This window comes from Paractinoplanes polyasparticus (assembly GCF_019710575.1).
Taxonomy (GTDB): Bacteria; Actinomycetota; Actinomycetes; order Mycobacteriales; family Micromonosporaceae; genus Actinoplanes; species Actinoplanes polyasparticus.
On the sequence record NZ_JAHWFK010000040.1, the window covers coordinates 1 to 57,671 of the forward strand.

Genomic DNA, 57,671 nt, shown 5'->3' on the forward strand with positions numbered 1-57,671 from the left:
GAAGCGGGCGCTGGTGAGGAAGCGGGCGCTGGTGAGGAAGCGGGCGCTGGTGAGGAAGCGGGCGCTGGTGAGGAAGCGGGCGCTGGTGAGGAAGCCGGCGCTGGCGAGGAGGCGGGTGCCGAGGGTGGCGCCGCCGACGAGGGGGCAGCTCCGGCCGCGAAGAAGTAACAGCGGCGCGTACGGCGGCGGTGTGGGGTCCATCCCGGCCCACACCGCCGCTTCTCTTTGTCCGTCGGCCGTTCGGCCTCCGGGTCGCGGGGCAGAAAGTAGCGCTTCGTCGACCGTTTCGCCGTCGGCCACCGTTCCGGCAACCACCGAGCCGGCCGGCGGTGCCGGTGGCGGCAGCGGCGGCGACCTTCCACTGACCGGCGCCGACATCGCGGTGATGGCGGGGGCCGGCGGTCTGGCGGCCTTCGTGCCGTCGCGTCGTCGCCGTACGAGCTTCAGCGCCTGATTTCCACCATGGGTGAACGGTTGGTCGCTTTCGGGCGGCCGGCCGTTCTCGCGCATTGCCGTATGACCATTTCCTGAGCATTTCTGAGACGGCCATCTCAACGCTGTGACCAGCTAATATGCCATTCGGTCAATGGGGCCGAAATTCTCCGGCACACCCGCCCGATCCCGCCTGGCAGCCCTCGCCGTACTCGCCTGTAGCAACCGATCGATGGCGCGGTTGCGGGGATGAAGGAGGGCTAGGAATGGCGAAAAGGCGTGTGGGGGCCGGGAAAAGCAGGCGGTTGTTGACGATCGGCATCTGCGCCGCCGTGGTGGCGGCCGGCGCAGTGGTGACGCCGCAGGCTTTCGCGGGCACGGCCGGAAGCTCGGCCGCGAGCGCCGGGAGCAGCTCGTTCTTCGAGCGGCTCCGGGCTCGTTTCAACCAGGGCGGCAACGCAGGCGGTGGCAACGCCGGTGGCGGCAATGCGGGCGGTGGCCAGAACGGCGCAGGCTGCTCCGATGTGGAGCTGGTCTTTGCCCGCGGAACCGGCGAGCCGCAGGGGCTGGGCATTCTGGGGCGGCCACTCGAGCAGGCGCTGGCCGACGAGCTGCCGAACCAGACCGTCGACTCGTTCGCCGTCGTGTACGCTGCCGCGAGCAACCAGCGAAGCGCCGGCCCGGGCGCCACCAACATGACCCAGCACATCCAGCAGGTGGCCCAGAGCTGCCCGGAGACGCAGTTCGTGATCGGCGGCTACTCGCAGGGCGCAACCGTCACCGACATCGCGATCGGCATCCGCGGCGCCGGCACCCAGGGCGAGGCCATCCCGGCCGGCCTGCGGGACCGGGTCGCGGCCGTCGTCGTCTTCGGCAACCCGCTGGGCATCCGGCGGCAGACGATCGCCCGGGCCGCCCCCGAGTTCGCCGACCGCGCGGTCGAGTTCTGCGCCACCGGCGACCCGGTCTGCGGCGGCGGCAACAACTTCTCCGCTCACCTCGCGTACGCCCGCAACGGCGACGTGCAGGACGGCGCCGCGTTCGCCGCCGGCAAGATCGGCGGCTGAGATCCGGCGGGCGTGCCGGTCACCCTCGGAAGTGGCCGTCCCGCCCGCCTCCCGCCCCGCGGGGCCGGGTTTTGTGCGAGACGAACCGTCTCGTCTCGGCTGGAGGCGGCTGCCGGCCGTGAGTCGCAACGTCTCGTCTCGAGAGAGCGCGGCCGCGCGAACAGGTGTGCCGCGGCGCGTAGCGACCGTCAAGACGGCGGACGACGCAAAAGCGCGACCGGCCCCAAGTCGGTGACCACGGTGCGGATGGGCTCGAAGCCGGCCGACGACGCCTCGGCGACAAGGTCGGCGAGCGGCCGCGCGAACGCCAGCTGCTGGGCCCGGGCCACCATGCGCCGCAGCGTGAAGGCGGGTCGCACGTCCTCGGGCTCGGCGTCGAGCTGCTGCATCAGCAGGAAGCCGCCGGGGCGCAGGCTACGAAGGATCATCGCGAGCGTCGCCGCCCGCACCGGTGACGGGAAGAACGGCTGGGCCCAGAACGCCGCGTCGTAAGCCGCCGGCTCGTCGAACTCGCGGGCGTCCATCACCCGCACGTCGATCCGGTCGGCCACGCCGATTTCCTCGGCCCGCGCCGCTGCGACGGCGGCAACCTCGGGCACGAGCTCGATCGTCGTGGCCCGCAGGCCCGGCAGTACCGTCGCCGCGGTCAGCACGAACCCGCTGACTCCGCTGCCGATGTCGAGCAGGCGGCCGCCGGCCATTGCCTGCCACATCTCCGGTGCTGACTCGAAGAGCTTCTCGACCAGCGCGCCGGCCCCGGGCGCCGACGGCCGTAGAGCGTTGGCCCGCGCCACGACCAGCGCGTCGGCCGCGGTCAGTGGGGCTTCTCCCGTACGCAGCACCGAGTCGACCATCCGCGCGCCGAGCACCGCCTCCTCGATCTGGGCGGCGAAGTCGACGAGCCCGCCCAGCGCGGCCGTCATGTCGTCGGTGAGGCGGAAGCGTCCGTCGGTCTGTTCGGCCACGCCGTGGGCGACCAGCGCCGCGAGCACGTCGTCGGCTGTGGCCGCGGGCAGACCGGAGAACTGGGCGAACTCCTGCGGGGTGCGCGCTTCGGCGAGGTAGGTCGTGTAACCCTGCTGCTGCGCGGCGTTGAGGAGGGCCAGAGCCTGCGCACCGTGTGCCCAGGCCGCCAACAGTTCGGTCACCATGACGGCATGATCGCAGGATGTCACTGTAGACCGGGTGACCTACCGTGACCGGTGTGATGGTCGTCGCGACTGTGGCTTACTGCATCGGGGGCTGCCTGATCGGCGGCGCCGGCATCTTCGTCCTGCTCAACCTGGGTGACCATCGGGCGCTGCGCACACTGCGCCGGGTAGTCCCGTCCCCGGTGCCGGCGCGCACGAGCGGCCGCGTCGCGGTCGAGGGGCGCACCGAGTACGGGCCGTCGGGCCGCCAGGTCGGGCCGGTCACCGGCGAGGGCTGCGTGTGGTTCCACGTCCGGCTGATCCGCGAGCCGGCCCGTTGGCAGTCCACCGGCGAGTCCGACCCGGTCTACGACGTGCTCCTCGAGTTCTCGTCGCCCGGCGGGTTCGCGCTCGCCGACCACAGTGGCCGGCTCCCGGTCGACCCCGCGATCCTCGGCCATCCGTACCCGATGGAACCGGGCGTGGCGGTGAAGACCACGATCGAGCACGGGCCGAAGGCGCCGAGGACGCTACCGCCGGTGGTGCCGCGCGAGGTCGTCGACGACCTGCGCAAGAACGAGCGGCTCACCCTGACCGAGAGCCGGGTGCCGCGCGGAGTGCAGGTGTTCGCGCTGGGCCGCCTCGCCCGTGGGGAGTTGAGGCAGAGCCGGGCCGGTCTGACCGTCTTCACCACGAAGACGCGCGACGAGGTGATCGCCGCCCGCAAGGACGGCATCTCGCTCGGCAACCGGATGATCGTCAGCTTCGCTCTGCTGGGCCTGGCGCTGGCCGGCGGCGGTGTGGGCTACCTGGCGACCCTGGCCTGAACGCGGGTGACGGCCGGCGCCGTCACCCGCGTACGAGAAATCAGGCCTTGGTGATTTTGACGTTGTCGACGGCCGCTTCCACCAGTGAGGCGGTGGAGGCGTCGGCTGCCTCGACGCTCAGGCGGATGCTCTGGCCGGCGAACGACGACAGGTTGGCCGAGCCGGTGGCCCAGGACGCGGCCCGGTCGGATGCCGCTGCGGACTGGGTGAAGACCGTCGTCGTGGTGCTGCCCGAGACGACGCGGATGCGGACGTAGTCGGCGCTGCTCGCGTTGCTCAGGTGCGACAGGTACCAGCTGAAGCTCAGCGTCAGCGTGCCGGTGGGCAGGGTGATCGACGGGGACAGGATGGTGGTGGTGCCGCCGTCCACGTCGTTGGCTCCGGCGCTGCTGCCCGCGGACGCGCCGGTCACCAGGTCGAAGGAGCCGCCGGCCGCGGTGCCCAGCTGCGAGGTGGTGGCGGCCGGGTCGGCCCGCTCGAAGCGGCCCGAGGTGGCAGTGTCGCCCGTGCCGGCGGTCCAGCCCGTGGCCGTCTCGAAGGTGTCCTCCCACACCGTCGTCCCGGTCGGCGGGGCGCCGCCGTCGGCGAGGTTCCAGACGGCGTACGCGATGGCGTCGGAGTTGCGGTCGAGCGCAGTGTCGTTGATGTTGGCGGTCGTGTCGCACGACGCGTGGTAGCAGGGGTCGAAGGCGCCGGTCGTGCCGCCCCAGAGCTGCACCTGCGCGGCCGTCTTGCGGCCCTCGGCGCCGGTGAAGATGCCGCCGGCCGGGATGCCGTTGGCGATGAACGGGCCGTAGTCGCTGCGCCCGTCGAAGTCGGTGCCCCGGGTGGGCACGCCGATCGTGCCGAAGTACGCGGCCAGGGTCGCCTCGATCTGGGCCGAGCCGGCCGGGCCGGGGCCGGCGCCCGTGCCGTCGGAGTTGTCGCCGTCGTAGAGGAAGTAGCCGGGGTTGGGCGAGCCCACCATGTCGAAGTTCAGGTACCCGGTGATCTCGCGCCGCTGGGCGGTGGTCAGCGAGTTCACGTACGCGGTGGAGCCACGCAGGCCGAGTTCCTCGGCGCCCCACCAGGCGAAGCGCAGGTGGCGGTCGGGCTGGAAGCTGGTGCGGGCCACGGCCAGAGCGACCTCGAGGTTGGCGGCCGAGCCGGAGCCGTTGTCGTTGATGCCGGGGCCGGCCGTGACGCTGTCCAGGTGCCCGCCGATCATCAGGGTGTCGGCGGTGTCGCCGCCCGGCCAGTCGGCGATCAGGTTGTAGCCGGTGGCGCCGTTGTACGTGAACGACTGCTGGCGGGTGGTGTAGCCGGCCGCGTCGAGCAGGTTCTTGACGTACGTCACCGAGGCCAGATAGCCGGGACGGCCGTGTGCCCGGTTGCCGCCGTTGGCGGTGGCGATGCTCTGCAGCTGGGTCAGGTGCGCCTTGACGTTGCCGACCGGGATGTCGGGCGCGGCGACAGCCCGGGCTTGGGCCGGGGCGGTGGCCAGGCCCAGGATCAGCGCCGCGGCGCCGAGGACGAGGGGTGCTCGCACGAAGGTCCTCCGTGAGGCTCGGGGGTGTGCCCGCGAGCATGTCAGCGGAGCCGACTCATGCACTCATCCCAATCAATACATATCAACGTTCTGCCGAAACGGGCCGTGCAGGGCGGCCCACTGCAGCAGCATCACGGTCTTGGCGTCGGCGATGCGGCCGTTAGTCGTCTGTCGCAACGCCTCGTCGAAGTCGAGTTCGACGGTCTCGATGTCCTCGCCCTCCTCGGCCACGCCGCCGCCGGGGCCGGTGCGGTCAGCCGCCGTGTAGGGGGCGGCGTAGAAGTGCAGACGCTCGGTGACCGAGCCCGGGCTCATCCAGATGCCGAACACGTGCTGCAGGTCGCCGACCGTCACGCCGAGTTCCTCCGCCGCCTCGCGCCGGATCGCGCGGGCCGGATCGTCGTCGTCGAGCAGCCCGGCCGCGGCCTCGACGAGCATGCCGTCGGGATGCCCGTTGACGTAGGCCGGGTAGCGGAACTGGCGGGTCAGCAGCACCGTGCGCCGCTGCTGGTCGTAGAGCAGGATCGTCGCGCCGTCGCCGCGGTCGTACGTCTCGCGCTGTTCGGTGGTCCAGCTGCCGTCGCGGTGGCGGTAGTCGAACGTGGTGCGGCGCAGCACGTGCCACGCGGTGGCCAGCAACTCCACGTCCCGGATCTTCACGTCCGGGTTGCCGGTGAGGTCGCGGCCGGCCCGGTCGAGTCCGGTGCGGCCGCGGCTGTCGGGCAGGTCGAGCCCCTCGGTTCCGTTCATGGTCCGGTACGCTAGCCCGAAAACACGCAACAGTCGACAACAATGAGGAGAAACACGTAATGCTGCCGGCTGAGCGCCGCGACCTGCTGCTGGCCCGCTTGAGCGCGGACGGCAAGGTCGTGGCCAAGGACATCGCCGCCGAACTGAGCCTGCCCGAGGACACGATCCGCCGCGATCTGCGCGAGCTGGCCGCGGCTGGTCTCTGCCAGCGGGTGTACGGCGGCGCCCTGCCCCCCGCCCCGGCCGAGGCGAGCTATCAGGCCCGTACGGCGGTGGCGCCCGGCAGCAAGAAGCGGGTCGCCGCCGCAGCCGCCGCCCTGATCCGCCCGGGCGCGACCGTGCTGCTCGACGGCGGCACCACGGCCCTCGCCGTCGTGGCCGCGCTGCCCGCCGACCTGTCGGCCACGATCGTCACGCACAGCGTCACCGTGGCCGCCGCGCTGGTCGAGCACCCCGCCGTCGAGGTGCTCGTGCTGGGCGGCCGGCTGTTCAAGCACTCCGCGGTGACCTGCGGCGCCACCACCGCCGAGGCGGCCCACGGCATCGCGGCCGACCTGTTCCTGCTGGGCGTCACCGGCGTGCACCACCGGGCCGGGCTCACCACGGGCGACGCCGACGAGGCCGCGATGAAGCGGACCCTCGCGTCCCGCGCCGCCGAGACGTACGTGCTGGCCAGCGCCGAGAAGATCGGCGCCGCCTCGCCGTACACCGTGCTGCCCTTCGCGGAGATCGCCGGAGTCGTCACCGACGTGCCCGGCGACGATTCCGAGCTGGTCCGGCTGAGCGCCGCCGGTGTCCCGCTGATCCGGGCCGCGTGACTCCTTCGAAACAGTGGCCGCCGTAGTGCCGACCGGCACGGAAAGTTGTCTACCGTTGACGCTATGAAACAGTTTCGTCGCGACTCGGGCCCCGGCAACTCGGAGTGGGGCGTCGAAGTGCTGCGGGCCGAGGTGGCCCGCCTGGGCGCGTTGATCGACGCGCCGGCGGCCGACCTGGTCGCCTTCGAGCCGCGCGAGGCCGCCCGGCCCTACGTGCTCGTCGACGCCGACGGTGTCTACCACTGGCTGGTGGTCGAGCGCGGCCAGGTGTTGCAGGACCGCACCACCACGTCGCGCGACGAGCTTCTCTACTGGTCCTTCGACGCCACCACGTACGCGATGGCCGGCGCCTGGGCGACCCGCCACCCGGTCTCCGAGCAGGAGCTCCGGGTCACCCTGTGGCAGCGGCAGTTCGCCCTGCTGCGCACCCTCGACCCCGACTGGGAGCAGCGCCGCCGCCGCGAACTGGCCGAACGCGTCGCCGACCTGCCGCCCCTGCCCTGACTACTTCCGGAGCCCGCGCCGGTGCGCGATCTGCTCCACGGCGTCCTTGGCCTCGGCCAGGCCGGCGCCGGTGCGCTCGCGATAGACCTTGATGGCCTGGATGAACTCGCCCTTGACGAGATGGGCCACCACGTCCGGGTCCTCGGAGGGCGCCGGCTCCTCGATGCCGAGGTGCTTCATCACCGCGTCCACCTTGCGTTCGACGGCCGCCAGCCGGGCCGCCTCCCGCGTGCTGCGCTGATCCCGCCGGGAGGCGATGATGAGGCCGAAGCCCACAACGGCGATGATGACGGCGACGACAATCCCGGGATCCATGCCCTCTATCGAAGCAGCTGGAGGAAACATCGTCGCGCGAGAGATCACCGATCTGTCCTACGCCCGCGGCGCCACCTTCGACCGGGCCCGCCTCGACGACGTGTGGATCTCGCGCAGCCGCTGGATCGGCGGCACCTGGGCCGAGGCGCAGCTGCTGGGCGTCACCCTGCTCGACAGCGTGCTGGCCGGCGTGCAGGCCTACGGATCCCACTGGCGTCGCGTCGTCGTCCAGGACTGCAAGATCGACAGCCTGAACCTGCGCGGCGCCAACCTGCGCGACGTCGAGTTCCGCGACTGCGACCTGACCGAGGTCGACTTCGGCGACGCCACCCTGACCGACGTCACGTTCCCCGGCTCGGCGCTGCGGCGGGCCCGCTTCACCAAGACCGTCGTCAAGAAGCTCGACCTGCGCGGCACTCGCGAACTCGACGTGGCCCAGGGCTGGGACGCCCTGCGCGGCGCGATCATCAGCGTCGACCAGCTGGCCGAGGCTGCCCCCGCGCTGGCTCAGACCCTGGGCATCGTCGTCCGGGACCGCTGACCTTCCCGGCTCGGCTCAGGGCACAGCCTTGCCGAAGCGGGCCGCGACGGTGGCGACGGCCTCGCGTAGCTCGGGGCCTTCCTCGACGGTGAAGTCGATGGGGACGGTGGCCAGCCACTCCTGGGCGTACATGCGGGGGTTGGCGGTGGTGCCGGTCAGCACGCAACGCTCGCCGTCCGCCTCCAGGGTGCCCATGGGGGAGCGGATCCACGGCGCGACCTGCTCGATCGGGGCGTGGAAGACGACCCGGGTGGCGTACTTCCAGCCGACGCCCAGGTTGCGGTCGAGCGCGGCCACCGGGTCGAGGTCGTCCGGCGGGATGAACGACTGCGGCAGGCGCTGCACCGCGCGGATGCGATCTATCCGGTACGTACGGATGGCGTCCGCCCGGTGCGAGTGGCACAGCAGATACCAGCGGCCGAAGCGCACCACCACCGCCCACGGGTCGACCTCGGCGTCCCACTCGTCGCCGCCCTCGTTGCGGTAGGTGACCTGCACACGGTGCCGGTCGGCCACGGCCGCGACCAGGGCGCTGGTCAGGGCGGGGTCGGCGCGCGCGGCGCGGCGGTCGGGGGCGGCCGACGCGTACGCCCGTAGTGCTGCCGCCTGCCGGCCGATGCTCTCGGGCAGGGCGCGGATGACCTTGCTGAGCGCGGCCCCGACCAGGTCGTCGGCGTCGATCGCGGCCGGCTGCCCGTCGAGCACGGCCATGACGAGCCCGAGCGCCTGCTCCTCGGTGAACACGACCGGTGGCAGCCGGGTGCCGCGGCCCAGCCGGTAGCCGCCGTACGGGCCGCGGACCGCCTGGACCGGGATGCCGGCCTCCCGCAGGATTTCGACGTAACGGCGTGCGGCCCGCTCGGTGACCCCGAGGTGGTCGGCGAGCTGGGCTGCGGTCGTACCCGGGCGGGCCTGCAGGATTTCGAGCGTGCGCAGCGCCCGCGCGGTGGGACTCAAACCGGTCGGCACACTCGTGACCGTACCGGAAGCGGAACGTCCGGAATGGGTCCTAGGTTGGCCTCATGACTGCAGAACAGATTGTGCTCGTGGGTGGCCTGTGGCTCGACGCCTCGGCGTGGGACGGCGTCGTGTCCGAACTGGAGGGGGCGGTGCCGGTGTCGTTGCCCGTCCAGCCCGGCGCGACGCTGGACGACCAGGTGAACGCGGTGCTCGCCGTCGTTGACGCGGCCCCCGGGAAGTCGGTCGTGGTCGGGCACTCCGCCGCCTGCTCACTGGCCTGGATCGTGGCCGACCGCCGCCCCGACCGGGTGGCCAAGGTGGTGCTGATCGGCGGCTTCCCGAACGCCGACGGCGAGGCGTACGCCGCCTTCTTCCCGATCGTCGACGGCGTCATGGCGTTCCCCGGCTGGGAGCCGTTCGAGGGCGCCGACTCGGCCGACCTCGACGATGCGGCCCGGCGCGCCTTCGAGGCGGCGGCAGTGCCGGTGCCCGCGGGGGTAGCCCAGGGGGTGGTCCGGCTGACCGATGAGCGGCGTTACGACGTACCCGTGACGTTGATCTGCCCGGAATTCACCCCGGCTCAGGCGCGTGAGTGGATCGCCGCGGGGGACCTGCCCGAGCTCGCCCGGGCCAAGCACCTCGAGCTGGTCGACATCGACTCCGGTCACTGGCCGATGCTGACCCGCCCGGCCGAACTGGCCGCCCTGCTCTGAGAAAGCGTCGAAGCGGGCGAACGGCGCATAACGTCCAAAACGCGGAGTAGTCTTCGGCGGGGCGGCCGGGAACGGCGGCCGCCGGGGACGTCACTCAGCGTTGAGAAAGGACGGTGTCTCCCTCGATGAAGGTCGGCATTCCCAGCGAGATCAAGAACAACGAGTTCCGGGTGGCCATCACGCCCGCGGGGGTCTACGAGTTCCGGCGGGCCGGGCACCAGGTGCTCGTCCAGGCCGGGGCGGGCTCCGGGTCGTCCATCACCGACGGCGACTACGTCGCGGCCGGCGCGACGATCCTGAGCACCGCCGACGAGGTCTGGGGCGAAGCCGAGCTCGTACTCAAGGTCAAGGAGCCGATCGCCGAGGAGTACCCGCGCATGCGGCCCGGTCAGGTGCTCTTCACCTATCTGCACCTGGCCGCGTCCAAGGAGTGCACCGACGCGCTCCTCGACCGCAAGGTCACCGGCATCGCGTACGAGACGGTCGAGCTGCCCGACCGGTCGCTGCCCCTGCTGGCGCCGATGAGCGAGGTCGCCGGCCGGCTGGCGCCACAGGTCGGGGCATACCACCTGATGCGCTCCGGGGGCGGCCGCGGCGTCCTGATGGGTGGCGTGCCCGGTGTGTACGCGGCCAAGGTCGTGGTCATCGGGGCCGGCGTCTCCGGCATGAACGCCGCCGCCATAGCCCTGGGCATGCAGGCCGAGATCCTCGTGCTCGACCGCAACATCGCCCGGCTGCGCGCGGCCGACGCCGACTATCGGGGCCACCTGCAGACGATCGCCTCCAACGCGTACGAGATCGAGAAGGCCGTCCTCGACGCCGACCTGGTCATCGGGGCCGTGCTGGTTCCCGGAGCCAAGGCGCCCAACCTGGTCTCCAACGAGCTCGTCGCGCGCATGAAGCCCGGCAGTGTGCTCGTCGACATCTCGATCGACCAGGGCGGCTGCTTCGAGGACTCGCGGCCGACGACCCACGCCGACCCGGTCTACAAAGTGCACGAATCGCTGTTCTACTGCGTCGCCAACATGCCGGGCGCGGTGCCCCACACGAGCACCTACGCACTGACCAACGTCACCCTGCCGTACGCTCTCGAACTGGCCAACCTCGGCTGGCGGGACGCCCTGCGGGCCGACCGCGCGCTCGCCCTGGGTCTCAACACCCACGACGGGCACGTCACCTACGGACCGGTCGCGGAGGCGCACGGCATGTCGGCACTCGACCTCACCGAGGTGCTCACCTGACGATCGAGCGCCTGATCACCGCCTACCTCGACCACCTGACCGTCGAGCGTGGGCTGTCGCGCAACACCCTCATGTCGTACCGGCGCGACCTCGAACGCTACGCCCGGGCGCTCGCCGAGGACGGGATCGACGATCTCGCCTCGGTGGGCGCCGGCCAGATCGCCGGCCACCTGGCCACCCTGCGCGCCGAGGGCCTGGCCGCCTCGTCGGCCGCCCGGGCGGTCAGCGCCGTCCGCGGCCTGCACCGCTTCGCCGCCCGCGAGGGCCTGGTCACCGCCGACGTCGCCGCCGAGGTCCGGCCGCCCGCGCTGGCCCAGCGCCTGCCCAAGGCGCTCGACGTCGACCAGGTCACCCGGCTGCTCGACGTGCCCACCGACACCCCGCTCGGCCTGCGCGACAAGGCCCTGCTCGAATTCCTGTACGGCACCGGAGCGCGCATCTCCGAGGCCGTCGGCGCCGCCATCGACGACCTCGACCTCGACGACGAACCGGCCGCCATCCTGCACGGCAAGGGCGGCCGCACCCGGCTGGTCCCGGTCGGCGGGTACGCCAAGGCCGCGTTGGGCGCTTATCTCGTACGGGGGAGACCCACGCTGGCCGCCAACGGCCGGGGCACCCCGGCCGTCTTCCTCAACGCCCGGGGTGGACAGTTGTCCCGGCAGAGCGCGTGGACGATCCTGCACCGCGCCGCGGCCGCCGCCGGCCTGCCGGTCGAGGGCCCGCACGCCGTGAGCCCGCACACTCTGCGGCACTCCTACGCGACCCATCTGCTCGACGGCGGCGCCGACGTCCGCGTCGTGCAGGAACTGCTGGGGCACGCCTCGGTGACCACCACGCAGATCTACACGCTGGTCACGGTGGACAGGCTGCGCGAGATCTACGCGACCGCACACCCGCGCGCTCGTTAGAGCATTGCGCACCCATAGACGGCGACACGCCGACAGGCTGGCCCGGATCGACGGCACGCGTGGCGTACAGTCGGGCATCGGCTCCGGCGTTACGAGTCGGGGAGGGGGCGAGGGCATGGCAGGTAACGATCGGGCAGAGGCCTGGACCTCGGCGCTCCGCGAACAGCAGGGATCCATGGATCTCGGCGCTGACCTGGGTCCCGCCGACCCCACGGCCTACACGATGCGCCGTCCGATCCCCGAACCCATGCCGACCGACCGGCACGGCCCCGCGCGGATCATCGCCCTCGCCAACCAGAAGGGCGGCGTCGGCAAGACCACGACGACGATCAACCTGGGCGCGGCCCTGGCCGAGTACGGCCGCAAGGTGCTGCTGGTCGACTTCGACCCCCAGGGCGCCTGCTCCGTCGGCCTCGGCGTCAACCCGCACAACCTCGACCTCAGCATCTACAACCTGCTCATGCAGGACGACGTGACCGCTGAGGACGTCATCATCAAGACCGACGTCGCCGGCCTGCACCTGCTGCCGGCCAACATCGACCTCTCGGCGGCCGAGATCCAGCTGGTCAACGAGGTCGCGCGCGAGATGGCGCTGGCCCGCGTGCTGCGCTCGGTCCGCAAGGAATACGACTTCATCCTGATCGACTGCCAGCCCTCGCTGGGCCTGCTCGCGATCAACGCGCTGACCATCGCGCACGGCGTGCTCATCCCGCTCGAGTGCGAGTTCTTCTCGCTCCGCGGCGTGGCGCTGCTCCTCGACACCATCGACAAGGTGCGCGAACGCCTCAACTTCGACCTCGAACTCGAAGGCATCCTCGCCACCATGTACGACTCCCGCACCACCCACTGCCGCCAGGTGCTGCAGCGCGTGGTCGAGGCGTTCGGCGACAAGGTCTACCAGACCGTCATCACCAAGACGGTCAAGTTCCCCGAGTCCACCGTGGCCGGCTCACCGATCACGTCGCTCGACCCGGCCTCGTCCGGCGCCCGCAACTACCGGCAGCTCGCCCGCGAGGTCATCGCCGCCAAGGCCGAGCGCGGCTGAACCTGTGTTGTACGCCCTCGGCGAGCCGGTGGCCTTTGTCGCCCTGGTTCTCTCCTTCCTGCTCGCGCTCGTGCTGCGCGCCGTCGCCATCCGGCTGACCGCCCGCAGCCTCGGCCTGGCCGAACGCCGCGACTCGATCACGCCCCGCCTGCGCGAGGACGTCGACCCGTTCGGCGCCGTCGCGGCCGCGATCGGCGGCATGGGCTGGGGCAAGATGCTCTCGGTCGACGAGGTGCCCCGCTACCGCGGCAAGGCCCGCGCCATCATGGTGTTCGCGGCCGGGCCGGTGCTGTGCATCGTGGTCTCCCAGCTGATCCTGCTCGGCTACGCCCTGGCGTACCCGGAAAACGTGTTGTCGTTAATCGGACCGGCCGACGTGCTGCTCGGCATCGGCCTGCCGATCGTCCACCAGGTCGTGTTGTCCCTGGCCGTGGGCCTGTTGTGCTTCGGCCTGCTGGCACTGATCCCGATCCCGCCGCTCGACGGCTTCGGCATCCTCTACAACGCCGTGAACAGGCCCGGCCGCGGCATGCAGTGGATGCGGCTGTGGTTCGAGGACAAGAACATCGGCGTATTGGTGCTGCTCATCCTGTGCCTGTTCCCCTTCGGAGCACCGTTCCTGCTGCAGCTGCTCAACGCGCTGGGCCTGGTCTTCGTCCGCGTCTGGGGGTAGTCCGCATGACGGGTCCGGTTTGAAGGCGATCCAGGCGTACCGGTACGCCCTCGACCTGACCCCTGCGCAGCAGCGCGACGTGTTCGCTCACGCCGGGGCAGCGAGGTTTGCCCACAACTGGGGATTGGCCCGGGTCAAGGCGGTGATCGACCAGCGGGCGGCCGAGCGTTCCTACGGTATGCCGCAGGATCGGCTCACGGAGCCGGCTGTCGTGGTCGTTGCCCGCGCTGCGAAGAGCCTGGAATGCCGCGAAGGCCGACGTGGCTCCGTGGTGGCGGGAGTGTTCCAAGGAGGCGTTCAACACCGGTTTGGATGCACTCGCTCGAGGGCTGAAGGGCTGGTCCGATTCGCGGTCGGGCCGACGTAAGGGCCGCGCAGTCGGATTCCCCCGATTCAAGTTAGTATGGGACGGTCTTCGTCGAAGACCTCAACGTCATCGGCTTGGTCGCCAACCGTGCAATGGCTCAACACATCGCCGATGCTGGGTTTGCGGAGATTCGCCGCCAACTGGCCTACAAGACCGCCTGGAACGGCGGTCGGCTACTCGTGGCCGACCGCTGGTTTCCGTCAAGCAAGACCTGCTCCGGCTGCGGCACGGTGAGAGCCAAGCTGGCCCTGTCCGAGCGGGCGTTCCCTTGCCAGGCGTGCGGTCTGAGTATGGACCGTGACCGCAACGCTGCCCTGAACCTCGCCGCGGTCGCGGTCGCGTTCGACACCGCCGGGAATGGCCCGGTGGCAGGACGTGGAGCCGACCGGAAGACCCGCGTACGCGGGCAGGTGGCTGTGAACCGTCAACCGGGCACCGCATCCGCGGGTCGGACCGGGACCGTCCCACCGCAAGGAGGGACTACGGACCACCCGCTCGTTACGGCGGGCGGGGACGTAATGGTAATCCCGGAATCGTGCCTCCGGTGAAAACCTGGAGGCGATCTGTAGCGGGCAAGGCGCACTCTGTAGTCGGTCCACTTACGTCGGCTCATCCACCGGAGTTGATCGAGATGCGAAGCCAGATGCTCGCCGCCCGCGCCGCCGCCCTGTTCGCCAGCGACCTGCCGTCCGGATCCCGGCCCAGCGCCGCGGTCGTGGAAAGCGCGATCGCTGTGTCCGTCCGCCGCTGCGGCGGCACCCGGGGGTGTGTGGCTGCGCTGGCCGCGGCCTACGGCGACTACCCCGAGACCGCCGTCGTGCGCATGCGCTGGGCGCGAAGCGTGGTCCAGAGCGTGTACGAACCTTCGCCGGCGCTGGTGCTGGCCGCTTGAAGTACGGGGAGCGGCCCACGGACCGCTCCCCATCGAGAGGTCAGCGGACGGTGATCACGGCCATCGGGAACTTACGGTCGGTCTTGGTCTCGTAGTCGGCAGCGTCCGGCCAGTACGCCTTCCATACGCCGTACAGGCGCTCCCAGTCGTCGTCCCGGCCGGGACGGGCGACCCGGTGGTCGGCCTGCACGGTCTCGGCGCCGAGCTCGATGGTGACCGGGCCGTCGACAGCCTCGAGGTTGGCGACCCACTGGGGGTCGTCCGGCGCACCGCCGGCGCTGCCGCAGACCAGGTACGAGTCGCCGTCGGGCGCCGCGACGAGCGGGTTGATGGTCACCTTGCCGGTCTTGCGACCCGGCGTGTGCAGCAGGAGGGTGGTCTTGCCCTCCCAGTGACCGCCGAGCACGCCGTCGTTGGCACGGAAGTTCTCGATCACGGTGTCGTTGAACGAAGCCATGATCCGAACGATAGTTGACCGCGGTAATTTCCTCCGTCGACTGTGACTCAGTCTGATTTCCGTTGTGTTCGACGGAGCTTCCGATATGCCCGGTTGTCACCAGTCACCCACCGTCGCCTCCGGCGTTGATCATCAGGAGCGATGGGAGTTGACCTGTGAGGCGGGAGCAGGTTGTCGGAGCCGTGGTCTACGGTCAGTTCGTGCCCGAAGAGTCGACCCATCCGCCCGCCTCCGTGCCGGTGACCGACGCCGACACGGCGCCGCTCGCCGAGGCCGACACGGCGCTGCCTGCCGACTCCGCCGCGCCGCTCGCCGGCTCGGCTGCGCCGCCGCTTGCTGCCCACGGCGTTCCGGTGAATGCCGATGGTGTCGTTGTGGACGCCGAGGGCAATCCGGTCGACGACGGCAAGTTCCTCGTCCGGCTCGACAACTTCACCGGGCCGTTCGACCTGTTGTTGCAGCTCATCGGCAAGCACAAACTCGACGTCACCGAGGTCGCGCTGCACCAGGTGACCGACGACTTCATCGCCTACATCCGGGCGATGGGCGACAACTGGGACCTCGGCGAGGCCAGCGAGTTCCTGCTGGTCGCGGCCACGCTGCTCGACCTCAAGGCGGCCCGGCTGCTGCCCGCCGCCGACGTCGAGGACGAGGAAGACCTGGCCCTGCTCGAGGCGCGCGACCTGCTCTTCGCCCGGCTGCTGCAGTACAAGGCCTACAAAGAGGCCGCGTCGCACATCATGGAACTCGAGATCAACGGCATGCGCCGCTGGCCCCGGGCCGTCTCGATGGAGCCGCGGTACGCCGAGGCGCTGCCCGAACTGGTGCTCGGCGTCGGCCCCGAGCGCTTGTTCAAGCTGGCCCTCAAGCAGTTCTCGCCCAAGCCCGGCCCGCCCGAGGTTTCGATCGCCCACATCCACCAGGTCCGGGTCAGCGTCCGCGAACACGCCACCCTGCTGCGCGACCGCCTGCGCCGCGCCGGCCACGCGACCTTCACCCTGCTCGTCGCCGACTGCGACAACACGCTCGAAGTGGTGGCCCGCTTCCTGGCGTTGCTCGAGCTCTACCGCGAGGGCCTGATCGACTTCGAGCAGCCGGTCTCCCTCGACGAGCTGACAGTCCGCTGGATCGGCGGCGATGCCGGCGACGCAGAGTTCGACATCGACGACTACGAGGGAAGCAAGCCCGACCCCGACGCCCCCGAAAGTGAGCCCGCGTCCGAGGATGACTCCGCGTCCTCAGCGGAACTGCTTGTCGGCGGGATCGACCTCGACGATGACAGCGACTTCGACGACGCTCCCGCGTCAGTGGACGAGCCGGCTGCCGCTGACGGCTTGAGCGGTGGCGCCTGGGATTCGGGCGACTCCGACAGCGAGCCGGGCGATGCTTCCGAGCCCTTGGCTGAATCGGTCGGCGCGGGTGGCGGGCTGGGCGGGGCTGGGGCTTCCGGGAGTGAGCGGGATGTTGTGGCGGGCCTGCCTGACGGCGCCGGGGAGTTTGACGACTCCGGGAGCGAGTCCGATGGCGCCGTTGATCGCGCCGATGTCGTTGGGGAATCGCCCGGATCGGGTAGTGCCGAGGCGGATGACCGACTTGACGTGGGCCGCCGACTTGATGATCTTGGCGAGGAAGACGACGACGCGAGGGGACGAGCGTGAGCGACGACGAGCGGCAGGACTCACTTGCGGCGCAGGCCGCGGCCTGGGTGCCGCCGTGGGAGCGAGCCCCGCGGGCGCCGGACCGGGCCTATCAGGCCGCAGCCGAGGACGAAGCGCGTGCGGGAACCGACGCCGGCGCGGCGACGGCTTCCGCCGAATCTGACGGCGCGGACGGCGACGGCGCTGGGCATCGCACGGCCGACGCTTCGGCTTCCGCTGATCTTGACGGTACGGACGCAGACGGCGCTGGGCGTCGCACGGCCGACGCTTCGGCTTCCGCCGATCTTGAGGGCGCGGACGGCGACGGCGCTGGGCGCCGCGCGGACGACGCGGAGTGGGTCGAAGCCGACTCGGCGGTTGCTGAGGGGCGTGACGCTGGCGCTGGGGGGACCGCTGCCTTTGACGCTCGTGCGGGTGGGGGACGGGCCGACTCGGGGCCCGCGGTGGGGGCTCCCGAGGACACGGAGTCGATCGCCGAGTCGGGGCTGTCGGATGACGACGACGACTTCGATCCGGCTTTCGAGGGGGCTGACCCGGCTGTCGCCACCACGGACGACGCGGCGGGGGTGGACGCCGAGGTCGGCTTGGACGAATCGGTGAGCGAGGTCGAGCCGGTCGACGTCAGGCCGGGGCCTGAGCTGCCGTTGCCGGAGTCGATCGAGCAGGCCGCGGCGGCGGCGGACGAGGACGAGCCCGGGACTCCCGTCGATGCGCCGCTGCCTCCGGAGGGCGACGACGCGGGCGATGTCTTCGATGCGGCGGCCGACGACGACGTGAGCGACGACGGCGAGATGGATCTGCCGTTCGCCGACGAGGTGCCGGTGTCCACGTCCGAGGACGACCCGGAGGACGACGTCGTCTTCGACGCCGAGGACGACTTCGACGACGACGAGCGGGACGACAGTCCGGAAGAGCCGGCGGTGGCCGCGGCCGAGCCGGCGGTCGCGGACGCGGCGGTGCCGGGCCAGAAGCGCCGGGCGGCGAAGACTGACGGCACGATCGATGAAGCCGGTCTGCGTACAGCGGAAATGGACCTTCCGGGCCTGACCGACGACGCGGAGCTGGCGGCGGCGCTCGAGGCGATCATGCTGGTGGTCGACGAGCCGGTGGCCGAGTTGCAGCTCGCGCAGATTCTGGAGCAGCCGACCGAGCGCATCGCGCTGATGCTCGACAACCTGTCGGCGCGGTACACGGCGGCCGGGCACGGGTTCGACCTGCGGCGGGTGGCCGGTGGCTGGCGTCTCTACACGCGGCCGGAATACGCGGCGTACGTGGAAAGGTTTGTCCTTGACGGGCAGTCTGTGCGGCTGACCCAGGCGGCGCTGGAGACACTGGCTGTGGTCGCCTACAAGCAGCCGGTGACCCGGTCGAGGATCAGCGCCATCCGAGGTGTGAACTGCGACGGGGTCATGCGTACGCTTGTCACCCGCGGCCTGATCGAGGAATGCGGCACCGAGAGCGAAACCGGGGCACACCTGTATCGCACGACGGGGCTGTTCCTCGAGAAGCTCGGCCTCAACTCGGTCGACCAGCTGCCGCCGCTCGCTCCGTTCCTGCCCGACGACGTGGAAGAAGTGCTTGATGCCACAGGCTGACACCGCCGAACGCCTCCAGAAAGTCCTGGCGGCGGCCGGTGTTGGATCCCGCCGCGCCTGCGAAGACCTGATCTTCCGCCGGCGCGTCACGGTCAACGGCAAGGTCGCCAAGCTCGGCGACAAGGTCGACCCCACCAAAGCCGAGATCCTCGTCGACGGGCAGCGGGTGATCACCGACACCAAGCTCGTCTACCTGGCGCTGAACAAGCCCCGCGGCGTCGTGTCGTCCCTCGACGACGAGAAGGGCCGCAACGAGCTCGCCGACTTCGTCGGCCAGTTCGACGTGCGGCTGCACCACGTGGGCCGGCTCGACGCCGACTCCGAGGGCCTGCTGCTGATCACCAACGACGGCGAGCTGACCAACAAGCTCACCCACCCGCGGTACGAGATCCAGAAGACGTACCTGGCCGAGGTCATCAACGGCCCGCTGCCCCGCACCGTGGGTCGGCAGCTGTTGTCCGGCGTCGAACTCGAGGACGGCCCGGCCAAGGCCGACTCGTTCAAGCTGGTCGGCGCGCTGGGCAAGACCGCGCAGGTCGAGATCGTGCTGCACGAGGGTCGCAAGCACATCGTGCGCCGCATGCTGGAGGCGGTGGGTCACCCGGTCACCCGCCTGATCCGCACGGCGGTCGGCCCGATCCGCCTGGGCGACCTGCGTCCCGGCGGCTTCCGCCACCTCTCCAACGCCGAGGTCGCCGCTCTGTTCAAGGCCGCCGAAGACTGACGTTTGTGCCCGGTCGATCCGGGCAACCGGTCCGTCCCCTTAGGAAGGGACGGACCGCATGGCCACCCATTCAGCGGCAGGCGCTCCCGCCGCCGTGCGCAGCCCGGTACGCACCACCGCGCTGACCGTCAGCGTCGTTTTCCTGTTGGTCGGGCTGGCCGGCTTCATCCCCGGCATCACCACCAACTACGGCGAAATGACGTTCGCCGGCCACCACTCGGACGCGCTCCTGCTCGGCGTCTTCCAGGTATCCGTGCTGCACAACATCGTCCACCTGCTGTTCGGGGTGGCCGGCCTGGCACTGGCTCGCACCGCCTCGGGTGCACGGGCCTTCCTGATCGGCGGCGGGGCCGTCTATCTGGTGCTGTGGCTCTACGGATTGGTGGTCGGGCAGAATTCGTCCGCCAACTTCGTGCCCATGAACAACGCCGACGACTGGCTCCACCTGATTCTCGGCCTCGGCATGATCGCTCTGGGGTTCCTCACCTCGCGGCGTGTCGCTCGCTGACGGTGCGGGGGCCGGATCATCGATCCGGCCCCCAACGGTCATCCCTGCTCTTTGTCGCTGCTCGGCGCTGGTTCGCGTCGCTGGTCGATCCAGCGTTTGGGGCCGGGCGCTGGTTGGTGTCGCTGGTGCCCAGTGCTTGGCGCTGGTCCCCGATCGTGTCGCTGGTCTACGCGGCCGCGCGACGCTGGTCAGTCGGGCCGGTAATTAGGGTCGTCGCCGGCCGTGCGGCGAGTGTCGTATGCGGCGCGGTGCACCTCGGAGGGCTGCGAGTCCTCGTCTCTGTTGCCGCGCTTGTCCTCCGGCGCCAGGTCGCCCTGGTCGTCGGCGGGTTGTTCCACGGAGTGCCCGGGCGGTCGCAGCGAAGCCTCGTACGCCGTGGCGCCGTCGGGCTCGTCGGTCGGGTGATTGTCGGTCATGTCCCCGGGGTTCCCGAGCCACATGCGAGCAAACAGGTGTGATCCTCAGCTGATCGGGCATGCCGCGCGCCATGGGAACGGTGGTTGCGCCCGGCGGATGGACTGCTGATCAATGGGGCACGGCTGCGCCAGGTTGGCGAGCGGGCGAGTGCGCGTTGTGAACGCGGTGGCAGCGTCGGGCGAGTGGATCGGGCCGGACGGCGTGCGGCAGCCGGGCGGCGAGGTGCACGCCTGGCGGCAGGGCACGAATCAGACCGTGTGCGGTCTGGCGCTGAGCCGCAGCCGGCTGCGCCGCTTCCCGCATGTGCCGTTCGACTTCCGCGCCACCGACGTGATCACGCCGGAGGACCAGGTGCGCCACATCTGCCCGCGCTGTGTCGCGGCGACCTCACGGCGGGGCGAGCGGAACTGGACTCGGATTTCGCCTAGACCGTGATCACCAGCTTTCCGACGGTGTGGTTACCGGCAAAATCGGTCAGCGCCTGGACGGCGCCGGTCAGCGGGTAGGTCGCGGTGACTGTCGGCGTGAGCGCGGCGACCTCGGCCATGCCGCCGAAGCGGCCGTCGAGATCGAGGACCAGCTCGAACCGGAGGTCGCTGCGCTCGATCATGTCGGGACGCGGGGGCGGGAACGTGATGGTGAAGAGCCGGCCGCCGGGGCGGATCGCCGCCGCTGCTCGTTGCAGCCGGTCGGTCGGCAACACCAGGTTCAGCCCCAGATCTCTGCTGGTGGGGTAGTCGTCGTCGTAGCCGATGACCGTGTGGGCGCCCAACTTGCGGAGCAGCGGCTCGTCGGCGGGGTGACCGGTGGCAGTGACGGTGACGCCGGCCTGGCTCAGCAGAGGCAGGAGCGTGGTGCCCACGCCGCCGGTGGCGCCGATGACCAGAGCGGTTTCGCCCGCCCGGGGCTCGGCAGTGGCCATCAGCGCGCGTGCAGTGAGCCCGACGGTGGGTAGCGCGGCGGCGTCGATCCTGCTCAGGGCTGGGGGCCGGGGCGCGATGAAGGGGGTGCCCGCCTCGAACACGGCGTATTCGGCCAGCGTGCCGGTGGTCATCGACGGGTTGACGCCGGCCATGGCGCGCAGCGCCCGGGGGACGGCGTGGCCGAAAACCTCGTCGCCCACCCGGTAGGCGGCGACGCCCGCGCCGACGGCGGACACGGTGCCGGCGAAGTCGTTGCCGGGCACGTGCGGGAACGTCAGGGGCGCTTGGGCTTTGTAGACGCCGCTGGGGATGACTATGTCGCCCGGGTTGACGGACGCGGCGGCGATGCGGACTTGGATCTGACCAGGGCCGGGTTCGGGAATCGGCAGGTCGGTGAGGGCATAGCTTTCCGGTGGGCCGTAGTCGGTGGCGACGATCGCTTTCATGGGTTTCCTCCTGGAGGTAGCAAGCGGACCGTGCGGTCAGGTTAGTCCTAAGCGGACCGCGCGGTCAACTTGCTAATCTCGTCGCTGTGACACCCGACCGGCCGCTCCGCGCGGACGCTGCCCGCAACCGCTATGCCCTGCTCAAGGCCGCTTCCGAAGAGTTCGCGGAGCATGGGCTCGACGCCTCCGTGGCCGACATCGCCCGCCGCGCCGGCATCGGCAAGGGCACCGTCTTCCGGCATTTCCCCACCAAAGACGTCCTGCTCGCCGCCGTTGTCCTCGACCGGATCGACGGGCTGGCTCTGCTCGCGCGCGAGTTGCTGACCGCTGCGGACCCGGGAGCGGCCCTGCTCGAGTTCATGGAGTCCGCGGCCGGTCGTCAGCGCCAGCTCGACCTGTCGTTCCTGCGCGATGCCGGCGGCGTCAACGACCTGCTCGACGACACCCGGTCGGAGCTGTTCACGGCGATCACGGCCCTGGTCGACAGGGCGAAGGGGGCCGGCGCCATCAGGCCCGACATCACCGGCATGGACGTGATCCTGCTGATGTGCGCGCCCAACTACGTGGTCAGCTTCGTGCCCGACGCGCCATCCGACCTGTGGCGCCGCTACCTGGGCATCATCTTCGACGGCCTGCGTCCCGAGGGCGCGCGGCCGCTGCCGTCGGTGAGCTGACCACGGCCCGGCCGACCGCCATCACGTGCGTGCGCTACGGCCTGGCCACCCACTCAGGCCGCAGCGCCAGCCGCCGGAGGCGGGGTGCTGCGCTCGTGCGGCGGGGAGCTTGATGGCGCGTACCCCCGCGATATTGATCTTCAGTCGAGAGTTTGCAGGGCCTTGAGGACGGGCGCGTAGAGGCGGGTTTTGATCGTTTCGAGCGTGGGGCCGGCCTTGCCGACCTGGGCCGCGGCGAGGGTGATGGCGGTGCTCAGGACGTCGGGCTCGGGCGCCGCGTGGTCGACGATCTTGCGGGCGTACGCCTCCTCGCCGCCGAAACGGCGGGCTGTGACCATCGCCTCATGGGCCGTCTGCGGGGTCAGGCGAGATTGGACGAGCGCTGACATTCCGGGCGTGAAGGGGATGTTGATGTCCGCCTCGGGCAGGCACCAGAAGCCGCGGTCGGCGCGCATGATCCGCAGGTCGTGGGCGAGCGACAGCATGGCCCCGGCGGCGAACGTGTGGCCCTGGAGAGCGGCGACCGTCACGTAGGGGAGGGTGAGCATGCGCGCGAAAAGGGCTTGGACACGCAGGCCGTACGGGGTGAATTGCTCGGGGTTGTCGCCGAGCCACTCCAGGTCGAGGCCGTTCGACCAGATCTTGCCGCGGGCCGTGGTGACCAACGCGTGCGGACCGTCGGTCTTGGCGATCTCGTCGAGGGCGGACTCGATTCCGGTCAGCCAGTCGGGATGGAAGCGGTTCTCGTTGTCGCCGAGATCGAGGACGAAAACGGCATCGTGGCGCTCGAGGGTGGGCATGGTGGCTCCCTTCGCGTTACTGGCGAGTAACATACCCTAGTTCGTCGCCCTGTAGTGCTCCGGGCACAATGGGAGGGTTGGTCGGGCGGGCAAACTCAGGAGGAACGGTGGCAGAAGTTGTACGGCCGGAAAAGTGTGTGGTCGCGGTTGACGGCCCCTCCGGTTCCGGCAAGTCCACCGTGTCCCGGCGGCTCGCCACCCGGATCGACGGCGTCTACCTCGACACCGGCGCCATGTACCGGGCCGTGACCTGGGCCGTTCTGCAGGCCGGGGTCGACCTCAACGATCCCGACGCCATCGCGAAGATCGCGCTCGAGACCGAGTTGTCGATCGGCACCGACCCGGCCGCTCCGCATTTCGCCGCCAACGGCGTGAACGTCGACGCCCCGATCCGCGGCGCCGAAGTCACCCAGGCCGTGTCGGCCGTGGCCGCGGTCCCCACCGTACGCAAGCACCTGGTGGCCCTGCAGCGGGCGATCATCGCCGGGCACCCGCGTATCATCGTCGAGGGCCGCGACATCGCCTCGGTCGTCGCGCCGGACGCCGACCTCAAGGTCTACCTGACTGCTTCCTCGGCCGCGCGGGCACAGCGCCGCAGCTCCGAGGACGCCGCCGACGTCGCCGCCACCGAGGCCGACCTGGCCCGCCGCGACAAGCTCGACTCGTCCCGCAAGACCGACCCGCTCCGCCAGGCCGACGACGCCGTCGAGGTCGACACGACCGGCATCGGCATCGACGAGGTCGTCGCGTACCTTTTGGAACTTTTGAACAGCAAGGTGAGTTCGTGAGCGAGGCTCCGATTTTCGAGGTCGACGAGACGGTGGACGACACGGGCCCAGCCCCCGTCGTCGCCGTCGTCGGCCGCCCCAACGTCGGCAAATCAACCCTGGTCAACCGCATCATCGGCCGCCGCCAGGCGGTCGTCGAGGACGTACCCGGCGTCACCCGCGACCGCGTGCCCTACGACGCGCAGTGGAACGGCCGCCGCTTCACCGTCGTCGACACCGGCGGCTGGGAGCCCGACGCCAAAGACCGGGCCGCCGCCATCGCCAACCAGGCCGAGATCGCCGTGCAGACCGCCGATGTGGTCGTGTTCGTCGTCGACGTCACCGTCGGCCCCACGGACGTCGACGAGGCCGCGGTCAAGATGCTGCGCCGCTCCCACAAGCCGGTCATCCTGGTCGCCAACAAGGCCGACAACCAGTCCCTCGAGATGGAAGCAGTGTCACTCTGGTCCCTGGGCCTGGGCGAACCACACCCCATCTCGGCCCTGCACGGCCGCGGCTCCGGCGACCTGCTCGACGACATCCTCAACGCGCTGCCCACCCCACCCCCGATCGTCGAGGGCGGCCCCCGCGGCCCCCGCCGGGTGGCATTGGTCGGCCGCCCCAACGTCGGCAAGTCGTCACTGCTCAACCGCGTGTCCAAGGAGGAACGCGCGGTCGTCGACTCGGTAGCCGGCACCACGGTCGACCCGGTCGACAGCCTCGTCGAAATGGACGGCGAACTCTGGCAATTCGTCGACACGGCAGGCCTGCGCAAAAGAGTCAACCAGGCTTCCGGTACGGAGTACTACGCCTCCCTGCGCACAGCGGGAGCCGTCGAGGCCGCCGAGGTAGCCGTAGTGCTGCTCGACTCCTCCGAAGTCATCTCGGAACAGGACCAGCGAGTCCTGACCCAGGTCGTAGACGCCGGCCGCGCGCTGGTCATCGCCTTCAACAAGTGGGACCTGGTAGACGCCGACCGTCGCATCTTCCTCGACAAGGAGATCGACCGAGAGCTCAAGCGCATCCCGTGGGCCATCCGGGTCAACATCTCAGCCAAGACCGGCCGGGCCGTGGACAAACTGACCCCCGCCCTGCGCAAGGCCCTGGCCTCGTGGGAACAGCGCGTGCCAACCGGTGCCCTCAACCAGTGGCTGACAACATTGACCCAGGCCACCCCCCACCCCGTACGCGGTGGCCGCGCCCCCAGAATCCTCTTCGCCACCCAGGCCGGCGTCGCCCCACCGCGCTTCGTCCTGTTCACCACCGGCCCGCTGGACGCCGGCTACCAGCGCTTCATCGAACGCAAGCTCCGCGAGGAGTTCGGCTTCGAAGGTTCCCCCATCGAGGTCTCTGTGAAGCCCCGCAAGAAGACAGGCCCGGGGGGTCGCGGCAAGGCCCACGGGTAGCACTTGCTAAGGTATCTGAGTTGCCGCGCGGTGTTGGTGCCGGGCGGCGGCGGGCTGTAGCGCAGCTTGGTAGCGCACTTGACTGGGGGTCAAGGGGTCGCAGGTTCAAATCCTGTCAGCCCGACCGTAAGAGGGTTTTCGCAGGCCAGAGGCCATGTGAAAGCCCTCTTTCATTTTGTCCTATCGATGAATGAGTGTCTTGGAGCCCTTGACTCGTACGGGTGACATCAGCTGAGATTGCGCCGTGCAGGGCTTATCTTCGCAGGTCAAAGGCACGTTGAGCGGCTAGCACTGCCGGACACGGACTCCTTGACTGGGTTGATCGTGCGTGATCCTTCATATTTCCGCAGGTCAGAGTCTGTTCATGGAGTCTCGGGTCGCAGCGGCCAGCAGGTCGCTCAGCGAACCCATGACTCGGGAGTGTGACCACAATGTCGCTACTAGACCTGGACAGACTGACCGCGGGGCTCGATGAAGACCCCTGGGCACGGCTCCTTCGGGACTGGGACAGTTCCCTTCGTGCGGCGAATCATCCGGAGAGCACCCGCTACAACTACCTGCTCGCCGCCGTTCAATTCGCTCGATTCCTTGCTGGCTCCGGCGACGCGCGCGAACCGGCGGCGATCGGGCGAAAAAACGTGGAGGCCTTCCAGATCTCGGTGATCGAAACCCGTTCCGCGGCTACGGCTTTGAACAAGTACAAGGCGCTGCAGCAGTTGTTTCGATGGCTGGTTGAGGAAGGCGAGATCGAACAGCCGCCGATGATGCACGTGAGGAAGCCCAAAGTCGTCCAGAAGGTGGTCCCGGTGATCTCCGATCAGGACACTCGCCGCGTGCTGCAGGCGTCCGCCGGAAATGACTTCGTGCAGCTTCGGGACGAGGCGTTGATCCGGATGTACGCCAATACTGGAGCAAGGCTGTCGGAGATCGGCGGTCTGCGGCTGACCGACGTTGACCTCAAACTTGAAGCGGTCCATCTGCACGGCAAAGGCGGCAAGGACCGATGGGTGCTGCTCGGCCCGAAGACCGCACGGGCGTTGCGCCGTTATCTGCGTTCCCGGGCACGGCGGATGGGAGCTGCGGACATTGCGGAGCTATGGCTTGCGGCACGGGGCGCGCAGCCGTTACAGCCGAATGGCATCAAGATCCGACTCAAGCGATTGGACGACCGCGCCGGCGTCGGCAACGTATACGCACATCGGTGGCGACACAGTTTCGCCCACGAGTGGAAACTGCGGGGCGCCGACACCGGCGATCTGATGCTGGTCCTGGGCTGGTCGTCAGACGAGACGCCCCGCCGATACGGCGCCAGCGCCGCTGCTGAGCGTGCCCAGCAGGTCCACGCCCGCCTCGGCATCGGTGAGCGTTTCTAACCCAAGGTCGAGCGGTCGGCATCAACTCTGTGGTGCGCGGTGCGACGATCCGTCGGGTACTTGGTGTTCTTGCTGGCGGTTGAATTCTCGGGGGCTTCGATCTGCTCTTCGTGGCGCAGGAGGGTCAGCCAGCGGCGGACCGTCTGGTCGGACAAGCCGGTCCGGTGAGCGAGTTCGGCGCGCAGTCGCAGGTGCCGAGAGCGTGAAGGATCTCTTCTCTTCGGTCGGCCGGCGTGTGCCGGTCCGCGCGGTGGGCGGCATCCGGGTTGAATTGCTGGGCGAGCCTGTAGCGGGCCCACCTTTGCGTTCCGACCTGCTGGAGGAGTTTCGCGGGCGACCAAGTCCTGTAGTTCGACCGTGGCCTTGGGGGAGCCCAGGCCGGTCAGTTTCCGGTATTTGGCGTTGTCGATGATGCGTCGGAGTGCAGGACGCCGAGGGCCAGGCATTAGCTGTAAGTGCGTCCGTCCTGCCCCAAGCTGCCGATCAAGCGTAAGACGTCGTCGCTGAGCAGAGCATGGTTGGAAGGTCACCACGTACGAGGAGATGCGGTCGTCGAACTCGCAGGTTTCGACGATCTCGGTCAGTTCGTCCGCGTCCATCGTGGCTTACATCCCGGCAGCTATCCCGCCTCTCCAAAGGGTTAGCACGTGCGTTAGGCCTCCGTCCAGCTGCGGTGCTGAAGCCACCATCGGTCAGCCGACGTGGCGCGTGCCGGTCGGACGGAGCTCCGAGTCTGACCAGCCGGCGCGCCGAATGGCGATAGGAAGCAGCTGGCCAGGGTCGGCACGCCCCGTCTGGCAAGGGCTGCCGGCCCAGCCCCTTCAACTTCGTCGATACCCCCCGGTCGACCATGCGGGTCCGTCGAATATTAAGTGTCAGATATCTTACTTTAAGCGACCATGCGGACACCGAACGTGATCGATTGAAGTCAATCTCTGCTTGTTGGCCCTGCGTTGGGGGGCCTGACGGGAGGTTGTCGTCGTGTCCGATGGCTACAAAAGAAAGCTTATCGAGGTTTCCCTGCCTCTTGAGGCGATAAATAAGGAATCCGCGCGCGAAAAATCAATTCGCCATGGACACCCGTCAACAGTTCACCCTTGGTGGGCCCGTCGTCCCTTGGCGGCATGCCGTGCTGTGTTGTTTGCGCAACTTGTTGATGATCCATCATCGAAACCCGAACTTTTTCCCACGCTAGAAGAGCAGGCTGTGGAGCGTAAGCGGCTGCACGCTCTCATCGAGCAGCTAGTGGTCTGGGAGAACGCCAATGATTCCGATATTATCGCCAGGGCTCGGCGTGAGGTGGCTAGGAGCCTAGGGGATTCCCCTCCCTCGATCATGGACCCTTTTGCGGGTGGTGGTTCAATCCCGCTGGAGGCGCAACGTCTTGGCCTGGTTGCGTTCGCCTCAGATCTCAACCCGGTCGCCGTCTTGATTAACAAGGCCATTCTGGAGATTCCGCCGAGATGGTCCAACAGGCCTCCGGTATCGTTAGGTAATTCCGAAAAAAAGCGCTCCTGGGTTGGTTCGCTGGGGCTCGCCGAGGATGTGCGGCATTACAGCGGCTGGATCCGCGATAGAGTGCAGGAAACTTTGAATGCGCTGTACCCGCAAGCTACCTTGCCCGATCGGTCGCGGGTGCCAGTGGTTGCCTGGATTTGGGCGAGAAACGTCCGATGTTCAAACCCTGCCTGCGGAATACGCACGCCTTTGATGCGTTCTTGGTGGCTTGCCAAGAAGCCCGGCAAGGAGGCGTATTTAACTCCGTCTGTAAATGCTAGAGATGTTCGCTTCTCGGTTTCCAGTGACATGGCGAGAAGTCCTGCTAAAGAGGATGATGGGACGATGCGTCGCGGCGGTGCCGTTTGTGTCGGCTGCAGCGAATTCATATCCTTGTCACACATTCGCGCAGAGGGAGAAATGAAGCGAATCGGCGTGCAACTGGTGGCAATCGCCGCCAAGGGGGACCGGCGTCGAATCTATCTCGAGGCAGATGAAGAGCAGATTGCCTGCTCTCGGGTCGAGCCGCCGGCCACAGCACCGGTTGAGCAGCTGACTTCTGATCCGCGGAACGTCTGGTGTGTGAATTATGGTCTCAAGCTTATTTCTGATCTATTCACCAGCAGGCAGCTCGTGATGCTTACTACGTATTGTGAATCTATCCGCCAAGTACGTGAGAAAATATATAGGGATGCCTTAGCTGCCGGATTTGGCTCAGAAGGCAAACGCTCGGAGGCCCGTGCGTACAGCGACGCTGTTGCGGTCTATCTTGGGCTCGCCCTTAGTAGAGTGTCGTCGACAAACTCCAGCCTATGCCGTTGGAACCCGCATCCCTCTAAAGAAAGCGTTAGTGATGTTTTCGCGCGACAAGCAATACCGATGGTTTGGGACTTCGCAGAAGGAAATCCATTTTGCGCTGGACCCTCCGACTATGGGCAAAGCGCAGAGTGGATAGCGCGGGCCCTTGATGCCTTAGTGGTAGGACAGCCTGGATTTGCTATTCAAGCCGACGCTGCCAAAGTGAAAAAACCGCTAGGGGTCGTGCTTTCTACCGATCCACCCTATTACGACAACGTTGGCTATGCAGTCTTGTCAGATTTCTTCTACGCCTGGCTCCGGAAGACGGTAGGCGATCTTTACCCGGAAATGTTCCAGACGTCTTTGACGCCGAAGGCCGACGAGCTTATAGCAGATCCCTCACGACATGGCGGCAAGGCTGAAGCTGCCCGGTTCTTCCGCCAAAAATATGAAGAAGTCTTTACTTGGCTTCGTAACGGTGCGCCAGACGATCTTCCTGTGACGATATATTACGCCTACAGGCAGTCCGAAGACGGTGATGTAGATCAGGTTTCAACCGGCTGGGAAGTATTCTTGGATGCGATGCTTCGCACGGGTTGGTCCATCCGAGCTACGTGGCCGATTCGGACAGAGCGAACCGGCCGAATGCGAGATATTGGCGCTAACGCCCTAGCTTCATCGATCATTCTGGCTTGTCGGCCGCGACCGGATACTGCGGGCACTACCGATCGTCGAGGCTTTATTAGAGAGTTGCGAGAAAAATTGCCAGATGCTTTGATAAGTCTGGAGCAGAGCAACATTGCTCCTGTCGACCTAGCTCAGGCGGCTATAGGCCCCGGCATTGCGGTATTTAGCAATTATGCCCAGGTCGTTGAAGTCGATGGATCGCCGATGAGTGTCAGAACGGCTTTGGCATTAATAAATCAGGTCCTTGGTGAAACATTGGCAGAGCATGAAGGCGAGCTTGACGAGAATAGTCGTTTCGCTCTTAAGTGGTTTGCGGAGTACGGCTGGAGAGAGGGAGAATTCGGCGATGCGGAAAGCCTTTCTAAGGCCCTTAATGCATCGATGCATCGACTGAGTCGTCTTGGCATTGTGTCGGCAAGAGCTGGCAAGGTACGACTTGTTGCGCCGACTGACTTGCTAGGAATGGACGGGTTGTCCGCCAATCAGGAAAGTCCCGTGCTTTGGAAGATCTTGATGGAGTTGGTCAGGCGTGTGGAGAGCGAAGGGTTGCAGTCAGCGTCAGAGTACCTTTCAGTAGCCGCAGATGTTGTTCCGAGTGTCGATTCCATTAAAGACATGGCCTATTTGCTGTTTTCCGTCTGCGAGCGGCGCCGGTGGACCAAAGATGGCGTAGCTTTTAATCATCTGGTTACGTCGTGGGCGGATCTGCAGCAGCCTGGGTAGCCCCGACTGGGCTCTTCGCCTATTAGTGCCTCGTCTTTGAGCGTTGGCGGCGTAATCCGTCGGTTCTGATCGGTGTCCTGCGGGCTGTTCCTCTCCCTGTTTTGGGAGGTAATGTCGGGCGGGTCGACGCCCGCCTACCTTCAAGGAGGTAGGCGGGAAGAGTTTGGGGGAAGCGCTGCTAGGCGTACTGCTCAGCCCAGTCGTCGGGGCACCTTGAGCCGAGAGATCCTCCCCTCCGGCATCTCAGGGGTCCACCACAAATTTCAGAGTGGCAATTCGGTCGTCAACGTTCTCATCGGCGAAATCGAGTGCCCAAAAGGCTCGCACGCTGCGCGTGGCAAGCCCTCCCAGCTCATTGCTCAGGGATTCATCAATGGTTTCAGTTCCGTGGGCAAGTACAGACTTGTTACGCGCCGTGAGTTGGCCCTTGAAGTGCCTTAACGCCTTCTCGGAGGTCAAGCCGATCTTCCTGAAGAGGGGGTCGTTGAGCACGAAGAGTAGAAGGACGGCCTCCATCAAGCCGATCGGGGCTGGCAGGGCCGCTGCTTCCGTCCCATGGACGGCTTCAGTGGCGGCTCGGTACCGTGCTCGTAAGTCCCCCTGGTCCCTGCCGAGCAGTCGATAATCAGGAGTTGCGGTGCGGAAACCAGGGGCAAGGCGGGCGAGGCGCTGCGCGAAGCAGCTCTCGATGGTGCGGTAGTAGAGCAGGGCCGCGAAGTCGTGCCGGCCAAGGCCACGGTAGTGCTGGCCGAGTAGGTAGAAATTGAGTAGAAACGATGGGCTCTCGCGCTCGGTCCGTGGCGCGCCTGTGAGGGTGTCGAGGAACACCAGTTGGTCTCGCACTCTCTTGGCAACCGTAGGCGTGACACTGTAGCCGGGATCGCTCAAGCGTTCTCGCATTACCTGCGCCCGTGATTGCAGAGTCTCCAGGTTTAGGTCACACCAAGACTCATAGACCGACGCGAGATCACGCAGAAAGCGCGCCCGAGCCGGTTCGTAGGCTGTCTCCGCGATCTCGGCAAATCGGGCCTGGGCGGCGGCGTAGGCGCCATGCCGGAAGGCGACCAGTGCAGCCTCCATCTCGCGGTCACCGAAGAGGGTAGTGGGGTTGGGAACGATGACCAGCCGCTCGGTACCCGGTATGGAAAGCCGCATCTCCGGGTCGAAGGTGCTGTTGATGTAGCAGAGTGCGAGGTCCAACTGCGCTGCGGCCAGGGCAGCACTGGCACTCATCACCTTCTTGCCACCGGTGATGTCGATGACCGCCTTGAATTCTTCGGCCTCCGGGAAAGGCTGGGCCGCTTCCTTGATGAACTGGTAGATCCGTCGAGGGTCGACCGGATCGGTGTAGCGAACGTCGAGCCGAGACAGCGGTAGTTTCAGGGCTCGTTGGATGATGTCGACACTGGTCCGGGCTTCCTCGGAAGCAATGATCATAAGACGCCGAGGGCGCAGCAGCTCAAAGGCGAGGATCGTGGTCTCTGGGGAGAAGCCGGAAAGACTAACCAGAAGATCGATCGGCTCACGAGGGATGTCCGCGGAGTTGCGCTTCGCTTGTTCGATGGTGGGCTCGAGGAGCTGCTCAAGCCGGAAGCGGCGAGCTTGTTCCGCGGGCGGGCCGTCGCCGTACTGTTCTTGACCGCGGAAGATCCGTTGGAGTCGGGCGCTTAGCTCAGGCAGAGAACTCATCGAGGATAAACAATAGTTGTTCTGGGTGGCCATTGCAGCCCCCGCGAAGGTAGCTCCGCCTTAGACGGCCTTCACTTGGCTTGACGGGCCTTCACCGAGACCGGTCGTTGCCCTCGCAGGCCGATAACTCAGCAGAGGCCGCTCAACGAGGACTGACCTCAGACGTTCCTCCGGAGTCCCACCAGGTGTTCGGGCGTGCTTGTCTGCTGTGTACTGGTGCCACCGGGACGGATGCCGCACGTCCAGTCCGACCGACCAGGCCGCGTGGTGGCCGAGGCTGTTTGCGTGATCGAGAAGCCAGTCGATCTGCTCCTCAGCGGCTGCGCGAGCTGAACGTAGGCCGCGAAGAACTCCCCAGCCGAACAGCAGGCTGTCGGTCGTTTCAAGCGCCTCGGCCAGCATGGGCCGAGAGACTTCCCACAAGTCGGGATTCCCGCCGAGCTCAACCACATGCTCCAGATTCTGGGTAGGGGCGTTGAGGAGGTTCGCGATCCTCAGGGCGGAAAATCCGAGGAGTCGAGCCGCTCGTTGTACAGCGTTGGTCGTCCGAGCTCCGGAGGTCAACGGAGGGCTCAGAAGCACGATGCAGATCGTTGGACTGGTCAATCGTCTTGCTTTCGTGGCGAGGCTCCCGGAGGGCATCTGGGGCCAGAGCGAAGGTCAGCGAAAGTTGGCGGTCGGGAGATGGTCCCCGACATATCCCACATAGATCCGTCCGGACCGACCGCCCGCATCATCGTGGAAGTGAATGCGGGGACACGGCGAACCGCCTTGCTGGATCTTGACATGGGCAGGCATGTAGAGGCGCCTGCCCGGGTCGACGATCGGAGGAACGGGGAAGGTTCGCGCTTCCCGCAGCTTCGGCATGCTGTTGGTGGTTTCCGACTCGCTTAACGCGGCCCAGGTCGCAGGCACAGCGAGACCGCCGGACAACGGTTCCTGACACCACGCCAGGAAGGAGTTGGACCAGGTTCCCGTCGCGCGGGCCTCGGCGTACGAGTTGAGCGCGGCCAGAGCCTGCCAGATTTTGAGGGCCCACCGCTCCGCCTGCGGGTGCACGTCTAGGCCGGCCGCCGCATCGGACGTCTGACCGATAACGAGAAGGGGCAGGTGATCGGCGGCCAGTTCCAGGGCTTCCACGACGCTGGTCGGTAGGGAGATTTCGTGGGGTGTCGCCTGGCCGGCCACGTGCACCTGATGAACGGAGAGCTCGGATTCGAGCCAGCGGATTCGGGCGCGCAGCCGTTCGTTGTCCCGTTCCAAATCGGCCAGGTCCAGCTCGCCGAGATCTCGTTCGTACCGTAGGGTTTCGATCTCTGCGCGGACTTTCTGTTCCTCGCCGAGTTGCGCGGTCAGCTCTTCGACCTCCGCGTACAGGAGAGCGATCTCCTCGTTGGCCTCCACCAGCTTTGCCGGGGCTGCGACCTCCAAGCGCGTTGCGAGCAGCAACTGTTGCAGCGCGCGCCGTTCCGCTTCCAACGAAGCAAGGTCGGAGGGGTCGTCTGCCAACTCGACAGGGCTCGGGTCGATGCCGGCCAGCGTGAGAGTGGCGCGTAGCAGCTGGTGGCCCTCCGCGCTTTCGGTGACCGCCGGCTGTGCCGGCCGGGTACTGGGATCACCTACCTGCGGCGACGGGTCCAAGTCCGGCAGGACGGATGGCTCGAACGGAGCAGAGAACAGCGGCGGCTGGGCGGTCGGTGGCCGGCGGTCGGCGACCGTGCGCTCTGCGGAGGTCCGGAACAGGGCCCGGCGTACCAGAGCAGACGAGGCCGGCGGGGTTCGCCGGGTGGACAGACCGAGAACCTGATCGCGTACGGCGTTAGCGGATCGTTGGCCGAGGGCTCGCATGGTTGCTGCGGACAACACGCGGTGGCGCCTTGGGAACGGCTCGTTCGGCATCAGCCCGGGCAGGTAGGCGCGCATCGCGCCGCCGTACACCTGCAGGTGAGGCCCGACGCGGCGGGAGAAGGCCCCGGCGGCTGTCGTGCTGTGCAGCCGAACCACGACCGCTACACCGGTTACATCCCTGGCAAGTCGGTCGGCGAACCGCTTCTGCTTCTCCTCGGTCTCCGGGTCCGGGCTGAAGACGATCACGGGGACTCGGCGATCCGAATCGAACAACCAACCACACAGCTCGCCGACGTGGCTTTCGGTGATGTCGAGGACATCGGACGTCAGCGGAAGAGAGGCGTCTGTTCCCTCCACTGCGGCGAGTAGGTCGCGGATCAGGCGCGGGCTGCCCGGGCGAACCGGCGCGCTGCCCTCGGCTCGGTCGTGCTCCAGGTCGAGCCAGACCCAGGGCCGGCTGGGCCAGTGTCCGTCGACACCGAAGAGAGCCTCGTCCGGCCTATCCTCCTCCGGGAGGAGGCTTTGTTGTTCGGCTTCATAGGGAACAGCGACGCGCAGGGACGTGGTCCAGGTAGTGCCGTCGGGAAGGAACTCCTGAAGCCGGAAGAGGGCCGCATGGAGTTTCCGCCCAGTCGCCTTCTCGACATGGGATCCGGCGGCGCCGTGAGCGACTCGGCGGACACCTTCGGCCCAGCCCTCGGCGTTCGTGCCCTTCAGCAGCGCGGCCGGAGTGACCGGAACACCCTTCCCGCTGGCCCACGCTGCGAACAGTTCCGCCGCCTGGTGCCGCAGGTCCGGTGCAGCCGAAGTGAACAGGCTTCGATAGACGAGGTCGGTCGCCACCTCGGGACGCGCCTGCCAGGGGCTAGTCACTGGCCGTCACCGGAAACCGTCGGCGGGGCCCGTCCCACGCCGGAATGTCAAGCAGCGCGGGTGCCTGGGAGAGCGGTTGGACGTCTGCACGTTCCCGTTCCAGAACGGCCTTCCAATCCGCTGCCGTCCCGGTGACCAGGAAAGGTCCGAGTTCGATCTGGAGGACGTCATTGTCGCTGCGGACGGCCACCTGCTGACCGGAGACGTCCAAGTCCGTGGAGATGTTGGCTTCCGCGTCGGCGACCGCGTTGTCCAAGGCGTTGGCCGAGAGCAGAGCCTTCCATTCAACACCGTGATCCTGGGCGTGAACGTAGAGCTTGGGATCATCCCAGGAGCTCTCGAAACGCACGAACTCCAGCGCGCACCCTTCGAGATCGTCGCCGGTGGATACCGCAACGTCGTCGAGCCACTTCGGGCGGAACTGGTTGATGAGGTCCGTCATCGAGGTAGCAAGCATCTGCCGGCGTGCGGCGAGGAATCTCCGGTAGGCGTCAGCGGTGCGCAGGTTCTCGTCCGAGGGGACGAAGTGGGCCACGAACTCGGCTGGATCCAGGGTGGGGAAGTAGACGGACGGCGACCGGTCACTGATCTTGCGGTTCGCGCTGGCGGAGATGAACGCCAGGTTCGCAAGGTCATTAATCTCGGCTTTGGTATACGTGTCCTTCAGAGTGGCACGCGGGTGAATGTGGTGGTATTCGATCTTGTGCCCGTCATCGCCGTCAGGATCGATGACTGTTCCGTAGAACCAGTCCTTCGCTCCGGCCCGCTTGGCCACCAGGAAGCTGAGGAAGAAGTACGGGCTTCCGGTCGAGCGCCCCACCAGGGCTCGCGGTGTCACGTCCACACGCGTTCCGACCAGGCCGAGGTTGGCGAGCATCGTGCGTACCGGCTCATCTTCCCGCGCGGCGGGGATGTCCTGGCCAAGAAGAGTGTCCGTGCTGCCGCTGTAGCGGTTGCCGATCGTGGCTGCCAGGAACCAGTAGAGGATTCCGTTCGCGGTGTCGGCGTCCATCGGCTCATTTGGCCGCTCGCCAAGAAGAACCACCAGGGGCAACAGCACCGCCATCGACGGGAGCAGGGAGCTGTGGGTGACACCCAGGTTGTTCTTGAGCAGCGGCACCAATTCCCGCAGACCGCGCTGCACTGTTGCCCAGCCGTGCGCCAATTCCTCGTCGGTGGCAGCTGCGAGTCGGGTGTGTGACCACGCGGAGAGGCCACGGCCGAGCACCGCTCCGGTCAAGGCGCGAGTGAGGAAGGTGACATCAAGATCGCCATAGGACCGGGCATGCCAGTACTTGGCTTCTGCCTCCAGCTTGGCGAGCACGCCCGGCCAGCGTGCCGAGAGCGTCGCCATGGCGAGATCGCTGGTTTTCAGCGCGCGGCCACCGCTGTTCACCCGTACGAAGATTTGCGCGACCTCCTCGTACGCTAGGTCGGTGATGATTTCCATGTGGTAGCCATACTTCGGCACGTTCATCAAGCGCTGCAGCCGCTTGCCGACCTGCTGCCGAGGTAGTTCGACGATGCTGTAGTCGATGCTCTCCATGACGTCGAGCAGATCAGCGTCGTCCCGGGACAGGTCGTAGACCTTGACCCAGCGGACATCCTTGCTGGTGGCCGCGCTCTGGTTCTGGAACGCCTCAGTCTCCACGTTGAAGACGATCTGCGCCTGAGGGTGGTCGGTCATCACCCGGTGCAGGGAGGTGAGTCGCTGCTGACCGTCCAGCAGGTAAAGCGGAAGCACCGCAGGCGCGGCGGTGGGGGCGTTCGCCGCCACCGCCCGCGTCTCCGGTGTCTCCGAGGTCCGCCAGAACAGCAGCGAGCCGGAGGGGTAGCCCCGGTAGAGAGACTCGATCAAGCGGGCGACCTGGGTGGGCTTCCACACGTAGGCTCGCTGGATCTCTGGCAGCCGGATTTCTCCGTTGGAGACCTGCTTGACCAGCGAGGCGATGTCCTTCTCAGTCTTCTCTACCGGCATGCCGACTATTCCTTCTCGAAACCGAATTCGGTGAACCTCAGAGTGCTGGCGTTCTCCGTGACGATCCGGATCTTGTCATCCGGGAACCCCTCCGGTTTGGTTGCGATGATCTCGACGCGCACCTCGAGCTGCACCCCTTCGGCGGCAAGGTGTTGCAGGATCTCCTGCGCCACCCGGGTGAGGTCACGGCTGTAGCGCTCCGGGTTCACCTGCATGACGCCGAAGAAACGCGTGTTCTGCGGGGTGGGCGCAGGTGAGGGTAGGGGCGTTCCGCCTGACCCTCCGCGTGTGGTCGGCGGGGTCGGCTGCCCGATGCCGCCGCCGTCACTGGGCCGAGATCCGTCCCCGCCCGGAGTCGGCGAGGGCTTTGGCCGCTCCTCTTCTTGCTGCTTCCGGGCCAGACTAGGCAGCACTAGCAGGGCGGCATCGGTGATCTGTCCGAAGCCGCTGCTCTCGTGCGGGATAGTGAGGCCGGCATAGCGGGCCTTCGTCTCGTCGAAGCCTTCGGCGAGCGCGAACCCTTCTACCTCCCACGAGATCTCGTTCATCACCGACCGAACAGCGTCGTCGAGCACCGAGCGGTCCCGCAGCCGGGTCAGGTAGGGGTACTTGCGGTAGTACGACCACAAGTCACCGACGGAAACGTGCCCCCGGCTCCAGACCGATTGCAGCGGGCCATCCAAGTCCATCCGGATATTGCGGGAAGCGTAACCGGTGGTGAGCAGACCGCCCTGGCGGAGCTTGACTGTCACCCGTTCAGCCAACCTCGGCTGTGAACCTTCGGCCTTGAGAACCTCCCACCCCGCTGGTCGGCTCGGCTCCGGCTGATCGGGCACGATCGCCCAGATGTACGCGCCAGCGAGACGCAGGTCCACGGTGTCGTCGGCAATCTTGCGCCGATTCTTAGCCATGGTTTGCTGCTGAACGGTCAGGTTGAGCTCGTCGATGCGCTCGCAGACGTTCTTCCAAGCCAGATAGTCGCGGGTGGCCTCAGCCAGCTCCTCCATACGCTTCTCGTCGGCGGCGAGGAACACCACAGCATTTCGGTTCACCCGCTGCCCCGAACCTCGTGTATCGAGACAACGCTGCGCGAAGGCAAGGGCCGACGAATCCTTGCTGCCGCGGGTATGAGTTTCTCGCGGATGCAGAATGACAAGCTTGGCCTCTTCGGTGTCCGGCACGGCACCGCTGTCGTCCGGACACGGATGCACGGCGGCGAAGTCACCTCGCGTCGAGCGCTCCTTCGCCAGCCGCACGACCAGTTCGGCCCAGACCTCCTCGGGATGTTCTCGCAGCCGGTCTGCGAAATCTTGGGCGGTGCGAGTCACCGAGGCCTGGGTGTCGTACCAGTAGCGGGCACCATCGACGTACAAGTAGGTGGCGCGTTGGCTCAGAACCTCTAGGGCCGAGCCGAAGTTGCCGACAGTGTCGCCGGGTACGGCCACACCCAGCCAAAGGTGTTGCCGTTCGATGCCTTTGTGCGCGGTTTGCAGGGTGGGGGCGGAACCGACGAAGGCAGTGCGGGCAATCCGTCTGGTCAGCGCCCGAGCGCCGAAGGTGGGGCGGTCCGCGTCGATGCGAACAGGCGTTGACCCCTCACCGTCGATGTCGGCATCGATAATCGGTTTCCACGCGTCCGGTAGGTATTGGGTCAGCTCGTTGCCGACCTTCGGGGCGTCTAGGGGAATCGAGCCGGCCATGATGAGCGGTCCCTGGTCCTGATTTCGCCACAGCTCATGGACCACGGCGCTCATCAGCCGCAGCACCCCGCGGGTGCGCTGGAACCGATCTAGCGTCGACCAGTCCTCGTAGAGACGATCGAACAACTCAGGATGGATCGGGTACGCCCGGCGAATGCGGCGTTCGTACTCCAGCTCGCTGCACTCCCGGGGGAATTCACCCTTGTGCTCGGCGTAGAACTGCACGAACTGGCGGGCGACCGCCGAGATGTGTCCCTGCGCGTCAGCGTTGGTCGGCTCGAAAAGCCGCCGACGCACGATCTCGAACGATTCGTTCGCTGAGGCCGGCCGCCACGGGTGGGCAATGCGCCGTACGACGTTCTGCAGCCTCTCGAGGGCCTTTCGACCATTCGGGCCGCCGACCTCGAGGTCGGTGCCTCCGCTGCCATCGTCTTCCCCGGAGGCGGTGTCGGAGGCAGGGATGGAGATGACGAGCAGAGCCCCAGGGATTGACTTGACCACCTCCGTGAGCGTCTGGGCGAACGTGAACTGGGTATCGAACGTTCCAGCCGGCAAATCGTCACGGCCGTAGAGCTGGCGGGCGTAGGCCACCCACTCATCGATGAGAATCAGGCACGGCGAATGTGCAGCGAGGAGTTCCGAGAGAGCTGAACCAGGGTTGGTGGAGTTTCGGTCCGCCTCGGCGACCATGTCGTAGGCGGCTCGGCCGCCAAGCTGCCAAGCAAGCTCGCCCCATAGGGTGCGCACCTGGGTGCCGTCCGGCTTGAGGCTGCTCTTTTCCGGCGTCACGCTGAGGTGGGTTCCCACCAGTGCTACCCGCTTGACCGGCTTCGCGGTAGGCAGCTTGGCGCTGCCGACGGCCTCCTGGACCTCCTGTGGGTAGTCGGTGATGGGAGTACCCGAGCAGAGGTGGTAAAGGGCCAGCATCGAGTGGGTCTTGCCGCCACCGAAGTTGGTCTGCAGGTTGATGATCGGGCTGGCGTTCTGGTCACCGCTGATCCGTCGGGCGGCCCGATCAAGCAGGTCACTTAGACCCTCGGTGACATAAGTCCGGTGGAAGAATTCCTTCGGGTTGCTGTACTCAGGGCTCACACTGGAGTTCTTAGTGGCGACCATGTGCAGGTCGGCGGCGAACTCGGCGGCGTTGTACTGCCCGGTGGCCACATCCCGGTGTGGCGTGATCACCTCCCGCCAGGGCTTGAGCCCGGTGCCCGGTACGTTCGGCGAAGACGCCGCCTTGACAGCCTTACGGGTCTCGGATTCGTAGACGGACCGCTGATGATCCATACGAATCCTGCGGACTTCTTCCGCCTGCGATACCGCTCCAACGGCGGTGAGCAGACGTTCCATCGAGTCCAAGGTCCGATAGGTGTCGTCGGAGGTGAAGCCGCCGTTGTGAGCCCACCGGTTGCGGGCGTCACGCAGTTCTGAAGCGAACGACTGGTCCACTCGGGAGAGACTCTCTTTGAAGAGCCTCCAGTCCTCGGTGAGTACCTTCAGTTGCACCTGCGGGTCATTCTTTGCGTACGTCTTCGCTGAGCCGTGTTTTGCCGAGTCGCGGGCTTCCAGCAACCTGGCCCAATCCTGTCCGGCGGGCGTGGCAGCGGTCATGATTTCGTCGACGAATCGCCCAAGCCCTTCGGCCAAGATTTCAAAGCCACGGCCGACCCGTTCACGATTGTTGATGGCCATGTCCGTCACTCCTCGATGCTGGCAAAGTCAAGCTCGCCTTGGGAAGGGGTCGTTGCATGCCCGTCGTCTGTGCGGGCAGCTGCTGAAAGATCCGACCAGAAAGTGCCAAGACCGTTGAACATAAGAGCAGTCTGCATCCACTTTCTTTTTTCGCAGACGGAGAAGAGTAAGTACGCCAATTCTTTGGCGGCATCCAGGTCAATCCTTTTTCCAGCAGCGGCCATAAGCCGCGCCGCGTCCTCGGCACCCTTATTTTCGAGTGTCTTGGCCAGTCTTATCGTCACCTCCCAGATGCTGATCCTGTCGTCGGTGAGGGGATTCCAGCCCTCACTCATTTCGTTGGGTTCGATAAGTCGGGCCTTACCTGCTCGAGCCCAAAAGACTCCCGCCCGAACCAGCCCGTCTACTGAGGTGTTGACCGAGCGTGCCAAACTTTCCGCTCGGTCAAATTGTTGCTCATCCCAGCCGTGTTGCGCGAACCACTTCACGCAGAATCGCGTGTCGGTGTCGAAATCACCTTCCTGTTCAGCAAGCGACTCGTCTCGAACCTGATTAATGATTGCGAGAGCAGAACGCACAGACATGGACTGGCCGTCAGGTTCCATGACGCTGCTATAGTTAGAGAATATTGACATCCCCGGACCTATTGCTGCCTGGTTTAGGTCAACCGGAGCGATGCCTCCCTGCTGCAGTTTCTTCAACGCTTTCGGAAGCTCCTCTCGAAGGCGTGATATAAAGGATCGACGAGTGGAAGCCGGGGACTCTTCGCGCCTCTTTCGACAGGCAAGAACAATGTACGTGGCAAGAGCGTTGCTGGACATCCCTCGACTGCGTGTAGGACTCGTAGCGTGCATAGGCCACGACGCGGTGATGGCGATACCGGCGTCAACTAGGGCTTGCAGCATCGCCTCCCATCCGGTCGATCCGTAACCGCCGTAGGCGCCCTCCTTTTGTTGATGTGCGTAAATTATAATCATTGGGAACTCGCCATCTGAAAGGACTGCGAGATTCTGGAATGTGCTCTTGAACTTTTCAATAAAGTACTCGCGGGCCGTGCTGTCGGAGTTGCCGTGGCGTCCTTTGTCGGCAATGAGCTCGCTAAACCTAGGTGAACGTGACGTAGCGTATAGGTCAGGGAATACATTCTTCAGCGCTTCACGATGCCATAGGTAGAAATAGTCTGCCAGATCGGCGTATCCGATAGCGTCGAAGTAGGGTGGATCGGTTGCAACGATGATTCGAGGTTTGGTGGCTGGAAGGCGGCTAGCGACGGTTTCGGCATCGCCGATATGCACTGTTCCAAGACCACCTTCCTTTGGGATCGAATCTACCGCCCTCAGAGCAGTAGCGCCTACTTGTACCCAGTCTCCGACAGACTTCCCAGATGGATTGGCCTCAGCGAAGTCCCAAACCATCGTCACGACTTGCTGGCTAAAGCCAGCCTCTACCTTAGACGGTCCCTTCCTGGTTCGCCATGTAGCCTGTTTGGACAGGAAGCGCGCCTGCCGTCCAACGCAGAGTCCAAGGAAAGCAAGAAGTGCTAGTCCGTATTCTTCGGGACATCCCCACGTCTGCATCTCTTCTTTTAGATTAGCGACAACCCTGGCGTATGTGGCCAAGGTCCATGCTTGCCGAGGGGTGTAGAGGTCGAGGTAATTTTTGAATCCGTAAGCTTGGACTCGAAATCCCAGAGCCTCATCCGGGAGGTCAATGCCATCCATGTCTGGATAGTTCCGAGGAACTCGATCAGTTTGGTCGAGAGAAGGCTCCTCAAACCATCGGAAACCGTCGTGGCGTGTCCAGGCTGTGGCCACCATCTGTTCGGAAAGCCCACTTTCGTTGCCGACCTTCTTTACATGCTCCTCATCGAACTCTTGGCCGCAGCGTGGACATTTGAACTCCGACTTGCGGCCGCTCATTTTCGTCGGCCTTGCCGCTGCAGTGACGTCGGATGTTACGCCGAAGCAGCACTTATCGTCGATTACTTCTAATGTTAGGTAAGATTCTTTCTTAGGCTGCGCTGAGAGAGTGGACGATGCAAAGAGCGGTACAGGCAAATTACAGGCCGGGTTCGGACAGCAAACGACGTGAGCCCAGAGCCACGCATATGGCCAATTGCTATCGTATCGTCCATATAACTTCTCAAGATCAGCTCGGGCTGATTCTTGCACCTTGATAATCAATGATTGTGCGTCTTCTTTAAAGCCAGAATATGGATCAGCGTGAAGCAGGGCGGAGGGCCCTACCGAAAGGAAGGGGCCTTGATTGCGGCATTTTGGTAGCAGCTCTGTGAGCTGTTTAGAAATTAGTGCTGGAACTGGGTTAAGATCGTTACCGGCGGTGAGTAATCCGAGGCGTTGAGCCTCGATGAGGGTGGAACCGGCGCCGCAAAATGGGTCAACCACCAGAAGCTCATCGACCGTAAAAGCTCGGGCCATCCTGGCTCTGATCCTGCGTAATGCGTCTTTGTCGGGTGTTCCTCCGTTTGAGGGTACAAGTGCCCTAATGTCCTCCAAGATATCCCGGCGCTCGTCATCGTCTTCTGGATCGTCAAGAACGATTGCCGGGATTAAAGCGCGCCATGCCGGAGCTGGCATAGGGGCGAACCACTTGTGGAGATTTCTGGCCGTGCCGGTTTTGATATTCTTTTCTGCGCGATTGGCGCGTGATATCTGTTCGATCGGGAGCGAAGTTTCGATAAGCTTCTTAGGCTTGCGTGCTTCAGCCATGACTTTTGGCTTCCTCTTATTCTCTGGTATTCCAAACACCTTTATTTTCAAAGCAGTCGATTGTAATTTCGGGCAGTCGAAGCGGGATTGAGATTTTGTCGGTTGCTGGCGTTGATCACAGTGGCGCTTCTCCCTCTTTCCACATGTCTCGCCAGTTGCCGCGAACGCCGTCGGCGATGAACGCTCCGAAATCGAACCCCTGGAAGGGGTTTAGGACGTAGCGGATCTCGTCATGTGCCGGTCCGTCTGGGTGCACGCTGACCAGTGCAAGCCGGTAGCGTTCGGCGTTCTTGGCGTAAAGGACCTCGTTGCGGGTCACGATGAAGTCCTCGGCGCCCAGGATTCGGCCCTTTACCTCTATAAAGACGAGATGGCCGTCCGGTGTAAGGGATCGGATGTCGTACCCCTTGTTGTTGTGAGGCATCTCGAAGGGATCGCGGCCGAGGCTCCGTTCGGCCGCCATGACCGCTGCGATGGCTCGCCTGTCGACCTCGGCGGTGTTCCGTGCGTAAGCCAGGGCCGGCTCGTCTCGTTTGCCGTAGAGCCGGTCCAGCAGTCCGGCAGGGATGACGAGCGCACCACCAGCTATGACCGGTGGCATGGGCCGCAGAGCCTCGTCTGCAGCCAGTTCGGCCAGTCGCTTCTCCAGCCGTCGTTCCAGATCACGGGCTCGCCGATCCGCCGTCTCTGGCTTGATCTTGAGAGCCTTGCCGGCGGCGGCTTGGTCGAGGAGGTCGGCGTGCCGGGCATCCCAGTAGTTGATTTCCTGGATGAGACGCTGCCTGACCTGCTGCCTGGTCCGTTGGACGGTGTGACGAACGCGGTCGCGCACCTCGACGAGGTGTTGGCTCATGCCGTGCTCGATGGCCCATGTCACCGCGACATCTTCGGCGCCGCTGGCCATCCAGGAATCCGTCATCAGAGTTTCGACGTGGGGGAGTTCCTCCGCGGTCGCCGGCCGGTAGTCCAAGTAGGGAGCTGGCCCGGCGGACTCGGCGTTTCCGTCGCGGCGGATCTCGACGAACTCGAAGCGTTTCGAGACAGTACGCGCTGGCTCGTGCCCGTCGGTGATCTGCTGCGTCAGGGCCACCAAGAGCCGAGGTTCCTCGCTGGGATCGTTGGCGTCGATCAGCACCGCACCCTGTTTGAGGAGGGTTCCGTAGCGTTCGATGACCAGGTCGACTACCGCGTCGAGCAGCGGGTGGCCGGGAGCGATCAGATCTGCCTTCGGCTTGCCGTCTGCTCTTACGAACGGCCGGTCGAAGCAGACACGTTCGTAGCGGCGGAGTACCGGAGCCCCGAGGCCGACCTGCCGATCTCTGTCCCGGATTACCCCCGGCACGTGGGTGATCTCGAACCGACCGGCCTCACGAGGGCTCATCATCCCGCCGAGAAGACGGAAAGCTTCAGCGAAGAAGGCCTGCACGTAGTGGGGTTGCAGTCGTCGAGCTTGCGCTTCCTCAAGTCGGAGTCGCAGGTCCTGGACGTCGGTGTCGGCCAGCGAGTCGTGGTGCAAGGCTCGTTCCGCCATCAGCTTGTCAAGCCCCGCGCTGACCTCAGCGTCGATGACCCGATTGAGGCGAGCCCGGACCTCCGGCTGGTCGCCGTACCGGATCGCCTCGACGAGCAACTCCCGGAGCGGTTTGCCTTCGAAAGCCTCCCCAAGTACGTCGAAGACCTTGCCCTTGTAGGCGCGGCGCTGCTCTTCAATCTTGTCCAGTAGACGAAGAAAGACAGCGCCCTCGCGGGTGTCGTCGGCGACCAGGTTCCACAGCCGGCACACTTCGGTCTGACCGATGCGATGGATACGGCCGAAGCGCTGTTCGAGGCGGTTCGGGTTCCACGGCAGGTCATAGTTGACCATCAGGTGGGCGCGTTGCAGATTGAGGCCCTCGCCAGCCGCATCGGTGGCGACCAGGACCACGGTGTCCTTGTCCTGGGTGAAGAGCTCCTGGACCGAACGCCGGATCTCGCGCCGCACACCGCCGTGGATGGCCACCACCGCATCGTTGCGTCCGAGGAGGGCGCGGCTCTGCTCGACCAGGTAGTTGAGCGTGTCTCGATGTTCGGTGAAGATGATGATCTTTCGTCGATTGCCGTCCGCCTCGTACATCGACGTGTCGTCGAGAAGAAGGCTGCGCAGCTCGGTCCACTTCTTGTCGGTGCCGGAGTGCCGAACCCTGCGGGCGAGCTGTTCCAGGTCGGCCAACACACCGATTTCCGTGTCCAGTTCGGCGATCGTCCGCGCAGCGGTGGCCGCGTCGACGACGCCGTCTTCGATCGCCTCGCGCTCTTCCTCGGTGAGTTCCTCGAAGCTGTCGTCCAGGGCTTCCGGGGTGCGACCCAGAAGCTCGTCCAGCCGACGCTGTAGACCTGTATCCCCGGTATTGCGAACCTCGAGCATTTCCTGCCGACGCTGCTCCAAGCGCCGACGGCGCCGCTCCAGCGAACGCAGAATCGCCTCCGGGCTAGAAGCGAGCCGCCGCTGCAGGACGGTGAGGGCGAACCCGACGGTGTTGCCGCGGCGGCCGTCGCCTTCCGCCTTGAGCTGTTCGGCCCGGTTCATCTCCTCTCGAACGTATTGAGTGACAGCTTCATAGAGAGCCCGTTCCTCGTCGGAGAGCTCGTAACGAAGGCTTTCGGCGACTCTTTCCGGGAAGAGAGGCTTACCGTCGAAGGTGAGAAGCTCCTCCTTGACCATCCGGCGCATGAGACCGCCGGTGTCGATCGAGTGCACGGCGTCACGGAAACGGCCTTCGAAGCGGTCGGCATCAAGCAGGGCCAAGAAGAGCTGGAAGTCTTCTTCCTTCCCGGCGTGCGGCGTGGCTGTCATCAATAGCAGGTGTCGGGCCACCCGGCCGAGCAGACGGCCCAGCTCGTACCGCTTGGTGGTTTTCAGCTCGGCGCCGAAGTAATGGGCGGACATTCGGTGGGCCTCGTCGACGACGACAAGGTCCCAATCTGAACGCTCGAGTTGCTCGCGGAGGTCCTCGGCGCGGGAGAGCTGGTCCATTCGGGCGATCAGCAAGGGCGTGTGCTCGAAAACCGACTCGTCTAGAGCCGTGTCGATGAGAGTGCGGGTGAGTAGCTCGAACCGCAGACCGAACTTGTCGAGCAGTTCCTCCTGCCACTGCTCGACCAGGCTGCCCGGCGCGACGATCAGACATCGTGCCAGGTCCCCACGCAGCATCAGTTCCTTGATGTAGAGGCCTGCCATGATCGTCTTGCCAGCACCGGGATCGTCGGCCAGCAGGAAGCGCAACGGGGTTCGTGGCAGTAGCTCCCCGTAGACCGCTTTGATCTGGTGTGGAAGTGGATCGAGGTCGCTGGTCGTCACCGCCAGCATCGGGTCGAAACGCGCAGCCATGCGGAGGCGCAGGCCCTCCGCGGCGAGCCGGAACAGGGCAGGTTCACCGTCGAAGGAGAAGGCCCGCGACGATTCCGCCATTGACAGCGCAGCTTCGTGATCGCGGTAGAGCAGCCGCTCACTGGTCCGGCCGGCGTCGTCGCGGTAGGTCAACGTGATCGCCATGGAGCCATGCCACTTGACGTTCACCACGGTGACCACACCAGCCGCGATTCCACCCAGGCGAGTGCCCGGAGTGAGCTCCTCCAGCTTGACGCCGAGCTGATGGACACCCGGGGCCACCGGCCGCCATTGTCCGCTGCTCATACGGATTCCTCTCGTGCGCTCCGCGCCGCAATGTCGGAGCCTAGGTTATGTCTCTGTCAGAAACCGATCGGCCTCAAGTAGTGATCCGGTGTGTCTCCAAATGAGTCATAACGGTCTGGTTGGCGGCCCAGCCGTCGGGGAACTTGACTGGCTCGTGGACGTGGACGGGCTCTGTTGAGGGGTGGGCGTCGAGCAGTTCGTGGATGCCTGCCCGGCCGATGATGACGCAGGCCTGGCGGTGGCGGGACGTCAGCACACACAATCGGCCGGCTTCGAGGTGGAAGGCGGTTGCGTCGCGGCGGCCGGAGAGCGGATGCAGCACCACCGTTACGTCGTACTCCCGGCCCTGCAAGCGGTTCGCGGTGTCCACCGTGATGTCAGGTTGATCGGCCAAAGCGGCTCGCAACGCGGCGACCTGGTCTCGGTGGGCGGCACCGACGGCGATGCGCGACGCCGTCACCGGGCCTGACGTCGATCCGGACCGGGCGACGGGACCTCGCTCCACGAAACGCCGGGCCACGGCGGCCACGGCGTCGACAGCCTCGGCGTCGGTGCGCATGGTGTGCCGGGCGGGCAGCTCGAGATAGCCCCAGCCGAAGGCGGCAGCCTCCTCGAGCACGGCGTCCACGGGCGTCCGGCCGAGGGCCCGCGTCGTGAACGTCAGCTCTCGCTCACCCGGGCCGGTCCCGGTGCGGAAGCCGGTGAACGGGTAGAACGCCGAGGCGATCACCTCCTGCGCGGTGTGGGGCAGGCGCCACGAGACCGGTAGCTGGTACTCGGGTACGCCGTCGTTGTTGCGGAGCAGGCCGGCCACCGCCGACTGCATCGGGTCCCAGGTGAGTCCCCGCCAGCGATCGTTCTCCACGACCGAGAACGGGTCGAGCTGCCCGGGGTCGCCGACGAACAGGGCTCGCTCGAACAGGCGGGCGATGGCAAGCAGGGCGTCGGAACGCATCTGGTAGGCCTCGTCGACGATGGCCCATTCCCAGGAGCGATCTTTGACGTATGCCCACTTCGCCGCGGTGGCGATCGTGACCGGGCAGCCGGCGAGGTTGGCGGCGTCCTTGTCGCAGGTGACGTTGGGCAGGCCGGCGACGCGTGCTGACGGCACGTACTCGGCGCTGCTCAGGCGCCCGATCAGGGTGGAGGGGAGCCGGTCGGCGAGCGCGGCGGTCAGGTCGTCGACCTGCTCGTTTGTCTGGGCAACGATCATCAGGCGTCCGCCGTCCTCGACCAGCTCGGCCGCGGCGCGAACCACTAGGGTGGATTTACCGGCGCCGGGCGGCGAGTTGACCACCACGCCGCGGTGCTTGCCGGAGCGGAAGTCTTCCAGGATGGCCAGCGTCGCCTGCGACGCCTCGACGGCCGGGTCGAAGCTCATTCCCACACCTCGCGGGCGTCGTCGTCTGTCGGCGTGTACGGCTTCGGCGGCCCGCCGTGGGTCCACGGGGTGTCCTCGGGCGCCGGCAGTTCCGGTGAGCGCATGCTCTCCGGGAACACGCTGGTGTAAGTGAGCTCCTCGCCGAGCGTCGGGACGGTGCCCGGTGCGGCGGTTCCGGCGCGGCCCATGCCGTTTTCGATCTGCAGCCCTACCCGGTCGCCGTTGATGCTCAGAATGGTGACGTCCTGCTTCGGGCGGCTGGGGGAGCGTAACTTGGTCGCGGCGAGGAGCTGGACCGGGTCGCCAGTGCGGACGACGACGCGCGGGCGCAGGACGCGGCGCCCCTTATCCGACAGGATCTTGCGGTCGGCCTCGACCTCGACGACCGTGCCGGCGAAAGCCTCGCCGGTCACCCGGAAGCTCGCCATCACCAGCGGGTCGTCGAGGGCGCACGTGGCGTCGTACTCGTTCTGTTCGCGCTCCAAGCGTTGCAGCCGGCGCGCCGCGGCCACCGCCCCGTCGCGGCGGGCCTGCGGGAAGCCGCCGCCGCTGACGTAGGTGTGGTAGCCGGTGAAGTCGGTGCGGTCGTTGGTCCAGCGGACGGGCACCGTGTCGCCCGGCGGCAGCGTGCGCAGCAGGTCGATCGCCTGCCACATGAGCCGCCAGGTCGGCTCGAGCTGCGAGCGCAGGTCGCGTTCGAGCACGGCCAGGGCACGCTCGTGTTTGCCCTCGTCGTACAAGCGGATCGCCGGCGCCAGGATCTCGTTGTCGAAGGTGGGGTCGGTGCTGGGGCCGGCCGGCGGCCAGATCGTCGGATCCTCGGCTTCGCGCGCGGCGTCAGTCGCGGCCACACCGGCGGGCGGGTCGATCCAGGCCAGCAGGGCGGCGAGGTTGGCGTCCTCCATCGCGCTCTGCCCAGTCGCCCAGTGCCGCCCGAGAGCGGACGTCATGGCGACCAGGGCCGACGAGCCGGGGTGCTCCGACCGCTCACCGAACCAGGTCAGCCAGCGTCCCAGCAGCGGCACCTGCGGCGACACGGCGTACTCGCCGGTCGTGCGCCGGAAGCGCGTCGACCGGCCGAAGAGGCGCACGAAGGCGGCGCCAGCCGGGTTCGGGACCAGCATCTGCGGCGCGTCCAGGTAGCGGACCTTGCCTTCCTTGCCGTACGTCTCGACGCCCTGGCGGGGGCAATCCTCGATGTACTTGAGGACGATTGTGGCGAGCTGGTCGGCGAAGGCGAACCGCAGGGTGCGGTTGCGCGGCTGCGGCACGAACAGCATCGTCGGGTTGTCCCGGTCGGTGCCGATCATCGCCGCGAGCGGGGCGTTGGCCTCGCCGGCCATGGTGAGCGGCACGAAGGCCAGGGGGTGGTCGCTGAGGTGCAGATGGCGGCGGGTGGCGATGGGGTACGCCCGTCCGCCGTCGACCGCGAGCGCCCGGGCGTATGACGAGATCGCGCTCATGCCGCCACCGACCCATAGATCTGCGCCGTGATGCGCAGCATCGCGGCGGCCTCTTCCTCTTCGACGGAGGCGACGGCCTTGCCCTGGGCCAGGTCGAGCGCCCGCGTGACGTACTCGACTCCGCCGAGCTCCTCGCGGACCGTCGTGCCCAATGCCGAGGTGCAACCAGCGGCCTCGTGACGGCAGAAATACGCCATCTCACAGCTGTTCAGGCAGGACGGCGCGTACCGCGCCTCCATGATGGACAGGGCGGACACCAACTCGTCGGGAGTGTGGGTGGCGAGGTCGAGGCTGAGCCCGTTCGGCAGCTGCTCGACCAGGTTGTCGATGCGCGCCAGGCGGGTGAGCTGGTGGTCGAGAGTGATCAGCTGCTTGCGGACGTCGATCTTCACCGCGGTGGGCTGGTTGGAGAAGTCCTTCGGGCAGACCAGCACAACGTCGTGGGAGACCTTGTCGTCGCCGAGCAGGCGGCGCAGCGCGAGCACGTAGACGGCCGACTGCCGTGCGGCCGCGGCGACCTTCGACCCGCCCGCCTGGTCGTCGATGATGGCGAAAGACTTGATCTCGACGACGTGCAGGACGCCGTCGTGGTGGAAGGCGACCAGGTCGGGCTCGAGGTAGACGATGTTGCCGCCGACGTCGAGGCTCAGCAGCGGGTGGTCGAGGAACGTGAGCGGCTCGCGGCCCTCGACGGCGGCCTTGAGGGCCTGGCGGGCGCGGGTGTGCCGCACCTCCTGGCTCGCGTTGCCGCCGACGTCGTTGAGGTCGGTGCTGCCCACCTCTTCGATCTCCAGGCCGAGCACCTCGCGCAGCAGACGCAGAAGCTCGGCGTACCCGTTGGCCTTGACCTGGGCCTCAAACGAGTTACCCCGGGTGATGGCGAACTGGGACTGACCGAATTTTGCCGGGAACCCGATCTGTTTGGCCAGCGCGTCCTTGTCAACGCCGGCTGCGTCGAGCACGGCACGTCGCGCGCAGCCCGGGTTTCCGGTCAGAGCGGCCACCGTGCGGGCGTTGTGTCGCTTCGCGGGGGCGGAGCCGCGCAGCTGGTGGAGTCGGTGGGGGGTGTCGTCGGGCATCTTCGTTCCTTCGCGGAAGAACGGGAGAACGGGGTCAGGAGCCAGTGGCCGCGGCGCGGCCCAGCCGGGCGCCGAAGAGTTGTTGTGCCGGTGTGAGCTGGTCGAGGGCCCGTTTCGCGGCCGCTTCGCGGTGCGACCGGTCGGCGTCGAGGTGGATGGCCAGTTCGGCCTGGGCGGCCTCGGCGACGGCGGCCGGGGTCATGGCGTTGGCGCTGGTGGCGGCTCCCGGGATCGTGGCGGCGAAGCGCCACAGCAGCCGCCGGGCGTTCGGGCCCGTCTCGCCGAGCCTTTCCAGCTGTTCGGCGAGTCGGGTGGCGGCGGTGAGGAAATCGACGCGCAGGCTGAGCGGGCCGATGATCCGCGTGGCCATGGGCCACGACGAGACGGCGATCAGCCCGCGCGCCGGGGCGAGGTGGTCGGCCGTCAGAGCGGCGCAGAGATAGTACGGGCGGGAGTATGGCGCGGACTGGAACGAACGCTCCTCGTCACGCCGCAGACTCGTGAGCTTCGTCGGTGTGAGTTCACCGGTAGCGAACGCTTCGTGTACGGCGACGACGAGTTTGGGAGCAGCCGGAGCTCCGAGCAAGGTCAGCGCCTGGTGCACCTGTTCCCGTACCGGAAGAAGTGGCCCGGAAGCAAGCCGCGGAGCCGGAACCAACGGCGTCTCGTCCGCCAGTTCCTCATCGAGGAGCGCTTCCCACTCGCGCTGTGCCTGACGCAACTGCTTACGCAGGCTGGTAACGCGCTCGCGGTCGCCGGCGGTCAGCGCTCGCCGCACCTCGGTACGCAGATCTTCGATCCGCCGATCGAGGGCCTCGACTTGTTCCATACCAGTACCGTACAGTCTTCCAGCAGGTTCCAGCAATCCCCAGTAACTGCCCAACGCTGTCCTTCCCCGGGCGGCCCACCGTAACGTCGGCATGGGAGCAGACGGTGAGCATGACTCACGCACTTCTGGAGCATCTTTTCGACCGTTTGACCGAGCAGCGCACCCCCGATCAGATCGCCGAGGTGGTTCTCGGTGCCTTCGCCGGGGAGCGGCAGCTCCGCGCCGTGCTCGATGGCGCCCCCGCTGACCTGCCCGCCCGCGAGACTGAGGCGGCCGAGCACAGGCACGTCTTCCTCGAGCGCATCACGGTGACCGGCTTTCGCGGCATCGGCGCCAAGGCGGCGCTTCATCTGCAGCCGCAACCGGGCCTCACGCTCGTCATCGGGCGCAATGGTTCGGGCAAGTCCAGCTTCGCCGAAGCCGTCGAGCTCTCTCTCACTGGCGACAGCAAGCGCTGGGCCGAGAACAATCGGATCTTTCGCGAGGGCTGGCGCAACCTGCACCACCCAGACCAGGCGGCCATCGAAGCTACAGCTCGCCTCGACGGGTCTGCCGCACCCGTGCGCCTGCGCCGTCGCTGGCGTGACGACGCGACCGAACCCGGCGATGCGGCGGTCGACGTCCGCCATGGCGATCAGACGTACGCCGACGTCGACGCTCTCGGCTGGCGTCAGCCCTTGGAGGCGTACCGCCCGCTGCTGACAGCCAACGATCTGGGCCGGCTCATCTCGTCGCGGCCCAGCGACCTGTTCGACGCGCTCGCGCCGCTGCTGGCCATCGAGCCGATCACCAACGCCGAGAGCCTGCTGAAGCGGATCAGACGCGAACTGGACACCCAGCTCAAGGCGGTGTCCGACCGGCGAAAGTCCCTCCGGCAGGCGCTCGGCGGGGTCGACGACGAGCGTGCCCGCGCGGCGGCCAAGTTGCTCGCGTCCACTCGGCCCGACCTTGACTCCGTGGACCGGCTGCTGGGCAACACGGACGACGTCGACCCTCAGGTAACGGCGTACCGGAGGCTGGTCAGCCTGCCGCCGTTGCCGACGGCCGAGGAGGTCACCGCGGTGGCGGACACGCTGACGGCGGCTGCGGTCCGCGTCCGGGAGGCACCCAACAGCAGCGTCACCGAGGGCATGGCCCGGCTGCTTGAAGCTGCCACCGAACACTACGACGCGCACGGTGGCGGCCCATGCCCGTTGTGCCATGCCGGCGTGCTCGACCAGCATTGGCGTACGGAAGCTCAAGCGGAACTGGATCGCATGCGCGACGATGCAGCCGCCCACCGCTCGGTGCTGGAGGGTCTGGCCATCGCACGCCGGAACGTCCAGGCTCTTCCGGTCGGCCCGGGAGTGCCCACGACGCTGCCGGAGGACTTCCCAGCCGAACTTCGCGAGCGGCTCAGGACGGCATGGGCCGTCTGGTCGGGTCTCAGCGCCGATGCCGACCCAGAAGCGGTGGCCGCGCATCTCACCAGCACGTATCCAGCGTTGCTGCAGACGGTCTCGACGGTACGCGAAACGGCCATCCTCTGGTTGCAGGCGCGTCACGACCAGTGGCGTGACCTCGCTGCCCAGCTGCAGCAGTGGCATGCCGGCGCCGTCGCCGCCCGTGTTCATGAAGCTCCACTGGCACGCGTCAAGGAGGCCCTCGATTGGTACAAGCCACTGATCGAGAACCTTCGCGCGGAGCAGCTGGCGCCGTTCGCCGCCCGGTCGCAGCAGATCTGGGAGGAGCTGCGCCAGGAGAGCAACGTCGAGCTGGCGGGGATGAAACTCGACGGGTCGAGCACCCGGCGGAAGGTCGCGTTCCCGGCCACCGTGGACGGCACGGCGACCAGCGCGATGTCGGTGATGAGCCAGGGAGAGATGCAGGCTCTCGGTCTGGCCGTGTTCCTGCCGCGCGCCAGCGCGGACGCCAGCCCCTTCAGGTTCCTTATCATCGACGACCCGGTGCAGAGCATGGACCCCGCCAAGGTGGACGGGCTCGCCCGGGTCTTCGCCGACCTCGCGCAGACCCGTCAGATCATCGTCTTCACCCACGACGATCGGCTCCCGGAGGCCGTCCGTCGCCTCGAGATCGACGCGACCATCTGGGAGGTCGTCCGCCGGGAGAACTCGACCGTGGAGATCCGCAAGAATATCGACCCGGTGAAGCGCTATCTCGACGACGCTGCTGCCCTGGCCAAAACACGCGACATGCCGGTCGAGGTCCGCACGCCGGTCGTCGTGACCTACTGCCGGTCGGCCCTCGAAGCTCGTTTCCACCAGATCATCCGTGCCCGTCGCATCGGGCGCGGCGAACCTCATCGCGATGTCGATGCCCTGATCGGCCGCGCCCGCACCACCATGCAGGTGGCCGCGCTCGCTCTCTTTGACGACATGGATGCCGGCGGCCAGGTTTTCGGCAAGCTCAACACCGCGCACGGCGGGTGGGCGGCAACCGCCCTGCGCACCTGCAAGGAAGGCGCCCACGGCGCCGCCGTCAACGACCCCGAACAGCTTGTGGCCGATGTGGCTCGTCTCATTGCGAGGCTGAAATGATCACTGCCGAGAACTACTTGACCAGCGCCGCCGACCTGATGACGAAGCCGGCCACTGGCACTCGCGGACTCTGGCCGCGGGCGAGTGCGTGGCTCCTTCGTCTCGCCTTAGAGGCGGCACTGGACCGCTACTGGCAGGCGATGGCCCCCAGCGTGGCGGAATGTCGTAATCGGCGGGCGCAGCTGATGATGCTGCGGGAGTACGCCGGTGCCGAGACCGCGCAGCGGGCGGCTTATCTGTGGTGGGCGTTGTCGCGCGCCGGACATCATCACGGATACGAACTGGCTCTCACTGTCGGAGAGCTCCGGCACCTACACCGTGAGGTGATGGCCGTCGTCGCCGTGCTGCGGCAGCGTTCGCAATGATGACCTTCGTTCCCCAGTCGGATGCGCGACTCTCTGTGGCTCGGGTTCGGCTAGCGTCAAATACGGTGAGCCGTCGCAGGGAGGGTGATGAGCGATCAGGATGACCTCACCGAGGTCGTGCGTGACACGTCGTCCCACCGCAAACTCTTCAGCTACCTGACCGCCGACGCCGCCGACGACTACATCGCGATCATGCGGCTGTTCACCGGCACCCTTCTGACCGATCTTTCCGCTTCCGAGGTTGCCGCTCAACTGCGGGATCGCGGCCTTGATATCGATGCCGATCTGGCCGAGGACCGCTGCAAGCAGCTGGTGCTCTGGGGCAACCTGGTGCGGTCGGTGCGCGAGACCCGGGTGCCGACCGTCGCCGCGTACCACCGGTCACGTTCTCGGTTCCAGGTGTCCAAGCTGGGCGGTCGGCTGCACCGGGAGGCCGAGGAGATCCTGAGCGCGGTCGACGGCGTGCAGGAAGTGGCCCGCGAACTGCTGGCTCGCATCGCTGACAGCCTCGGCCAGATTCTCCAGCTCGTGGCCGACACCCGTCGAGACGTCGATGCCGAAGCCTTGGCCGGTGCCGTCACCAGCGTCTTCACCGATCATCGAGTCTTCACCGAATCGGTCACCGACTTCTACGCCTACCTTTCGGGGGTGCTCACTCGATACGACCTGGCGAGTGAGGAGTACGCCCAGTTCAAGGACCTCCTGCTTGACTACGTCGACCTCATCGGGGCCGATGTCAACCGCAACGCACCGGAGATCCGGCGGCGCCTGCTGCTCCTGCTCGAGCTGCTCGAACCGGTCTTGGCGAACCTGCCGGCCGCACCGGTTCTGGAGAACGATCTGGTGGCGGTGGAGCGACTTCCGGGCCGCACCCGAAAGGAGTGGGAGCAGCTCGCGGTCTGGTACGGCGCCGGGGACGTGCCGTCCGGGCCGGACCAGTTGCGCGCGGCTGCTCGCCAGGCGCTTGGCCAGCTCATCATCAACGCGCGGAGGATCCTGACGGCATCGGGCACGGGGCTGTCTCGGCGGGCCGATCTGCTCAAGCTGGCCTCCTGGTTTTATGGTGCCGACAGCGACACCGCGCATCGGCTCTACGATGCGGCGTTCGGCAGCTATCCCGCGCGGCATCTGTTGATCGGTCCGGAGGAGGCCGATCCGGCAGCGGGTCCGGGAACGTCGTGGTGGGACGGCTCACCGGTCGACGTCCCGGTCTCACTGCGTGAGCGCGGTGACCGTACTCCTCGGGGTCGTAACTCCCGGGTGCCGGATCCCGGCGCCGACGCCGCGCAGTTGCTGGAACGGGCGCGCCGCCGTAACGAAGCCCGCCGGGCTGCTGCCGCCGAGCTTGCCGCGGCCGGCCGTCTGCATCGGGTCCGGTTGAGCCGGGCTGCCCGGGAACTGCTGCTGGACAAGTTGTCTCCGCTGATCGCCACGGTCTCGCTCGCCAACACCGTTGCCGAGGACCGAGACCACGACCTGGACCTTCTTCTGCGGGCCTCCCGGGCGAAAGGGGACACCACCGTCATCGTCGGCGACGACGGCACCGTTACCGTCCACGACGTCGTCCTGAGCGCCCATGCGTTGCAGGCCGCCGATCGAGGACGGTTCGAGATGCGGCCCACCGCATGACCTCACCTGGCACCGGCACGGCGTCGCAAGCGTCGCGCGAACGCCGGGAGGCGGCCCGAGCGCTGCTCATGCATCCGATTCTCACCAAGGACCAGGCCGACGAGCTTGCGCTGGTACGTCTGCACGCCGCGGCTCTGCGCTCGATGTTCAAGTCGATGCTCGATTACCACCTCGTCGTCGAGCCGACTTTCGCGCGGCTGGTCAAGGGACCGGTGAGCAGTGATGGCCCGGCTCGGCCCGCGCGCCGGCCGGACGGCCAGGCCTTCACCCCGATGACCTACACGCTTCTCAGCCTGCTGTGCGCGGCCCTGCTCGTACCCGGCACCGGGGATCAGATCTTGATCTCGGCACTGATCGAGCAGGTCCGCTCGGACGCGGCCTCGATTGGGGTACGGATCGGCGACACCCTACCGGAGCGACGGGCCTTGGTGACCGCGGTCGGACAGCTGGTCGCCTGGGGCGTGCTCAAGGAGACGGACGGCACCGCCACCGGGTGGGGCGAACGCAGGGACGAAGCGTTGCTCACCATCCACCGGCCCGCCCTGCCGCATCTGCTCGCTCAGCCGCTGGCCGGGATCGGCCACGCCGACGAGTTGCTGCTGAGCGACTTGCGGCTTCAGGATCAGCCTCGCCGGTCGCTGCGACGCCAACTCGTCGAGAATCCCCTGGTACGTCGCGATGAGCTGACTGACGCTGAGCGGGACGTCCTGTCGCGTGAACGCAGCGAGCTGACCAGGGTGCTCGCGGAGAACTTCGGTCTCGCGCTTGAGGTGCGGGCCGAAGGAGCTCTCGCGTACGATCCGGCCGGCGACCTCAGCGACATCGGATTTCCGGGCAACGGCCGGATCAAGCAAGCGGCCCTCCTGTTGGTCGGGGAGCTCATCGAGCGAAGTGTCACGGCAGCCAACGGAAGCCTGGTCACCGACTGGGACGAGGTCGACGCCGTCCTGGCCGATCTGGCCATCAGACATGCCCGGGCCTGGGGCGAGGCACTCGCCGACGACATCGGTGGTCTCCGCGAAGATGTCGCCCTCCTGCTGTGTGAAACCGGCCTGGCCCGTACGACCGCAACCGGCTTGCTCCTGCACCCTGCCGCCGCCCGCTACCGGCCGCAGCCGCGCACCGCACCGCCGACCCGCGCGGCTCGGCGGCTCACCGGCCAGCTCGAACTGGAGATCCCGTGACCGATCTGTTCGACCAGACACCCTTGCGGCAGAACCCGCATCGATGGCGTCTGTCCCGGGCGGGCTTCGTCAACGTATGGCACTACTACGAAAACACCTTCGACATCTCCGGCGGCCGGCTGATCCTGCGCGGCACCAACGGGTCGGGCAAGTCCCGGGCCCTGGAGATGCTGTTGCCGTTTCTGCTCGACGCGGACCGGCGCAATATGGGCACCGGTTCATCGGTCCGAATGGAGGACCTGATGAGCGCCGGCGCCGGCGACCAGGGCAACCGCCTCGGATACATGTGGCTGGAGTTGTGCCGGGAGCCGGATCCCGAGCTTGACGACGATTCGGTGACTCGCTACCTGACCCTAGGCGCGCTGGTCCGATTCGCGATCAGCACCAAGGAGGCGAAAGTCTGGTACTTCACCACCCCGTTGCGCGTCGGGGAGCAGCTGCCACTGCTCGGAGCCGACCGTCAGCCACTGTCGCGACGTGACCTCGCCGAGCTCATCACCGAGGAACGCATCACCGACGTGGCCGAGAGCCACCGCGAACGGGTGCGGAGCGAGGTCTTCGGTCTCACCGGCCAGTTGGGTAAGGAACGCTTCGAGGGCTTGACCAAACTGCTGCACACCCTGCGTTCGCCGGATGTCGGCAACCGCATCGAGGAGGGCAAGCTGCCAGGCATCCTCGCCGACGCGCTTCCGCCGCTCTCCGAGGAGGCGCTGACCGACGCGGGTCAGCAGCTCGACGGCCTCACCAGCACCCGGGAGGACCAGTTGAGGCTGGAAGCCGCCCGCGATTACGTACGAAGCTTCCTCGACACCTACCGCAAGTACGTCACCGGCGTGCTCGCCACGGCGCTCGACAACT

47 protein-coding genes, 1 tRNA gene and 1 pseudogene (1 of these 49 running past the window's edge) are annotated in these 57,671 nt (G+C 66.9%); 29 read left to right on the forward strand and 20 right to left on the reverse strand.

The genetic code is table 11. The features are described 5' to 3' along the window. The coding region (locus tag KXC43_RS33455) for a hypothetical protein (protein ID WP_221380215.1) at positions 1-201 on the reverse strand (201 nt) is incomplete at its 3' end. A gap of 539 nt (positions 202-740) precedes the next feature. Here KXC43_RS33455 and KXC43_RS33460 point away from each other — a divergent pair. Further along, complete coding sequence (locus KXC43_RS33460) at positions 741-1,499, forward strand: cutinase family protein (protein ID WP_255645297.1); 759 nt, start codon at positions 741-743, stop codon at positions 1,497-1,499. Between the two features lie 188 nt (positions 1,500-1,687). On the opposite strand, the gene KXC43_RS33465 is transcribed toward KXC43_RS33460, so the two are convergent. After that, positions 1,688-2,650 (reverse strand): SAM-dependent methyltransferase, encoded by a 963-nt coding sequence (locus KXC43_RS33465; RefSeq protein ID WP_221380216.1) that lies wholly within the window; start codon positions 2,648-2,650, stop codon positions 1,688-1,690. A 44-nt stretch (positions 2,651-2,694) separates the two neighbouring features. On the opposite strand from KXC43_RS33465, the gene KXC43_RS33470 reads away from it, so the two are divergent. Next, entirely contained in the window at positions 2,695-3,456 is a 762-nt protein-coding gene (locus KXC43_RS33470) for a hypothetical protein (protein ID WP_221380217.1), read from the forward strand. Positions 3,457-3,496: 40 nt separating this feature from the next. Here KXC43_RS33470 and KXC43_RS33475 read toward each other — a convergent pair whose 3' ends face one another. Together KXC43_RS33475 and KXC43_RS33480 are read right to left on the reverse strand one after the other, a co-directional pair. Continuing rightward, positions 3,497-4,984, reverse strand: a complete 1,488-nt coding sequence (locus KXC43_RS33475) for a M28 family metallopeptidase (protein ID WP_221380218.1) — start codon at positions 4,982-4,984, stop codon at positions 3,497-3,499. A gap of 72 nt (positions 4,985-5,056) precedes the next feature. Beyond that, entirely contained in the window at positions 5,057-5,734 is a 678-nt protein-coding gene (locus KXC43_RS33480) for an NUDIX domain-containing protein (RefSeq protein ID WP_221380219.1), read from the reverse strand. Between the two features lie 59 nt (positions 5,735-5,793). Between KXC43_RS33480 and KXC43_RS33485 the strand changes: the two genes are divergently transcribed. Both KXC43_RS33485 and KXC43_RS33490 read left to right on the forward strand, forming a co-directional pair. Beyond that, on the forward strand, positions 5,794-6,552 hold the full coding sequence (locus tag KXC43_RS33485; RefSeq protein WP_221380220.1) for a DeoR/GlpR family DNA-binding transcription regulator: 759 nt from the start codon (positions 5,794-5,796) through the stop codon (positions 6,550-6,552). A gap of 63 nt (positions 6,553-6,615) precedes the next feature. Next, the gene (locus KXC43_RS33490) at positions 6,616-7,056 is read left to right on the forward strand and encodes an Imm63 family immunity protein (protein WP_221380221.1); all 441 of its coding nucleotides are present in this window, start codon (positions 6,616-6,618) and stop codon (positions 7,054-7,056) included. On the opposite strand, the gene KXC43_RS33495 is transcribed toward KXC43_RS33490, so the two are convergent. After that, positions 7,057-7,371: a ribosomal L7/L12 family protein gene (locus tag KXC43_RS33495; protein WP_221380222.1), complete on the reverse strand. Its 315-nt coding sequence runs from the start codon at positions 7,369-7,371 to the stop codon at positions 7,057-7,059. On the opposite strand from KXC43_RS33495, the gene KXC43_RS33500 reads away from it, so the two are divergent. After that, positions 7,370-7,912 (forward strand): pentapeptide repeat-containing protein, encoded by a 543-nt coding sequence (locus KXC43_RS33500; protein WP_221380223.1) that lies wholly within the window; start codon positions 7,370-7,372, stop codon positions 7,910-7,912. The two genes, KXC43_RS33495 and KXC43_RS33500, sit on opposite strands and share 2 nt — an antisense overlap. Positions 7,913-7,927: 15 nt before the next feature. On the opposite strand, the gene KXC43_RS33505 is transcribed toward KXC43_RS33500, so the two are convergent. Next, the gene (locus tag KXC43_RS33505) at positions 7,928-8,881 is read right to left on the reverse strand and encodes a helix-turn-helix transcriptional regulator (protein ID WP_221380224.1); all 954 of its coding nucleotides are present in this window, start codon (positions 8,879-8,881) and stop codon (positions 7,928-7,930) included. Between the two features lie 53 nt (positions 8,882-8,934). Between KXC43_RS33505 and KXC43_RS33510 the strand changes: the two genes are divergently transcribed. The 8 genes from KXC43_RS33510 to KXC43_RS33545 all read left to right on the forward strand — a co-directional run bounded on the left by KXC43_RS33510 (position 8,935) and on the right by KXC43_RS33545 (position 14,711). Then, complete coding sequence (locus KXC43_RS33510; protein WP_221380225.1) at positions 8,935-9,585, forward strand: alpha/beta fold hydrolase; 651 nt, start codon at positions 8,935-8,937, stop codon at positions 9,583-9,585. A gap of 125 nt (positions 9,586-9,710) precedes the next feature. Then, positions 9,711-10,826: an alanine dehydrogenase gene (gene ald / locus KXC43_RS33515; RefSeq protein WP_221380226.1), complete on the forward strand. Its 1,116-nt coding sequence runs from the start codon at positions 9,711-9,713 to the stop codon at positions 10,824-10,826. After that, positions 10,823-11,734: a site-specific tyrosine recombinase XerD gene (locus KXC43_RS33520; protein ID WP_255645319.1), complete on the forward strand. Its 912-nt coding sequence runs from the start codon at positions 10,823-10,825 to the stop codon at positions 11,732-11,734. Before ald ends, KXC43_RS33520 begins: the two co-directional genes overlap by 4 nt. 115 nt (positions 11,735-11,849) lie before the next feature. Continuing rightward, on the forward strand, positions 11,850-12,779 hold the full coding sequence (locus KXC43_RS33525; RefSeq protein ID WP_221380227.1) for a ParA family protein: 930 nt from the start codon (positions 11,850-11,852) through the stop codon (positions 12,777-12,779). A gap of 4 nt (positions 12,780-12,783) precedes the next feature. Beyond that, on the forward strand, positions 12,784-13,452 hold the full coding sequence (locus tag KXC43_RS33530; protein ID WP_221380228.1) for a zinc metalloprotease: 669 nt from the start codon (positions 12,784-12,786) through the stop codon (positions 13,450-13,452). Between the two features lie 79 nt (positions 13,453-13,531). Continuing rightward, on the forward strand, positions 13,532-13,819 hold the full coding sequence (locus KXC43_RS53295; protein WP_369076965.1) for a hypothetical protein: 288 nt from the start codon (positions 13,532-13,534) through the stop codon (positions 13,817-13,819). A gap of 92 nt (positions 13,820-13,911) precedes the next feature. Next, a complete protein-coding gene (locus tag KXC43_RS53300; RefSeq protein WP_369076966.1) occupies positions 13,912-14,367 on the forward strand; it encodes a zinc ribbon domain-containing protein in 456 nt (151 codons plus the stop codon). An 83-nt stretch (positions 14,368-14,450) separates the two neighbouring features. Beyond that, positions 14,451-14,711, forward strand: coding sequence for a hypothetical protein (locus KXC43_RS33545; RefSeq protein WP_221380231.1), 261 nt, complete (start codon positions 14,451-14,453; stop codon positions 14,709-14,711). Between the two features lie 40 nt (positions 14,712-14,751). On the opposite strand, the gene KXC43_RS33550 is transcribed toward KXC43_RS33545, so the two are convergent. Next, entirely contained in the window at positions 14,752-15,168 is a 417-nt protein-coding gene (locus tag KXC43_RS33550) for a nitroreductase/quinone reductase family protein (RefSeq protein WP_221380232.1), read from the reverse strand. A gap of 353 nt (positions 15,169-15,521) precedes the next feature. On the opposite strand from KXC43_RS33550, the pseudogene KXC43_RS33555 reads away from it, so the two are divergent. The 4 genes and pseudogenes from KXC43_RS33555 to KXC43_RS33570 form a co-directional block, all read left to right on the forward strand. Further along, positions 15,522-16,347 (forward strand): annotated as a pseudogene (locus tag KXC43_RS33555) (segregation and condensation protein A); the annotation flags it as partial. A 1,270-nt stretch (positions 16,348-17,617) separates the two neighbouring features. Then, entirely contained in the window at positions 17,618-18,421 is an 804-nt protein-coding gene (gene scpB, locus KXC43_RS33560) for an SMC-Scp complex subunit ScpB (RefSeq protein WP_438870931.1), read from the forward strand. After that, positions 18,408-19,145 (forward strand): pseudouridine synthase, encoded by a 738-nt coding sequence (locus KXC43_RS33565; RefSeq protein ID WP_221380233.1) that lies wholly within the window; start codon positions 18,408-18,410, stop codon positions 19,143-19,145. The genes scpB and KXC43_RS33565 overlap by 14 nt, the downstream gene beginning before the upstream one ends. 58 nt (positions 19,146-19,203) lie before the next feature. Further along, a complete protein-coding gene (locus KXC43_RS33570; protein ID WP_221380234.1) occupies positions 19,204-19,653 on the forward strand; it encodes a DUF4383 domain-containing protein in 450 nt (149 codons plus the stop codon). Between the two features lie 188 nt (positions 19,654-19,841). Here the strand turns inward: KXC43_RS33570 and KXC43_RS33575 are convergent, their stop codons facing one another. Further along, the gene (locus tag KXC43_RS33575; RefSeq protein ID WP_221380235.1) at positions 19,842-20,069 is read right to left on the reverse strand and encodes a hypothetical protein; all 228 of its coding nucleotides are present in this window, start codon (positions 20,067-20,069) and stop codon (positions 19,842-19,844) included. A gap of 148 nt (positions 20,070-20,217) precedes the next feature. On the opposite strand from KXC43_RS33575, the gene KXC43_RS33580 reads away from it, so the two are divergent. Next, positions 20,218-20,505, forward strand: a complete 288-nt coding sequence (locus tag KXC43_RS33580; RefSeq protein ID WP_308129379.1) for a hypothetical protein — start codon at positions 20,218-20,220, stop codon at positions 20,503-20,505. On the opposite strand, the gene KXC43_RS33585 is transcribed toward KXC43_RS33580, so the two are convergent. Then, complete coding sequence (locus KXC43_RS33585; protein WP_221380237.1) at positions 20,495-21,439, reverse strand: NADP-dependent oxidoreductase; 945 nt, start codon at positions 21,437-21,439, stop codon at positions 20,495-20,497. The genes KXC43_RS33580 and KXC43_RS33585 overlap by 11 nt on opposite strands. A gap of 86 nt (positions 21,440-21,525) precedes the next feature. On the opposite strand from KXC43_RS33585, the gene KXC43_RS33590 reads away from it, so the two are divergent. Then, positions 21,526-22,113 (forward strand): TetR/AcrR family transcriptional regulator, encoded by a 588-nt coding sequence (locus KXC43_RS33590; RefSeq protein ID WP_221380238.1) that lies wholly within the window; start codon positions 21,526-21,528, stop codon positions 22,111-22,113. Between the two features lie 140 nt (positions 22,114-22,253). Here the strand turns inward: KXC43_RS33590 and KXC43_RS33595 are convergent, their stop codons facing one another. Beyond that, entirely contained in the window at positions 22,254-22,913 is a 660-nt protein-coding gene (locus tag KXC43_RS33595; RefSeq protein ID WP_221380239.1) for an enoyl-CoA hydratase-related protein, read from the reverse strand. A 107-nt stretch (positions 22,914-23,020) separates the two neighbouring features. Between KXC43_RS33595 and cmk the strand changes: the two genes are divergently transcribed. The 5 genes from cmk to KXC43_RS33620 all read left to right on the forward strand — a co-directional run bounded on the left by cmk (position 23,021) and on the right by KXC43_RS33620 (position 30,164). After that, entirely contained in the window at positions 23,021-23,701 is a 681-nt protein-coding gene (gene cmk, locus KXC43_RS33600) for a (d)CMP kinase (protein WP_308129380.1), read from the forward strand. Next, on the forward strand, positions 23,698-25,086 hold the full coding sequence (gene der, locus KXC43_RS33605; protein ID WP_308129381.1) for a ribosome biogenesis GTPase Der: 1,389 nt from the start codon (positions 23,698-23,700) through the stop codon (positions 25,084-25,086). Before cmk ends, der begins: the two co-directional genes overlap by 4 nt. A gap of 50 nt (positions 25,087-25,136) precedes the next feature. Beyond that, positions 25,137-25,210: transfer RNA gene (locus KXC43_RS33610), tRNA-Pro, on the forward strand. Between the two features lie 307 nt (positions 25,211-25,517). Then, entirely contained in the window at positions 25,518-26,459 is a 942-nt protein-coding gene (locus tag KXC43_RS33615) for a tyrosine-type recombinase/integrase (RefSeq protein ID WP_221380241.1), read from the forward strand. Positions 26,460-27,440: 981 nt separating this feature from the next. Further along, the gene (locus KXC43_RS33620) at positions 27,441-30,164 is read left to right on the forward strand and encodes a DUF1156 domain-containing protein (RefSeq protein WP_221380242.1); all 2,724 of its coding nucleotides are present in this window, start codon (positions 27,441-27,443) and stop codon (positions 30,162-30,164) included. Between the two features lie 243 nt (positions 30,165-30,407). Here the strand turns inward: KXC43_RS33620 and KXC43_RS33625 are convergent, their stop codons facing one another. The 10 genes from KXC43_RS33625 to KXC43_RS33670 form a co-directional block, all read right to left on the reverse strand. Next, positions 30,408-31,886: a TIGR02710 family CRISPR-associated CARF protein gene (locus tag KXC43_RS33625; protein ID WP_221380243.1), complete on the reverse strand. Its 1,479-nt coding sequence runs from the start codon at positions 31,884-31,886 to the stop codon at positions 30,408-30,410. A gap of 627 nt (positions 31,887-32,513) precedes the next feature. Next, entirely contained in the window at positions 32,514-34,544 is a 2,031-nt protein-coding gene (locus KXC43_RS33630) for a coiled-coil domain-containing protein (RefSeq protein WP_221380244.1), read from the reverse strand. A gap of 22 nt (positions 34,545-34,566) precedes the next feature. Then, positions 34,567-36,552, reverse strand: a complete 1,986-nt coding sequence (locus KXC43_RS33635) for a GmrSD restriction endonuclease domain-containing protein (RefSeq protein ID WP_221380245.1) — start codon at positions 36,550-36,552, stop codon at positions 34,567-34,569. A gap of 5 nt (positions 36,553-36,557) precedes the next feature. After that, on the reverse strand, positions 36,558-39,944 hold the full coding sequence (locus KXC43_RS33640; RefSeq protein WP_221380246.1) for a Swt1 family HEPN domain-containing protein: 3,387 nt from the start codon (positions 39,942-39,944) through the stop codon (positions 36,558-36,560). A gap of 5 nt (positions 39,945-39,949) precedes the next feature. Beyond that, positions 39,950-42,724, reverse strand: a complete 2,775-nt coding sequence (locus KXC43_RS33645; protein ID WP_221380247.1) for a DUF1156 domain-containing protein — start codon at positions 42,722-42,724, stop codon at positions 39,950-39,952. 64 nt (positions 42,725-42,788) lie between these two features. Beyond that, positions 42,789-46,346: a helicase-related protein gene (locus KXC43_RS33650; protein WP_221380248.1), complete on the reverse strand. Its 3,558-nt coding sequence runs from the start codon at positions 46,344-46,346 to the stop codon at positions 42,789-42,791. Positions 46,347-46,419: 73 nt separating this feature from the next. After that, the gene (locus KXC43_RS33655) at positions 46,420-47,727 is read right to left on the reverse strand and encodes an AAA domain-containing protein (protein ID WP_221380249.1); all 1,308 of its coding nucleotides are present in this window, start codon (positions 47,725-47,727) and stop codon (positions 46,420-46,422) included. Then, positions 47,724-49,190 (reverse strand): hypothetical protein, encoded by a 1,467-nt coding sequence (locus KXC43_RS33660; RefSeq protein WP_221380250.1) that lies wholly within the window; start codon positions 49,188-49,190, stop codon positions 47,724-47,726. The genes KXC43_RS33655 and KXC43_RS33660 overlap by 4 nt, the downstream gene beginning before the upstream one ends. Further along, positions 49,187-50,269 carry a hypothetical protein gene (locus tag KXC43_RS33665; protein WP_221380251.1) on the reverse strand — a complete coding sequence of 361 codons (1,083 nt, stop codon included), beginning with the start codon at positions 50,267-50,269 and terminating at the stop codon, positions 49,187-49,189. Before KXC43_RS33665 ends, KXC43_RS33660 begins: the two co-directional genes overlap by 4 nt. A 34-nt stretch (positions 50,270-50,303) precedes the next feature. After that, positions 50,304-51,098, reverse strand: coding sequence for a hypothetical protein (locus KXC43_RS33670; protein WP_221380252.1), 795 nt, complete (start codon positions 51,096-51,098; stop codon positions 50,304-50,306). A gap of 146 nt (positions 51,099-51,244) precedes the next feature. On the opposite strand from KXC43_RS33670, the gene KXC43_RS33675 reads away from it, so the two are divergent. The 5 genes from KXC43_RS33675 to KXC43_RS33695 form a co-directional block, all read left to right on the forward strand. After that, positions 51,245-53,635 (forward strand): ATP-binding protein, encoded by a 2,391-nt coding sequence (locus tag KXC43_RS33675; RefSeq protein WP_221380253.1) that lies wholly within the window; start codon positions 51,245-51,247, stop codon positions 53,633-53,635. Continuing rightward, entirely contained in the window at positions 53,632-54,000 is a 369-nt protein-coding gene (locus KXC43_RS33680; RefSeq protein WP_255645298.1) for a hypothetical protein, read from the forward strand. The genes KXC43_RS33675 and KXC43_RS33680 overlap by 4 nt, the downstream gene beginning before the upstream one ends. 87 nt (positions 54,001-54,087) lie before the next feature. Continuing rightward, entirely contained in the window at positions 54,088-55,629 is a 1,542-nt protein-coding gene (locus KXC43_RS33685; RefSeq protein ID WP_221380254.1) for a DUF2397 domain-containing protein, read from the forward strand. Next, positions 55,626-56,813, forward strand: coding sequence for a TIGR02678 family protein (locus KXC43_RS33690; protein WP_221380255.1), 1,188 nt, complete (start codon positions 55,626-55,628; stop codon positions 56,811-56,813). Before KXC43_RS33685 ends, KXC43_RS33690 begins: the two co-directional genes overlap by 4 nt. Next, positions 56,810-57,671: the 5' portion of a TIGR02680 family protein gene (locus tag KXC43_RS33695; RefSeq protein WP_221380256.1), read on the forward strand. 3,296 nt of this gene lie beyond the right edge of the window; only the first 862 of its 4,158 coding nucleotides appear in the window; it begins with the start codon at positions 56,810-56,812; its stop codon lies beyond the right edge, outside the window. The genes KXC43_RS33690 and KXC43_RS33695 overlap by 4 nt, the downstream gene beginning before the upstream one ends.

Coding starts and splice junctions, on each gene's coding strand:
- KXC43_RS33465 (WP_221380216.1), bottom strand. CDS start 2,650: ATGGTGACCGAACTGTTGGCGGCCTGGGCACACGGTGCGCAGGCTCTG.
- KXC43_RS33480 (WP_221380219.1), bottom strand. CDS start 5,734: ATGAACGGAACCGAGGGGCTCGACCTGCCCGACAGCCGCGGCCGCACC.
- KXC43_RS33485 (WP_221380220.1), top strand. CDS start 5,794: ATGCTGCCGGCTGAGCGCCGCGACCTGCTGCTGGCCCGCTTGAGCGCG.
- KXC43_RS33490 (WP_221380221.1), top strand. CDS start 6,616: ATGAAACAGTTTCGTCGCGACTCGGGCCCCGGCAACTCGGAGTGGGGC.
- KXC43_RS33500 (WP_221380223.1), top strand. CDS start 7,370: ATGCCCTCTATCGAAGCAGCTGGAGGAAACATCGTCGCGCGAGAGATC.
- KXC43_RS33495 (WP_221380222.1), bottom strand. CDS start 7,371: ATGGATCCCGGGATTGTCGTCGCCGTCATCATCGCCGTTGTGGGCTTC.
- KXC43_RS33510 (WP_221380225.1), top strand. CDS start 8,935: ATGACTGCAGAACAGATTGTGCTCGTGGGTGGCCTGTGGCTCGACGCC.
- ald (WP_221380226.1), top strand. CDS start 9,711: ATGAAGGTCGGCATTCCCAGCGAGATCAAGAACAACGAGTTCCGGGTG.
- KXC43_RS33525 (WP_221380227.1), top strand. CDS start 11,850: ATGGCAGGTAACGATCGGGCAGAGGCCTGGACCTCGGCGCTCCGCGAA.
- KXC43_RS53300 (WP_369076966.1), top strand. CDS start 13,912: ATGGCTCAACACATCGCCGATGCTGGGTTTGCGGAGATTCGCCGCCAA.
- KXC43_RS33545 (WP_221380231.1), top strand. CDS start 14,451: ATGCGAAGCCAGATGCTCGCCGCCCGCGCCGCCGCCCTGTTCGCCAGC.
- KXC43_RS33550 (WP_221380232.1), bottom strand. CDS start 15,168: ATGGCTTCGTTCAACGACACCGTGATCGAGAACTTCCGTGCCAACGAC.
- scpB (WP_438870931.1), top strand. CDS start 17,618: ATGGATCTGCCGTTCGCCGACGAGGTGCCGGTGTCCACGTCCGAGGAC.
- KXC43_RS33565 (WP_221380233.1), top strand. CDS start 18,408: ATGCCACAGGCTGACACCGCCGAACGCCTCCAGAAAGTCCTGGCGGCG.
- KXC43_RS33570 (WP_221380234.1), top strand. CDS start 19,204: ATGGCCACCCATTCAGCGGCAGGCGCTCCCGCCGCCGTGCGCAGCCCG.
- KXC43_RS33575 (WP_221380235.1), bottom strand. CDS start 20,069: ATGACCGACAATCACCCGACCGACGAGCCCGACGGCGCCACGGCGTAC.
- KXC43_RS33585 (WP_221380237.1), bottom strand. CDS start 21,439: ATGAAAGCGATCGTCGCCACCGACTACGGCCCACCGGAAAGCTATGCC.
- KXC43_RS33595 (WP_221380239.1), bottom strand. CDS start 22,913: ATGCCCACCCTCGAGCGCCACGATGCCGTTTTCGTCCTCGATCTCGGC.
- KXC43_RS33615 (WP_221380241.1), top strand. CDS start 25,518: ATGTCGCTACTAGACCTGGACAGACTGACCGCGGGGCTCGATGAAGAC.
- KXC43_RS33625 (WP_221380243.1), bottom strand. CDS start 31,886: ATGGCCACCCAGAACAACTATTGTTTATCCTCGATGAGTTCTCTGCCT.
- KXC43_RS33635 (WP_221380245.1), bottom strand. CDS start 36,552: ATGCCGGTAGAGAAGACTGAGAAGGACATCGCCTCGCTGGTCAAGCAG.
- KXC43_RS33640 (WP_221380246.1), bottom strand. CDS start 39,944: ATGGCCATCAACAATCGTGAACGGGTCGGCCGTGGCTTTGAAATCTTG.
- KXC43_RS33650 (WP_221380248.1), bottom strand. CDS start 46,346: ATGAGCAGCGGACAATGGCGGCCGGTGGCCCCGGGTGTCCATCAGCTC.
- KXC43_RS33655 (WP_221380249.1), bottom strand. CDS start 47,727: ATGAGCTTCGACCCGGCCGTCGAGGCGTCGCAGGCGACGCTGGCCATC.
- KXC43_RS33660 (WP_221380250.1), bottom strand. CDS start 49,190: ATGAGCGCGATCTCGTCATACGCCCGGGCGCTCGCGGTCGACGGCGGA.
- KXC43_RS33665 (WP_221380251.1), bottom strand. CDS start 50,269: ATGCCCGACGACACCCCCCACCGACTCCACCAGCTGCGCGGCTCCGCC.
- KXC43_RS33670 (WP_221380252.1), bottom strand. CDS start 51,098: ATGGAACAAGTCGAGGCCCTCGATCGGCGGATCGAAGATCTGCGTACC.
- KXC43_RS33680 (WP_255645298.1), top strand. CDS start 53,632: ATGATCACTGCCGAGAACTACTTGACCAGCGCCGCCGACCTGATGACG.
- KXC43_RS33685 (WP_221380254.1), top strand. CDS start 54,088: ATGAGCGATCAGGATGACCTCACCGAGGTCGTGCGTGACACGTCGTCC.
- KXC43_RS33690 (WP_221380255.1), top strand. CDS start 55,626: ATGACCTCACCTGGCACCGGCACGGCGTCGCAAGCGTCGCGCGAACGC.